This is a genomic window from Streptomyces sp. NPDC104761, assembly GCF_055583445.1.
Map to the genome: position 1 here is coordinate 94812 of NZ_JBVJNZ010000010.1, position 55981 is coordinate 150792.

Genomic DNA, 55981 nt, shown 5'->3' on the forward strand with positions numbered 1-55981 from the left:
GTCCGGGGCAACGTTGTCAGGCCAAAAAAAAACAAAAACCCCCACCACCACCGCCCCCCCTTCCCCCCCCCAAAAAAAAAAAAAACTTCCCCTCCCCCCCCCGGGGGTTCCCCCCACCACATGTGCGGCTGCGAGGTACTAGAAGACCGGCGTGCCGCCCTGCGTCAGCTTCCAGTTGGTGGCCGCGAAGGCCGACGGGTCGATGGTGCCCTTGGCCGTGGCGTAGGCGACCATCAGGTCGCGGACCTGGTTGGTGGAGCTGTAGGCGATCTCGGCGGCGGCGATGTGCGGGTAGCCGGAGCCGCCGTTGGCGCGGTAGTTGTTGACGGCGACGACGAAGACCTGGTCGTCGGCGACCGCGGTGCCGTTGTAGGTGAGGTTCTTGATGCGGGAGCCCTCGGCGGCCGCGATGTCGATCTCGTAGTCGACGCCGGCCGCCATGTCGTACATGTAGTCCCAGAAGCTGTTGGCGTTGGTGAGGGTGGCGGTGTCCACCGCCGTGCCGGCCGGGACCTGGTGGTAGTACTTCGCCGCGTACTCCAGGTAGTCCTTGAGCTGGGCGCCGGTGAGCTTCTTGCCGTACAGGGTGTTCTCGTAGACGTACAGGCCCGCCACGTCGCGGATCGTCACGTCGCCGGCCGGGATGGTGGCCGTACGGCTGAAGCACGCGGCCACCGAGATCAGCGGGAGCGCGGCGTCCGCCGCCGACAGGCCCGCCTTCACCGCGTCCATCTGGACCTGCTGGATGAAGTCGATGGCGGGGACGTCCTTCCAGCAGGCCTCCGCCGTCGACATCGCCGCGGTACAGGTGCCGATCGCGGTGTTGACGTACTTGACGACCAGGTTGTGGTCGGCGGTGAGGAGTTCGGTGATCCGGGGGTCCTCGGCGACCGTGTTGCTGTTCAGGGTGGTGGCCGTCTTCTTGGTGACCTTCCAGGAGCCGCGCACGTGCTCCAGCTCGAAGTCGAAGCGGGAGAGGCGGTAGCCGTAGCAGTACGGCTCGGAGAGGAGGACGTCCTCGCCGGTCTCCGCGTTCTTCACCGTGTACGACGGGACGTCGACGTGGGTGTGGCCGACGAGGATCGCGTCGATGCCGGGGACCTGCTCGGCGACCAGGTTCGACGCGTTCTCCACGTAGGGGAGTTCGTCGCCCCACGACGTCGAGCCGTCCAGGCCGGAGTGGTCGGTGAGGAAGACGACGTCGCAGCCGAGGGCACGCAGCCGCGGCACGTACTTCTTCGCCTGCTCGACCAGGCCCGTGAAGGCCATCTTCCCGGAGACGTTGTCCTTGTCCCACAGGGCGATGCCAGGGTTGGTGAGGCCGAGGATGCCGACCTTGATGTCGGGGCCGTGCGGGACCTTGATGTGCTTGACGGTGTAGGGCCGGAACGCCGGCTTGAGCGTCTTGGCGTCCAGGGCGTTGGCACCGAGCAGCGGGAAGTCGCACTGCTTCTCGAAGGTGCGGACCATCTCGATGCCGTAGTTGAACTCGTGGTTGCCGAGGGCCGCAGCGTCGTAGCGCATCTCGTTCATGGCGATCGCCATGGGGTGCTTGGGGCCGCGCTTGCCGTTCTTGCCGGTGATCGGGTCGACGCTCGCGTAGTACGAGGCGAGCGAGGTGCCCTGGATGATGTCGCCGGCGTCGACGAGCAGGACGCGGTCCGCGCCCCGCTCCTTGCGGATGTTCTTCACCAGGGTGGCTATGCGGGCGATGCCGTAGGTGTTGCCCTTGGAGTCCACGGGCGCCGCGTTGGTGTAGTAGTCCCAGTTGAAGACGTGGCTGTGCAGGTCGGTGGTGCCCAGGATGGAGAAGCTCCAGGTCTTGGGCGCCTTCGGCGGCTTGGCGTGGCCGGCCTCGGCGGCCTGGGCGGTGCCGGTACCGACCGTTCCCGCGACGGCCACGGCGGCGCCGGTGACGGCCGACTTCTGCACGAACTCACGACGGTTCATGGGATTGACGGGCATTCAGGGCTCCTGGAAGGCGCAGTGGACGGGTGTGGCGTGCCGGTGTGACGTACGGGTGTGGCGTGCGGGGCGCGGCGGGCTACCCGCGTAGATGCTTGCCGTAGGCCACGTCCGCATGAAACCAGGAACAGGTCATGACCAAGTCAACAAAATGAAATTTCGGGGATGTTGGCGGGGCGGTCACCCATCGGCCCGCGGTCGCCTCTCGGTCCGTGTGGCGATCACGACCATCGCCTCCGACTCCGCCTCGTCGAAGGGCCCCCGCACCCGTCCCCCGCGCGCGCCGAACACGGCTTCCTCGCGCAACCCCGCCCGCTCCATCATGGCCAGCACCTGGGGCAGCCGGTAGTAGTGCATGAAATGCCGGAACCAGCCGCCGCTGCCGTCGGGCCGCCGCAGCCGGACGGCTGTCAGGGACGTCGCGGTCGTCGGGTCCGTGATGGAGTACTCGGTGCGTTCCGCGCCGTTGGGCAGCACGGTCGTGTCGATCTGGCGCTGGACCCTGCGGTGTTCCCAGTGCGGCCCGTTGACGTACTCGAAGACGAACGGCGCGCGCGGCTTCAGCGCCGCGGCGGCCGTGCGGAAGACCGCGGCGTTGTCGTCGTCGGCGTCCTCGTACCCGAACGACGACCCGATGTTGAACACCGCGTCCATGGAGGCCTCCCGGACCTCGTCGGGCAGCCCCCGCGTCATGTCCGCGACCACGTACCGGACCCGGCCGGCCAGCCGCAGCGCCCGCCGTTCCCCGAGCGCCGCGATCTCCGGCTGGATGTCGAGGTCGGTCACGTCGAGGCCGTGCTTGACGAACCCGGCGTCGTGCGTGCCGTGGCCCGCCCCGAGGACGAGGATCCGCGCGCCGGCCGGCAGCGGGTGGCCGGTGTCCGCGAGCCGGTCGAGCAGGTCGTCGACGAGCCGGATGTGCCGGTCCTCGGCGGCCACGTAGTCCGGGAAACTCTCCAGATAGACCAGTCCGTACGACGGTTCGTCGGCGCCGAGCCCGTCGAGGAAGACCTCCCGGGCGCGCGAGCGGTACCAACGGGTGAGGCGGGCCGCGAACAGCTCCCGGTCCTCGTCGGTGAGCCGGGCGTCCACGTGGTCCCGCACCGAGCTGTGCAGCTCGAACCCCGCCTCGGTCCGCCCGAGCAGGAACCGTGCCTGCAGGTCGGCCAGCAGCCTCGGGGTTTCGTCGTCCCCCGTCAGCTCGGCGACCAGTTCGGGCGCGGCCGCCTCGTAGACGAAAGCGGCGGCCTTCAGGACCGTGCGCCGGGCGGAGTCGAGGGAGTCGTAGATGGGGCCGATCCAGGTGTTCAGGTCGTCGCGCTGTGCGGACAGGTCCACGGCCAGTACCTCGGGTCTCGTGAGCGTCGCCTGACCGGCGAAGAGGGTGAGGGCCAGCGGATTGCCCTCGCCGGCCCGGCGCCAGACCGCGTCCAGCGTGGCGTCGGGCAGCCGCAGTCCGCAGCGGACCAGCAGCTGACGGGCGTCCCGCTCGGCGAGTCCGCGCAGTTCGATCCACGTGGTGTCCGCCGTGCGGGGTATCTCCCACAGATGTCTTCGGCTGGTCAGGACGACGGTCGACCGTCCCTCGGTGTGCGCCGCACGGCGCGCCCACGCCACCAGCGCGGGATCGCGCACGGTGTGGAAGTCGTCGAGCACGAGGAGGACGGGGTTGGCCGCGAGGAACGCGGCGAGGGCGTCCTGGAGCCGGTCACCGCCGGCGTCCGAACCGCCGACCACCAGGGCGAGTTCACGGGCGCCGGCCAGCTCCGTGTCGTAGGACAGCGCGAGCGCGAGGGACCGCAGGTTCAGTGTCTGGGCCTTCTCGGCGCAGAAGACCCACCGCACCCGGTGGCTGCGGGCGTGCAGCCGGCACAGCGCGGCCACCAGCGCGGTCTTGCCGACCCCGCTGAAACCCTCGACGACCAGCACCGGCGCATGCCCGCGCACCCCCGCCCGCAGGGCGTGCAGCTCCGCCGTGCGGTCCACCAGCGGCCGCGCATGGCCGCGCACCCTGGCCTCCGGGGCGAGCACGGTGAACTCGGTGAGCAGCGGGACGGCCCCGGTGGCGCCCGCCGGTGACCGCGGACCGGAGCGCCGCGAGTCCCACCACTGGAGGAAGCCGACGGCGGTGCCCGCCACCCCCGCCACCGTGCCGATCAGCGCCGTGAGATCCATAGCCCGCCCCGGCTCGAAAGTCCGCGCGACACCCACGGCCATACCCACCGCGCTTCCCTTGCGAACCACTCAACGCCGCTTCATCGTGAAGGAGTTGGAACATCGGTCCGTCCCGCACGACTGCCCTGGGAGGTACGGCGTGTCCGGCAACCACCATCTGCCCGGCCACCGGGCCGCGGAGCGCGGCGGCGTCCTGGGGTGGTGGCCCGGGTGCACGGGCTGTCCCTGGACGGGTGAGTGGACCCCTGACCGGGACCTTGTGCACGACCAGTTCATGGCCCACTACCGGCAGGTCACCGGGGCTCCTCCCCCGGTCTCGCCAGAGCACTGCGAGGAGTGCCTGGGGGCGGGCGGCCCGCTCTGCCGGCGCTGCCGCGGGAGCGGCAGGACGGAGTGCGGGGTCTGCATGGGCGACCCGGGCGAGGGGTTCATGTCGTGCACCGCCTGTCAGGGGCGGGGCTGGGACGAGTGCTGGACGTGCTGGGGGTACGGCGCCGAGCGGTGCGGCACCTGCGGGAAACGGGGCGCGGGACGCCCGGAGATCGTGCTCCCCGAGCCCATGCCGGCGCCGTCCGGCTCGCCAACGCTGACCTGCCTCGCGGTGCTGTTCCTCGCCGGGATCGTGATCGTCGTACTGCAGATCACGCTGAAGTGAGACAGACCACCTGAAGCGAGACAGATCACCCTGAAGGCAGATCACCCCGAACGCGGATCAGCTTGAACGCGGATCAGCCTGAAATGAGACAGCGGTCGGCCGGGCCCGGCCGACCGCTGCGTCCCGTCTACAGGAACGAGTTGATCTCGATCGTCTCGTCCCGGCCCGGGCCCACGCCGATGGCGGAGATCGGCGCGCCGGACATCTCCTCCAGCGCCTTCACGTAGTTCTGCGCGTTCTTCGGCAGGTCCGCGAAGGACTTGGCCTTGGTGATGTCCTCGGACCAGCCGGGCAGCGTCTCGTAGACCGGCTTCGCGTGGTGGAAGTCGGTCTGGGAGTAGGGGAGTTCCTCGACGCGCTTGCCGTCGATCTCGTACGCGACGCAGACCGGGATCTGCTCCCAGCCGGTGAGCACGTCGAGCTTGGTGAGGAAGAAGTCGGTCAGGCCGTTCACGCGGGTCGCGTAGCGGGCGATGACCGCGTCGAACCAGCCGCAGCGCCGGTCCCGGCCGGTCGTCACACCGCGCTCGCCGCCGATCCGGCGCAGCGCCTCGCCGTCCGCGTCGAAGAGCTCGGTCGGGAACGGGCCGGCGCCGACGCGGGTCGTGTACGCCTTGAGGATGCCGATGACACGACTGATCTTCGTCGGGCCGACACCGGAGCCGGTGCAGGCACCGCCCGCGGTCGGGTTCGAGGAGGTCACGAACGGATACGTGCCGTGGTCGATGTCGAGGAGCGTGCCCTGGCCGCCCTCGAAGAGGACGACCTTGTCGTCCTCCAGGGCCTGGTTGAGGACCAGGACCGTGTCGGCGACGTACGGAGCGAGCTTCTCCGCGTAGCCCAGCAGCTCCTCGACGACCTGCTCGACGGCGATCGCGCGCCGGTTGTAGAGCTTGGTCAGCATCTGGTTCTTGACGTCGAGGGCCGCCTCGACCTTCTGGGTGAGGATCGACTCGTCGTAGAGGTCCTGGACCCGGATGCCGACACGGTTGATCTTGTCTGCGTAGGTCGGGCCGATGCCGCGCCCCGTCGTACCGATCTTCCGCTTGCCGAGGAAGCGTTCCGTCACCTTGTCGACGGTCACGTTGTACGGCGTGATGATGTGCGCGTTACCGCTGATGAGGAGCTTGGACGTGTCGACGCCACGCTCGTTCAGACCGCTCAGCTCGGAGAGCAGGACCGACGGGTCGACGACGACACCGTTGCCGATGACCGGGACACACGTGGGCGAGAGGATTCCGGAAGGGAGGAGGTGGAGCGCATACTTCTGGTCGCCGACGACGACCGTGTGGCCGGCGTTGTTGCCACCCTGGTATCGCACCACGTAGTCGACGGAGCCGCCCAGCAGATCCGTCGCCTTTCCCTTGCCTTCGTCACCCCACTGAGCACCGAGCAGCACAAGTGCGGGCACGCGCGTACACCCCTTCCGGGCGGGGCATGTCCAAGGTCAGGGGCGTACGCGTAAGGTTCGTCGCCGCGTACCACCGCGACCGTCGTTGGCCGCACAACCGTCGGACCGGATGCCCCGGAATAGACGAAGCCCCTGGCGCAATAGCGCAAGGGGCTCTTGCACAGTGATGCTACCCGAGGAAGCGAGGCACGACCGAGGTGGCGACATTCGCGACGTCCGATCAGCTGCTGGTGATCATCGATCCGGCGGCACGGGAAACGGACGGTGAGTCCGTCAGGATCGCGAAAGACGTGCTCAGCGCGGGTGCGGCCGCGAAGGTGTGCATGCCGGACGGGCCCGAGGAATTCGCCCGCGTACTGTCCCGCAGGGGCTCGCGGCGGCCGGTGGTCATCGGGGACGACGGTGCGCTGGTCCGTGCGGTGACCTTTCTGCACCGGAGGCGGGAGCTGGCCGACTGCGTGCTGGCCATGGTCCCGGTCGGGGGCACGCTGGGCGTCGCGCACACGCTGGGGGTGCCCACCGGCGCGGTGGCGGCGGCACGGGCGGTCCTGGACGGGGTGGAGCGCCGGATGGACCTCCTCGTCGACGACAGCGACGGGGTGGTGCTGGGGGCGCTGCGGATCCCGCCGCTGGCGGCCGCGGCGGCCAGGGCCCCGGAGCCGGTGCCGGCCCGGGGGTGGCTGCGGCCGTACCAGAACCTCGTGCGGTCGCTGTCCGTGCGCCCGGCCCCGGCCCCGGCCGTGCCCGGTCCGCCCGCACGCCTGCGGGTGGAGGTCGACGGCGAGACGGTCGTCGACCTGGACCAGCCGGTCGAGGGCGTCTCGGTGACCCCGGGCGGCCGCGACGGCCTCGCCGAGGTGGAGGTACGCCCGCTGTCGGTGGGCGCGGCGGCGACCCCGGTACGGACCGCGGGCCGCACGGTGACGGTCGCGGGCCCGGACTTCCGCTACCGCGCGGACGGCGGCCTGGCGGGGCCGGTACGGCGACGGACCTGGCGGGTGGTGGAGGGGGGGTGGGGGCTTACGGTGCCGAGTTCTTCTTGACGGGGGGCTGGAAACCGGTGGTGTCGAGGGTGCAGTCGAAAGGCTTCGGGACGGGGAGGTCCTCGCCGAACGGCCGGGTGCAGTGTGACTCGTACCCGTTGACCGAAGGTGTCCAGAACACCGTTGACTGCCCCTTCTGCATGTCGAGGAGCAGGTACACGGGGACACCGGCCCTGCCATAGACCTCGACCTTGTCGGTCAGGTCGTCATCCCGGGTGGAAGTAGATGTCAGCTCGGCGACGAAGACCAGGGCCTCGCCGTCCAGACGATTACTCTCCGTCTCAAAGACCCGCTCGGGAGCCGCGTGGATGTCCGGCCCGTACGCACTCTCGTCGCCGGGGAAGACGTAGAGGAACGGCCCCCGATCGATGACGTGCCCCTCCGGAAGATGCGGTTCCAACTGCCTGCACACCAGCGTCATCACTCGGGCGTAGTACCCCTTGGACCACGGCGACACGACGATTTTCCCCCGGTAGATCTCGGCCTTGAAGCCGTCACGCAGGTCCAGCTCATCGAGGATGTCCAGCAGTTCCTCGAAACTGCCGGGCTCGCCGCCGCTTATCACCGGTCGCTCAGTCATCAATGTCATGATGCGCCCTCCCCTCGATGCGAACCAGACAGCAACTCATAGTATCCGGTTGGGCATCTCTCCGTGATCGCTTTCGTCCTTCAGCTCCACCCCCGTCCGCCCCAGCTCCCGCGCCCTCCCCATCAGCCCCGCCAGCTTTCCCGCCGCCGTCTCGTAGCCGAGGCCTCGCGGCGGCCGGATGTTGCTCAGGCAGTTGCGGTCGGCGTCTGTCGTGGTGCCCGGCACCGGGCGGTACGTCAGGTACGCGCCCAGGGAGTCCGCCGCCGACATGCCAGGGCGTTCGCCGATGAGGACAACCACCAGGGCCGTACCCATCGCATGCGCGATGTCGTCGCCGAGGGCCACCCGGGCCTGTTCGGCGAGGACCACCGGGGCGACGCGCCAGTCCGGGAGCCGGGCTGCCGTCGCCCGCACCATCGCCGCCGCGTGGGCGTGCACCGCCCGGCTGGACAGCCCGTCGGCGACGACGAACACCACGTCCCAGTCACCGGCCGGGAGGTGGGCGCGGTCCACGGGGTCGAGGCGGCGGCCCAGGTCGGGGCGCTGGAGGTAGGTCAGCCGGTCGCCGGCCGCGCTGCGGACCCGGGCCGTCGGCAGGCCCGCCAGGCCTGCCGCGACCGCGTCCGGCTCGAACGGCGAGTGGACCGCGTCCCGTGCCGCCGCGTGCGCCGCCTGCAGGCCCAGGCGGTGCCGGGTGGGGAGGGCGGGGCCGGAGCGGCCGAGGCCGATGCGGGCCTGGGTGTGGCGGCGCAGCAGCGGCCAGAGGTCGTCGAGTCCGGTGGTCGTCGTCACCTCGGTCATGCGGCCAGTTCCCTTCCGATCGCCGCCAGCGGGTGGCCGCCGACCTCGCGTACGCCGCCGTCCTCCGCCAGCAGCCCGACCGACTCCAGCCACGCCTCGAACTCCGGGGCCGGGCGCAGGCCGAGCACCTCGCGCAGGTACAACGCGTCGTGGTAGGAGGCGGACTGGTAGTTGAGCATGATGTCGTCGCCGCCCGGCGTGCAGATCACGAAGGACGCGCCCGCGACGGCGAGCATGGTCAGCATGGTGGCGATGTCGTCGTCATCGGCGTCGGCGTGGTTCGTGTAGCAGATGTCCAGGCCCATGGGCAGGCCGAGGAGCTTGCCGCAGAAGTGGTCCTCCAGGGCGGCGCGGAGGATCTGCCGGCCGTCGTAGAGGTACTCGGGGCCGATGAAGCCGACGACGGTGTTGACCAGGAGCGGGCGGTAGCGGCGGGCGACCGCGTACGCCCGCGCCTCGACCGTCTGCTGGTCGACACCGTGGTGCGCGTCGGCCGACAGGGCGCTGCCCTGGCCGGTCTCGAAGTACATGACGTTGTCGCCGGCGGTTCCGCGGCCGAGCGCGAGCGCCGCCTCGTACGCCTCGTCGAGCAGGCCCAGTGTCACGCCGAAGGAGGCGTTCGCGGCCTGGGTGCCCCCGATGGACTGGAAGACCAGGTCGACCGGGGCCCCGCGCGCCATCAGGTCCACGCTCGTCGTGACGTGACACAGGACGCAGGACTGGGTGGGGATGGCGTAGCGGGTGATCACGCCGTCCAGGAGGTCCAGCAGGTCGCGGACCGCCCTGGGGCTGTCGGTCGCCGGGTTGATGCCGATGACCGCGTCGCCGGAGCCGAGGAGGAGGCCGTCGAGGAGGGCGGCCGCCACGCCCGCCGGGTCGTCGGTGGGGTGGTTGGGCTGCAACCGCGTCGCGAGCCGCCCCGGCAGGCCGATCGTCGAGCGGAACGCGGTGACCACCCGGACCTTGCGGGCGACGGCCACCAGGTCCGCGTTCCCCATCAGTTTGGACACGGCGGCGGCCATCTCCGGTGTGATCCCCGGCGCCACCGCGGCCAGCGCCTCGGAATCCGCCGCCAGCAGCCACTCCCGGAACTCGCCGACCGTCAGCCCGGCGACGGGTGCGAAGGCGGCCGCGTCGTGCGTGTCCAGGATCAGCCGGGTCACGTCGTCGTCCTCGTACGGGATCACCGGCTCGGTCAGGAAGGTGGCGAGCGGCACTTCCGCCAGCGCCCAGCGGGCCGCGACCCGTTCCCGAGCGCTCGCGGCGGCGAGGCCGGCCAGCCGGTCGCCGGAGCGTTCGGGGCTCGCGGCGGCCAGCAGGCGGGCCAGGGAGCCGAAGCGGTGGCGTTCGCCACCGAGGGTGGCCGTGTACGTGCTCATGGCGGCGACCGTACGAGCCGGGTGTTGCCGACAGATTGCGCCAGATTTCTAAAGGTCTGGTTGACAAACATTTAACGCGCCGAGACCCTCGACGGACTCATTCGGCCTACAGAGTTCCGTTCGGTACAGCCGGCGAACAGCAGGAGAGGGGCCACCCCGATGGCAGTGGACGAGGGAGTCGCCCCGGCGACGAGGACAGGCGGGAGCGCCGACGGCGACGGCACGGTCCACCGGCTAAAGCCCAACGCGATCGGGCTGCTCGGGGTGGTCTTCATGGCCGTCGCGACCGCCGCGCCGATCACCGCGATGACCGGCAACGTGCCGTTCATGGTGTCGTCGGGCAACGGCATCGGTGCCCCGGCGAGCTATCTCGTCGCAATGGTCGTCCTGGCAATCTTTTCCATCGGCTTCACGTCGATGGCGAAGCACATCACCTCGACGGGAGCCTTCTACGGCTTCATCTCCTACGGCCTCGGCCGCACCGCGGGCCTCGCCTCGGGACTGCTCGCCACCTTCGCGTACGTCGTCTTCGAACCGGCGCTGATCGGCATCTTCTCGGTCTTCGCCAACACCACGCTCAAGGACCAGACCGGGCTCGACGTCCCGTGGTGGGCGTTCGCGATCCTGATGCTCGCGATCAACGCGACCGGAACCTGGTTCGGCGTCAGCGTCGCCGAGAAGCTACTCGTCGTCCTCCTCGGCACCGAGGTGACCGTCCTCGCGGCGATGGCGATCTCGGTCGCCCTGCACGGCGGCGGCCCGCACGGTTTCACCTTCGGCCCGGTCAACCCGGTCAACGCCTTCAAGGGGACCAGCGCGGGCCTCGGCCTGTTCTTCGCCTTCTGGTCCTGGGTCGGCTTCGAGTCCACGGCGATGTACGGCGAGGAGTCCCGCGACCCGAAGCGGATCATCCCCAAGGCGACGATGATCTCGGTCCTCGGCGTCGGCGTCTTCTACGTCTTCGTCTCCTGGATGGCCATCACCGGCAACGGCGAGGCGGCGGCCGTGAAGGCGGCCTCCTCCGCGAACCCCCTCGCGCTCTTCTTCGACCCGACCGAGCACTACGTCGGCCACTGGGCGGTCGTCCTGATGCAGTGGCTGATGATCACCGGCTCGCTGGCCTGCGGGATGGCCTTCCACAACTGCGCCGCCCGCTACATGTACGCGCTGGGCCGCGAGGGCGTCCTGCCGAAGCTGCAGAACACCGTCGGCCGCACCCACGCCCGGCACGGCTCCCCGCACGTCGCGGGCCTGGTCCAGACGGTGATCTCCGCCGTCCTGATCGCCGCGTTCTGGATCGCGGGCAAGGACCCGTACAACGCCCTCTACGTCCTGCTCGCCATCCTCGGCACCATGGCGATCCTGGTCGTGCAGGCGGTCTGCTCGTTCGCGGTGCTGGTGTACTTCCGCCGGAACCACCCCGAGAGCCGGCACTGGTTCCGGACCTTCACCGCCCCGCTCGTCGGCGGCGTCGCGATGCTCGGTGTGGTCGTGCTGCTGGTGTCCAACATGGGCGCCGCGGCCGGCACCGAGTCCGGCTCACTGCTGCTGAAGGCGACACCGTGGCTGGTGGCACTGGTCGCGGGCACGGGCGTCGGCTACGCCCAGTACCTCAAGCGGCGGTCGCCGGAGCGGTACGCGCTGCTGGGGCGGACGGTGCTGGAGGAGACAAGGGAGCGGTAGGGGCCCGCCCGGGACGGCACGAGGGAGCGGTAGGGGCCCGGGACCGGCCCCCCGGCTGGCCGGATGCCGGAACCGGGGGCCCCGGGCAGGTCGGGCGGCCGGCTCTCCGGCGAGGCGTCACCCCTCGCCGAAGAGCTGATCGCGGTGGACCCGCCAGCGCTCCATCATCTTCCCGATCTCGCCGTCGACGAACTCGAAGAAGGCCAGCGTCTCGGCCATCCGCCGCCCCGCCGGGGTGCCGGGGCCGAGGCTGCTGACGCCCTCCCGCAACGCCCCCTCCCACCTCTTGATCACGGCCTCCCGGCTGGTGAGAGCCTCGTACCACTGGTTGCTGTGCACCCGGTACCGCTCCCGCCGGGAGCCCGGCTCCCGCTCGCGCGCGACCATGTGCTGCTGGGCCAGATAGCGCACCCCGCCGGACACTGCCGCCGGGCTGACCTGCAGCTGTTCCCCCAGTTCCGCCGAGGTCAGGGCGCCCGAGTCGGACGACAACAGGGCCGCGAAGATCCGGGCCGGCATGCGCTGCATCCCGGCCTCGACGAGCTGTGCCGCGAAGCTCTCGACGAACTTCGAGACGGCCTCCTGATCGCGCCCCATCGCATCCGTAGTCATGGTCACCACCCTAGTCGGGGTTTCTGCACTTCCTTAACTTCACAAATTTCTGAAGACAGCGTACGTTCTGAACCATGACGAAGGCAATCACGGTCGCCGGGCTCCACAAGTCCTTCGGCCGCACCCAGGCCCTGGACGGCCTCGACCTGGCCGTCGAGGCCGGCGAGGTGCACGGTTTCCTCGGTCCCAACGGCGCCGGGAAGTCGACCACGATCCGGGTCCTGCTCGGTCTGCTGCGCGCCGACTCGGGCGCCGCGCAGATCCTCGGCCGCGACCCCTGGAAGGACGCCGTGGACGTGCACCGCCGGATCGCCTACGTCCCCGGCGACGTGACCCTCTGGCGCAACCTCTCCGGCGGCGAGGTCATCGACCTCTACGGCCGGCTGCGCGGAGGCCTGGACAAGTCCCGCCGGGCCGACCTGATCGACCGCTTCGAACTCGACCCGACGAAGAAGGGCCGCACCTACAGCAAGGGCAACCGCCAGAAGGTCGCCCTGGTCGCCGCCTTCGCCTCCGACGTCGACCTGCTGATCCTCGACGAACCGACCTCCGGCCTCGACCCCCTGATGGAGGAGGTCTTCCAGCGCTGCGTGGCGGAGGAGCGCGACCGGGGCCGTACGATCCTGCTCTCCTCGCACATCCTGAGCGAGGTCGAGGAGCTCTGCGACCGCGTCAGCATCATCCGGGCCGGCCGGACCGTCGAGTCCGGTTCCCTCGCCGACCTGCGCCACCTCACCCGCACCAGCGTGACCGCCGAGCTCGCCGGTCCGCCCAACGGCCTTGCGCACCTCCCCGGCGTCCACGACCTCGACGTCCAGGGCCACCGGGTCCGCCTCCAGGTCGACACCGAGCAGCTCACCGCCGTACTCCGCTCGCTCTCCGAGACCGGCGTCCGCTCGCTCACCTCCACGCCCCCGACCCTGGAGGAACTCTTCCTGCGCCACTACCAGGACGAGACCGAGACCGAGACCGAGACCGAAGCAGAGGCCGAGGGGGTCGCCCGATGAGCACCCTCGCCGGCACCGGCACCCTGCTGCGCTTCGCGCTCCGCCGCGACCGCGTGACCACCCCGGTGTGGATCGCGGTGAACGCGCTGATGGTCCTCTCCATGCCGAACACCCTGCGGAGCCTGTACGGCACCGACGCCGAACGCACCGACCTGGTGCGCCAGTTGCAGACCAACGCCTCCTACCGCGCGCTGATCGGCCCGCTCCACGACACTTCCCTCGGCGGCCTGACGGCATGGCGGGTGGGCGTGTACGCCGGGCTCCTCGCGGCCGTGACCGGCCTGCTCGTCGTCGTACGGCACACCCGCGACGAGGAGGAGACCGGCCGCGCGGAACTGGTCGCGTCGGGTGCGGTGGGCCGCCGGGCGTCGCTGACCGCGGCCCTGCTGGCGGCGGCCGTCGCGAACGCCGTGCTCGCTCTGCTCGTCACCGCGGGCCTGGCGGCCCAGGGCACGGCGGGTGCGCTCGCCCTCGGCCTCGGCCTGGGCGCCGCCGGCATGGTCTTCGCCACGACGGCGGCGATCGTCGCCCAGTTCACCGAGAGCGCCCGCCTGGCGAGGGGCCTGACGTCGGCGGTCCTGGGCGCGGCCTTCGTGCTGCGCGCCGCGGGCGACTCGGCGAGCAGCGACGGCTCCTCCCTGTGGACATGGCTCTCCCCGCTCGGCTGGCTGGAGAACCTGCGCCCGTTCGCCGCCGAACGCTGGTGGGTGCTGCTGCTCTTCGCGGCGGCGATGCTGCTGCAGGCCGCGGCCGCCTATGCCCTGGCCGGCCGACGGGACCTCGGCATGAGCTTCTTCCCCACCCGCCCCGGCCCGGCCGCCGGCCGCCTCGGCTCCGCCGCCGCGCTCGCCTGGCGGCTCCAGCGGGGCGGCGTGCTCGGCTGGTCGCTCGGCTTCTTCCTGGCCGGCGTGGTCTACGGCGGCCTGGCCGAGGGCGCGGCCGGCCTGGTCGGCGACAACGACAGCGCCCGGAAGATCTTCGAGCGGATGGGCGGCCAGAGCGGGCTGACCGACGCGTTCCTCGCCTCGATGGTCGGGATGCTGGGTCTGGTCGCCGCGCTGTACGTGGTCGCGTCGGTCCTCCGCCTGAGCGGCGAGGAGACCTCGGGCCGTGCCGAACCCCTGCTGGCCGGTCCGGTGGGCCGTGTGCGCTGGGCGGCCGGCCACCTGACGATCGCCTTCGGCGGCTCGGCCCTGATCATGCTGCTGGCCGCGGCGGGCTTCGCGGTCGGCTACGGCAAGGAGGTGGGCCCCATCATCGGCGCGTGCCTGGCGCAGCTCCCGGCGGTGTGGGTGGTCGGCGGGGTGGCGGTGCTGCTGTACGGGGTCGCGCCTCGACTGTCCCCGGCCGCCTGGGGAGTGGCCGCAGCGACCCTCCTCATCGGCTGGGTGGGCCCCGCCCTCAACGCCTCCCAACTCGTCCTCGACCTCTCCCCCTTCGGCCACCTGCCGAAGCTGCCGGGCGGGGGGATGGCGTGGGGGCCGGTGGTGACACTGACCGGGCTGGCGGCGGTGCTGACGGGGGCGGGGCTGGCGGGGCTGCGGCGGCGGGACATGACCGGCTGACGGCCCCTGCTCAGTCGACGTACTGCTTGAGCTCCTCGGTGTCGAGTTCGATGCCGACGGGATCGGGGAGGGAGACCTTGCCACCGAGCCTCACCACGTGGATGTCCCGGTATCCGTCCTCCAGGTCGGGGTTGCTGTGCACGAGGACCGAGAAGTTGTCGCGATCGATGAGCAGGTAGACCGGGATACCCGCCTCGGCATAGGCACGGGGTTTCTCGACCCGGTCCCGGTTGTGGGTGTCCGAGTCGTACGACGTGACCTCGACGACCATCAACACCCCGCGGGTTTCGGCCCAGTCACCCTGCCCGGCGAAGTGCCCCACGGGTGCGAGGGCTCCATCGGGGCGGGCCCGGCCGCGGCGGTACGCCTCCACTTTCAGACCCTGCGTCGGGTTGAGGTCAAGCTCCGGCCGAGCCTGCATGCACTGGCGGATCAACCACATGATGATCGAGCCGTGGTCGCCGTTCGTCACCTTCTTGACCCCGATCCGTCCGTCGATGAATTCGAGCCTGACGGTGTCGTCCACACGCTCGGCGAATTCCGCGATTCGATCGAACACGTCCACCGACATCTGAGACGAGGTGCGCTCTGCCATAACCGTCATGGTGCCTCCCTTCGCAGGCAGGCACCAGCGTGAACGGCCGCTCGCGACCATTGCCCGGAGTCAGTCGGCGATCATCCGAACGGGTGATCACCCCACCTCCACGCTCAACCCCTCCAGCCCTCGGATCACGAAGTTCGGCTTCCGCTTCGGCTCGGCGGCCAGGGCCAGGGTCGGGGCCCGCTCAAGGAGGGCGATCATGGAGGCGGCCAGTTCGAGGCGGGCCAGCGGGGCTCCGATGCAGTAGTGGATGCCGGCGCTGAAGGAGATGTGCGGGTTGTCGCGGCGGGTCAGGTCGAGTACCCCGGGGCGGTGGAACACGTCGGGGTCGTGGTTGGCGGAGCCGAAGAGCATGGCAATCTCCGCGCCCCGGGGGATGGTCGTCCCGTCGATCTCGATCTCGTCCAGCACCCAGCGCTCGAAGAGCTGGAGCGGGGTGTCGTAGCGCATCAGCTCCTCGATCGCGGTGGGGACCAGGGAGTGGTCGGCGCGCAGGGCGGCGAGCTGGGCGGGGTTGCGGAAGAGCGCGTACCAGCCGTTGACCGTGGCGTTGACGGTCGCCTCGTGGCCCGCGTTGAGGAGGAGTACGGCGGTGGAGATCATCTCCTGCTCGGTGAGCCGGTCGCCCTCGTCGTGCGCCTCGATGAGCCCGGAGATCAGGTCGTCACCGGGTTCCTTGCGCCGCTCGGCGATCAGCTCCCGCAGGTAGTCGGAGAACTCCACGGAGGCCCGGACCGCCTTCGCGGCCGTGTCCTCGGACGGGTTCAGCTCGTACATCCCGCAGATGTCCGCCGACCAGGGGCGCAGCGGGGCGCGGTCCGCCTCCGGAATGCCCAGCATCTCGGCGATGACGGCCACGGGAAGCGGTTCGGCGACGTCGGCGAGCAGGTCGCCGCCGCCGCTGCGCACCAGCCCGTCGACGAGTTCTCCGGCGAGCCGGGCCACGTACGGCTTGAGCCGCTCGACCGTGCGCGGGGTGAACGCCTTCGACACCAGGCGGCGGATGCGGGTGTGGTCCGGCGGTTCGAGGTCGAGCATGCCGTGGTCGTTGAGCGTGTGGAACGGCTCGTGCTCCGGCGCGGGCGCGCTGCGCCCGAAGTCCTCGTGCGTGAACCGGTGCTGGTACGTCCGCCCCAGCCGCCGGTCCCGCAGCAGCGCCGAGACGTCGGCGTGGTGCGGAACCAGCCACTGGTTCGTGGGCTCGAAGTACTGCACCCGGCCCCGGGCGCGGAGCTCGGCGTACGCGGGATACGGGTCGGCCAGGAAGTCCGGGTCCCAGGGGTCGAAGGCTGCCATGGACGGACGTTAGACCGCCGGTCCCGACTCTGACCAGGGGAGGGTTCCCGAACTGCTCCGTCGGCCGGCCACCCGGCCCGCCTGGGCCGCCTGGGCCGCCTGGGCCCCGGGGGGATCGACGGAGCGTGTTTCTGCTCCAGCAGCTTTCGGCGGGGGCAGTAGCTTGCGGACTCCGAGCCCGGAGACCGTCCGGGCCCACGGAACGGAGGGCCGCCGATGTCCCGGGAAGCGCCGTATCTGGCCACGGCCGAGGCACTGCGCGTGCGGCTCGCCGCGGGTGAGTGGCGGCTCGGCGAGCGCCTGCCGTCCCGGGCGCGGCTCGCCGAGGAGTACGGAGTCGGGCGCAACGTCGTGCAGCGGGCGGTCGACCTGCTGATCACCGAGGGATTCCTGGAGGGCCGGGCGGGCTCGGGGACCTACGTCCGCGCACCGCGCGAGCGGCTGCGGATGGTCCGCTCCCGGCGCCGGGAAGGCTCGCTCGCCGCCCGCGCGGAGCGGGGCCGGGCGGGTGTCTGGGACGCGCACAGCGAGGTACGGGTCCCGGCCCCCGGGCACATCGCCGAACGGCTGGGCATCGCGCCCGGCGAGCCCTGCGTCCGCACGCGCTACGAGTTCCTCGCCGACGGCCGGCCCGTCCAGCTCTCCGAGTCCTGGGAGCCGTTGGCCCTCACGGACGGCACCCCGGTCGTACTGCCCGAGCGGGGTCCGCTGGCGGGCCAGGGGGTGGTGGCGCGGATGCGGTCGATCGGCGTGGACGTCGAGACGGTGGTCGAACTTCCCCGCCCGGCCCGCGCCACCCGGGCACAGGCGAACCTGCTCGGCATCGGCGCCGGCGACCTCGTCCTGCGGATCGAGCGGACCATCTACGACACCGGCGGCCGTCCGGTGGAGACCGCCGACATGGTCATTCCGGACGCCCGCCGGGAGGTCGTCTACGAGTTCGAAGTGGAGCGTTAGTGTCCGCCCGGCCCGGGCTGCTGCACGACCGGGACTTCCGCCGCCTCCTCACCGCCACCGCCCTCGGTCAACTCGGCGACCGCGTCCTCTTCCTCGCGCTGCCGCTGGTCGCGATCACGGCCCTGGACGCCTCCGCGTTCCGGGTCGGGCTGCTGACCGCGGCGACCACGGCCGGCTCGCTGCTGGTCGGGCTGCCGGCGGGCGCCTGGGTGGACCGGATGCGGAAACGGCCGGTACTGATCGCCGCCGACCTCGCCCGGGCGCTGGTCCTGCTGACGGTGCCGGTGGCCTGGTGGGCGGGCCGCCTCACCTTCTGGTGGCTGTGTTCCGTCGCCCTGGTCCACGGCGTGCTGACCGTCTTCTTCGACGTCGCCCACGTCAGCTACCTGCCGGGCCTTGTGGGCCGTGCACGTCTCGTCGAGGGCAACGCGCGGCTCTCGGCGGTCCGTTCGGTGACGAGTATCAGCGGGCCGACGGTGGCGGGGCCGCTGGTCGGGCTGGCCGGCGCCCCCGCGACGCTGCTGGCGAGTTCGCTGGGGATGGCCCTGTCGGGCCTGCTCGCGACCAGCATCCGCAGACCGGAGGAGCGGCCCGTGGCGGCCGAACGGCCCCGGCTGGCACGGGACATCACGGAGGGTTTGCGGTTCGTCCTCGGGCATTCCACCCTGCGCGCCATCGCCCTCGGGGACGCGATGTTCAACTTCTTCCTGGTCATGTACCAGGCCATGCTGCTGGTCCACCTGGAGCGGGTGACCGGGCTCTCGTCCTTCGGCATCGGCCTGGTCCTGTCGGGGATGGGGTGCGGTGCGCTCCTCGGCGCGCTGCTGGCGACCGGGGCCGTGCGACGGTTCGGCCCCGGCCCGGTCATCTGGCTCGCCCCGCTCACCACGTGCCCGCTGACCGCGCTGATGCCGCTGGCCCGGCCCGGCTGGAGCATGAGCGTGGCCGCGATCGGACTTGCGGTGCTCTCCCTGGGCGGAGTCGTCCGCGTGGTGGCCCAGTCGAGCGTGCAGCAGACGCTGACGCCGGACCGGCTGCTGGGCCGGATGAGCGCGACCGCCCGCTTCGTCTCCTGGGGCGGCATCCCACTCGGCGGCCTCCTCGGCGGCACCTCGGGCTCCCTGTTCGGGGCGACAGCCACCCTGTGGATCGGCGCGACGGGTATGACCCTGAGCGCCCTGCCGAACCTGCTCACCCGCCGACACGGTCTTGAGGTGATCGACTAGGGCGGCGAAAGGCGGGGGCGGGGAAGGTGAGGGTGGCTCGGGTGGGGGCCTTGGAGTCGCGGATGGCTATGCGGGTGGGGGCGGTGGCGATTTCGACGCAGGCGTCGCCGTCACCTCCGCCGGAGTGGGTGGACTTCCGCCAGTTCGCCGCACGAGGGCTTGCACCAGCTCTGCCAGAAGGACCCGGCGGGTTTCACGCGCACCCTGCAACGTGTGCTGCGCATCCCGATCCCGGAACCGCGTGACTTCGCGGTGCTGAAGCGGATCTGACGGAGATCGAACCGGTCGAGCGGCGCGTGGACACCCTGTTACGGGTAGAGACGGAGGAAGGCTCGTACCTGCTGGTCATCGAGTCCCAGGGAGGGCGGGACGACGGCAAGCGGAGCAGTTGGGCGTACTACCTCAGCTACCTCTACGCCAAGTACGGCTGGGAGCCCGTGCTGATCGTCCTGACCCAGAGCACGTCCACGGCCCGCTGGGCGGCGCAGCCTATTCGGCTCGGGCTGCCCGGGTGGCACTCGCTCACCGTGCGGCCGCTCGTGCTGAGTCCGGAGAACGTCCCGCTGATCACCGACGAGGCGGAGGCCTCACGGGACGTGTTCCTCACGGCGTTCTCGGCGATGACGCATGGTAAGGGCCCCCTGGTCGATGCGGAAGCCAGGCAGATGTGGAAGGAGCTGATGATGACGGTCCACTACTTCTTCCGGCACGAGGTCGCCGAGAAGGTCCGAGAGGAAGGCAGGGAAGAAGGCCGGGAAGAGGGCCGCGAGGAAGGCCGGGCCCAGGCCAAGGCCGAGATGGTGCTGCAGATCCTGGACTGGCGGGGCCTCGCCGTGCCGGATGCGCTGCGGGCGCATGTGCTGGCCTGCACCGACACGGAGCAGCTCGAGAGCTGGGCGCAGCGGGCGGTCCACGCACACGCGGCGGACGACCTGCTCACCGGAGACGCCGGCTGACCTCCCCGTCGGCGGCAACGCACCGCCGGCACCCGCGGCGCTCCCGCGGTCGAATCGCTGCAACGGCTGTGCACAACGCCGGTGCATGGGCTTCTCCTGTTCTATCCCGGCGTCACCAGCCGTGCCTCGTACGCGAAGACCGCCGCCTGGGTACGGTCTCTGAGGCCCAGCTTCACCAGGATCCGGCTGACGTGGGTCTTCACCGTCGACTCGGCCACCACCAGGCGCTCGGCCATCTCCGCGTTGGACAGGCCCTGGGCGATGAGGACCAGGACCTCCGTCTCGCGGTCCGTGAGGTCGCCGTAGGCGGCGTGGGCCGTGGGCATCAGGCGCGGGGTGTCGGAGAGCCTGGAGAACTCGGTGATCAGGCGCTTGGTGACCGTGGGGGCGAGGAGGGCCTCACCCGAGGCCACCACCCTTACGCCTTCGGCGAGTTGGCGGGCCGAGGCGTCCTTGAGGAGGAAGCCGGAGGCTCCGGCGCGCAGCGCCTGGTACACGTACTCGTCCAGATCGAAGGTGGTCAGGACGAGAACCTTCGCCGTGCTGTCGGCGGCGACTATCTCGCGGGTCGCCTCGATGCCGTTCAGCTCGGGCATGCGGATGTCCATCAGGACCACGTCGGGGGCGAGTTCGCGGACCCGGTCCACCGCCTGCCGGCCGTTGACCGCCTCGCCGACGACCTCGATGTCCGGCATCGCGTTCAGCAGGACCGAGAAGCCCTCGCGCACCATCATCTGGTCGTCGGCGATCAGTACGCGGATGGTGCGGTCGGTCATGCATCACCTTCGCGGGTGGTGGCGACGGGGAGGAAGACCGTCACCTCGTAGCCTCCTTCGGCCGTCGGGGCCGCCGTCATCTCGCCGTTCAGCATGGAGACCCGCTCCCGCATGCCGGTGATGCCGTGGCCGGCGCCCGGGGACGGTTCGACAAGGGCGGGCTGCGGCGGCGGGCCGTTGACCACGCGCAGGCCCAGGCCGCCGATGACGTAACCGATCTCGACGCGTGCGCTCGCTCCCGGCGCATGGCGCAGGGTGTTGCTCAGCGCCTCCTGGACGATCCGGTACGCCGACAGCTCCACGCCCTGCGGCAGTTCACGCACCGCGCCGGTCACCGCCTTGTCGACGGTCAGCCCTGCCTCCCGTACGTTGTCGAGCAGCGCGTCCAGGTCGGCGAGGGTGGGTTGCGGGGCCTCCGGCACTTCGTAGTCCTCGGCGCGGACCACACCCAGCACCCGGCGCAGTTCGGTGAGCGCCGCCACCGCGTTCTCCCGGATCGTGACGAACGCCTTCTCCAACTCCGGCGGCGGGTTCTGCACCCGGTAGGGGGCGGCCTCCGCCTGGATGGCCACGACGGACATGTGGTGGGCGACCACGTCGTGCAGCTCGCGGGCGATCGTCGTGCGCTCCTCGAGGAGCGTGCGCCGGGAACGCTCGTGTGCCGTCTGCGTCTGCTGCGCGGTCACCGTCTGCTCTGCCTCCCGGCGGATCTGCCGGACCGTGACCGCCAGCAGGACTATCGCGGAGACGACCAGCATCGAGCCGACGTCGTTGTCGTAGTGGCCCCCGCCCAGGGCCGAGACGCTCACGAAACCGTAGAACGCGGTGACCGCCCACATCCAGGCCGCCGTGCGGGGACGGGTACGGATCGCGACGACCGTGAGCACCGTCAGGTGGGAGACGAAGCTGCCCGGTGCCCACGGCCAGCTCTCCCAGTAGCTGTTCAGCAGGGTGTCGACCCAGCCCGCGGCGAGCGACAGCCAGAAGGCGCCGACCGGACGCGCCAGCGTGAGGAGCACCGGTGCCACGACGAGCAGGCTGGACAGCAGGCCGAACGCCGATCCCACCGGGCGGTCCGCGGTGCTCACCAGGAGCGCCAGCACACCCGCCGCGGCGACCGCGAGGTGCGGGGTCCAGGCCGCGTACTCCCGCCATCGCGCCGGCAGATGGCGGACAAACGGCCGGTCGATGCTCATGCGGGGCAACGGCCGGTAGGCGAAGGCGTCCGTGAACAGGTCCTGCCGCAACCTGCCCAGGGCGTCCAGCATCGCCCGGAGCTCCGGGCTGCGTGGCTTGTACGGTTCGAACGCGCCGTCCGGCGGCTGCGGCGGCATCGGCTGCGAGTGGGTCGTCTCGGTCACGTACACGACCGTAGGCGGAGGCGGGGGCAGCCGTCGTCACCAGTGAGAAGGGTCCTCCGGCATCCTTCTCAGGTACTACGGGTACGTCGCGGAGCAGCGGGCGGCAGGTCAGTATCCGGAAGGCCTGACCAGTCCCGACTCGTACGCGAACACCGCCGCCTGGGTGCGGTCCCTGAGGCCCAGCTTCACCAGGATGCGGCCCACGTGTGTCTTCACGGTCTGCTCGGCGACGACCAGCCGGGCAGCGATCTCCGCGTTCGACAGGCCCTGCGCGATCAGGGCGAGGACCTCCGTCTCGCGCTCGGTCAGATCGGCGATCCGCGCCTTCAGCGGGGCGCGTACCCCGCCCCCGTCCAGCTGGGAGAACTGGGTGATCAGGCGCCGGGTGATGCCGGGCGCGAGCAGTGCGTCACCGGCGGCCACCACCCGTACCGCCTCGGCCAGTTTGTCCGCCGAGGCGTCCTTGAGCAGGAACCCGGACGCGCCGGAGCGCAACGCCTCGTACACGTACTCGTCCAGGTCGAAGGTGGTGAGCACCAGCACCTTGATGTGCGGGTGCGCACCGGCGATCCGGCGGGTGGCCTCGATGCCGCCCAGTTCGGGCATGCGGATGTCCATCAGGACGACGTCCGGGGTGAGTTCGGCGACCTTGGCCACCGCGTCCAGGCCGTCCACCGCCTGGCCGACCACCTCGATGCCGGGCTGGGCGTTCAGCAGCACGGTGAAGCCCTGCCGGACCATCTGCTGGTCGTCGGCGATGACCACCCGGATGGGGCTGCCGGTGCTGCTCGTCATGCGCGGTCGTCCTTCGGGCCGGGGGCACGGGTGGTGCCGGTGGTGGGGTTCGCGATCCTGTGGGACATCAGGCCGGGCGCGGTGGCCGGGATCTCCGCGAAGATCCGGTAGCCGCCGTCCGCCAGGGGGCCCGCCGTCAGCGACCCGCCGAGCATCATGGCCCGTTCCCGCATGCCGAGCAGCCCGTGCCCCGCGCCCGGCGACGGCGGCGCGGGCCGGGTCGGCCGGGAGTTCGCCACGGACAGCAGAAGCCCGTAGGGGATGTACTCGATCTCGACATGGGCGGTCGCCCCGGGCGCGTGCCGCAGGACGTTGCTCAGCGCCTCCTGCACGATCCTGTACGCCGACAGCTCCACACCCGACTGCATCGGGCGCCGCTCGCCGTTGATCCGGGTGGTGACGGTCAGACCGGCCGCCCTGGTGTTCTCGACCAGCCGGTCCAGCCGGTCCAGGGTGGGCTGCGGGCTGTGCGGGCCGGTGCCGGGGCCGTCGTCGGGCGCGTCCTCGTCGGGGCCCTCGGAACGCAGCACGCCCAGCACTCTGCGCAGTTCGGTCAGTGCCTCCAGCGCGTTGTGCCGGATGCCCTCGAGGTTCTCGCGCAGCTCGTCCGGCGGGTTCTCCACCAGGTGGGGGGCGACCTGCGCCTGGATGGAGATGACCGACATGTGGTGGGCGACCACGTCGTGCAGTTCGCGCGCGATCCGGCTGCGCTCCTCCAGCAGGGTGCGCCGGGCCCGCTCCTCCTCGGTGAGCGAGGCCTGGCGGCCGAGTTCCGCGCGCGCCTCGCGGCGGCCGCGCAGCGCCGTGCCGAGCGCCACGACGATCACGGACAGGACGACGGTCACCACGGAGGTCGACTGGTGCGGGGGCGCACCCCAGACGCCGTCGAGCAGCCAGGTGACCAGGACGGTCACGGCCAGCGCCTCGACCGCCACCCGCACCCGGACCCGCAGCGCGAGCAGCAGCAGGACCAGCAGCTGCGCGATGATCCCGGCCACGGTCCAGGGCCACGTGAACAGGACCACCGGTGTCGTGCCCAGCCGGCCGTGCAGCGTGACGGCACCCGCCAGCATGCCCCCTGTCGACAGCCACCACGCCGGGACGGGCCGCCACATCGCGAGGAGCACGGCGCCGCCCGCGGCGAACCCGAGCAGCGAGGCCAGACCGGCACCCAACTGCCCGTTGTGCTGGAACTGCGCCACGCCACCGATCGTGATGCCGATCGCCGCCACACACAGCACACCGTGCGGCAGCCAGCGCAGCCATACCGAAGGGGGCAGCGGGTCCAGGCGGGCGGTGCACAGGTCGTCGCGGAGTGTCCGAAGCCAGCGCAGCACGCGGCCGAGCCCGATCCACTCCACCCGCCGGGTCCCCGTCTCCGTCACGGCGATCAGCCTAGACATGGCGGGCTCCCCTCGGGGTAGCCCGGTCGGCGTTGGGGCGGCTCCGGACGACGCGCGAGCGGGCCCGGGGGCGGCCGCTTTCGTACCCGTGGAACGCCGCCCAGCACACAGCGAGCGTCAGGGCGAAGGCCGGGAGCCAGAGCAGGCGGGCGGCGACCCAGCCGAGGTGGTCGGGGGGTGTGTGGAGGCCGGGGAGGGGGCCGAACGGGAGGCCGGTTGCCGTGGTCGCCATCAGGGCCGTCTGGTGCCAGAGGAAGATCGTCATCGCGGAGAGGTTCACGAAGGCCACCGCCGCCCAGGCCAGGGGGCGGCGCATGGTGCGACGCAGCCGCTCGCGCAGCAGCAGGGCCAGGCCGCACTGGGCCAGGCCGAAGGTGACGGCGGCCAGGGTGGGCGGGTCGAGGTTGGAGACGGACGCGCCGGGCACGCCGACCATCGACGCCGGGTAGCCCGCCCACGCGACGAGGCCGGCCGTCGCCGCCGCACCGCCGATGAGCAGGACCCAGCCGGCGCGCGGGCGGTCCAGTTCGCCACGGGACCAGGCGGCACCCAGGGAGTACGGCACCAGCCAGCCGGCCGCCAGGTTCACCCAGCCGACGGCGGGCGGGGCGCCGAAGCCGAAACGGAGCAGGTCCACATGGAGGACGACGGCCAGCGGCCACAGCGGGTTGAGCCGGGCGACGAGCGGGGTCGCCGCCGTCAGTGCCGCGAAGACCAGGAGGAACCAGAGGGGGGAGAGAGCGAGTTTGGCGAGGGTGCGGACGGTGGTGACGTCGGTGCCCGACAGGAGGAGGGCGGTGGTCACGACCGTCCAGAGGGCGAGGAGCGCGGCGACGGGCTTGAACAGGCGGGTCAGTCGGGCCGTCAGCCAGCGGTGGTAGGCGGTGCCCTCGGCCTGGGCAGTGGCATGGCTGCGCGTGGCGACGTGGCCGCCGACCAGGAAGAACACGGCGAGGGTCTGGAAGAGCCAGGAGATCGGGGCCAGCTCGGGCAGGTGCTGGAGGGGGCTGGCGGTGCGCAGTCGGCCGCCGTCCGCCACCAGCGCCGTCACCAGCCAGTGGCCCAGGACCACGCCGAGCACCGCGACCGCGCGCAGGGCGTCCACGGAGCGGTCCCGGCCGGGTGGGGTGGCGGCGTCGATGCGGTGGGCGACGCGTCGCACACGGTCTCGTATGCCGTGCCGTATGCCGCGCCGTACGTGGTGTGGTCTGCGGTCGGGGAGGCGGGGTGCCGGCGGCTTACGCACGGGTGACCTCCGTTGTCTCGCCGAGGACGATCCGGGCGAGGTTGGTCAGGGAGTCCGAGCCCGGGGTGAAGTAGTCGCTGTGGCCGCCGGGGCCCGCCGCGAAGACGCGGGCGCCGAAGGACGGTGAGACCGGATCGGTGCCGAAGCCGACAGTCGTGCCGAACAGATCGGCGCGGACGTGCGGGACCTCGGCTATCCAGTCGGCCGCTCCCCGGGCCGCCCAGACACGGGCGGAGGTGTGCAGGGCCGCGGCCGAGCCGGCGCCGGTACCGGGGCTGCCGACCAGGGCGATGTCGGTGACGCCCAGGCCGGTGAGGGTGGGGGCGGCGCGGGCGCAGACCACCGTGCCGTACGAGTGGCAGAGGAGGGCGACGGACGCGGGCCCCGGGGTGGTGAGGGTGCGCAGTTCGCGGAGGACGTCACGCAGGTGCGGGGCGGCTTGGGCGGCCCGGCTTGGGGTGAGGACCGCGGCGCTGATCGTCGCAGGCGTGCGGTAGCCGAGCCAGGCGACGACGGCGACCCGGGTCCGTCGCCGCTCACGGTCGTGGGTCCGGCGTTCGTGGGTGAGGCGCCGGTACAGGGACTCGGCCGCCGTGTGGAAGCGGGCGTAGGTGTCGAGGGTGGTGTCCGAGCCGGGGACCAGGACGGCGATGCGTGTCGCATGCGCCAGATCGCCGAGGACCTCGGTGACCTGGCCGGGACCGCGGGCGTCGAGGTGGAGCAGGTGACGGGAGGGGGACGCGAGGGCGCGGTTGGCGGCGGCGCGGGAGAGGTCGCCGCCGGCGGCGGCCATGCGGGCGGCCTCGGCGGCGTTCTCCCGGTTGGCCTCGTAGGCGGTGGCGAGGGTCGCCGGGGTGAGACGTGCGGGGAGAACTGCGGGCGGCGGAGCGGGAATTGCGGGCCGGGCGGCCGCGGACAGCGGGAGGACCACGGCGGCGGCGAGGAGAGCGGCGAGAAGAGTGCGGCACAGCCTCCCGCGCCGACGCACCCACCAACGCCCCCGACCCGGCCCTCGCCGCCCCCTCTGCTCCCGCTCCTGTTCCTGCCGCTCCCCCGGCTCCCGCTTCTGTTCCTGCCGCTCCCTCTGCTCCCGCTCCTGCCCCTGCCGCTCCCCCGTCGCCGCCGTCATGGTCGGTCCCCCCGCTCAGTGCGCCCGGCCGTCGGGCTGCTCTGATCGGGAAATTACGGACCGGACCGCGTCGTTCGCGTCCCGCCCGGGAGCTCACCTGGGAAGTAGCTCTCAGGTACTACGGGTATGCCGGGAAACCCTCAGGGTTGGCCCGTCACCAGGCCAGTTGGGCGATCTCCTCCGCCACCACCGCGCAGGCGTCCGCGGCCGGGTCGATGAGGGGGAAGTGGCCGACCTCCCCCAGGAGCGTCAGGCCCACCACCTCGCCCGCCTTGGCCGCCGCGTCCGCGTAGGACTCGGCGACCGCCTGCGGGACGACCACGTCCGTGCGGCCCTGGACCAGGGTGGTCGCGATGCCGGTCGGGAGCAGGAGCGCGGGGTCGGCGTACGGCTGACGGTCGGCGAACTTCTCGTCGCCGCCGAGGAGTTGCAGGGCCGCGTTGCCGCAGACGTCCAGCTTCTCGGCCATCGCGAAGTCCGCGATCGGGGCCAGGGCCACCACGCCCCGCAGGGGCGCAGGACCGGCGGTGCGCCACGCGGCGTCCGCCGGGAGGACGTGCCGTGCCGCCGCCCACAGCGCCAGGTGGCCGCCGGCCGAGTGGCCGGTGAGGACCGTACGGCGCAGGTCCGCCCGCGGGACCGCCTCGCGGACCAGGCCGGGCAGGGCGTCCAGCGCCGCCGCCACGTCGTCGAAGGTGTCCGGCCAGCGGCCCGCCACCGGGGCCGTACCGCCCTGCGCGGGAAGCGTCGTACCGCGCCGGTACTCGACGTTGGCCACCGCGAAACCGCGCCGGGCCAGGTAGTCGGCGAAGGGGGTCACGTGGCCGCGGTCGTACGGCGCACGCCACGCGCCACCGTGCAGGACCACCACCAGCGGGGCCAGCGGGGCCGACGGCTCCTCGGTACGCGGGGCGTAGAAGTCGATCACCTGGTCGGGATGGTCGCCGTAGGCGGCCGTGGCGTCGGGCGCGACGTGCGGGTGCGAGAAGGCCGACTCCTCCTCGGCGGCGGCCCGGGCTGCTGCGGCGTCGTCCGGCATGCTCCAACCTCTCAGCGACGTAATGATGTTGGCGGACCAGGTGGGGAATTCGGCCGTTGGCCGGGACGGTATCAGGCCCGTGACGTGCGCGGACACGTGGATGTCACGCACGGTGAGGATTGCTCGGTTCTGTACCGTCCCGGCCCTTTCCCGGGGATCACTATGTCGGCTTGTCGCTAGGCGAGCGCCGCCCCCGCCGCGCCTCCCGCCGCCGCTTCCGGCCCCTCCGCCGACACCTCTGCAGACGCCTCCGCCAGGACCTCCGCCAGCACCCGCGCCGCCCGCTCCGCGTCCGCGAAGCCGACGTACAGCGGGGTGAAACCGAAGCGGAGCACGTCCGGGTGCCGGAAGTCCCCGACGACGCCCCGCTCGATCAGCCGTCGCATCACGTCCCCGGCGCCGGGGCAGCGCAGCGCGATCTGGCTGCCGCGCTCCTCATGGGCCGCCGGGGTCACGCACGCGACGCGGCCCGCCGGGACGTACGCCTCGACGCACTCCAGGAAGAAGTCCGTCAGGGCGAGCGACTTGGCGCGTACGGCCGCCACCTGCACCCCCTCCCACACCTCCAGGGCCGCCTCCAGGGCGAGCATGGAGAGGATGTCCGGGGTGCCGACGCGACCGCGTACCGCCCCGCCCGCCGGTTCGTACGCCGGGCGCATCCCGAAGGGCTCCGCATGGGAGTTCCAGCCGGGCAGCGGGGAGTCGAAGCGGCCCTGCAGTTCCCGCCGGACGTACAGGTACGCCGGTGAACCCGGGCCGCCGTTCAGGTACTTGTAGGTGCAGCCGACCGCCAGGTCGACCCCGTGCTCGTCGAGGCCCACCGGCAGCGCGCCCGCGCTGTGGCACAGGTCCCAGACGGACACCGCCCCGGCCGCGTGGACCGCGGCGGTGAGGGCGGGCAGGTCGTGGAGGCGTCCGGTGCGGTAGTCGACGTGGTTGAGGAGCACGGCGGCGGTACGGTCGCCGAGCGCCGCCGGGACCTCGGCCGGCGTGACCGGGCGCAGGGTGCAACCCGTCAGCCGGGCCGCCGACTCGGCGATGTAGCCGTCCGTGGGGAAGGTCGTCGCGTCGACCAGGATCTCGTCACGGCCCTCCCCCGCCAGCCGTACCGCACCCACAAGTGCCTTGAAGACGTTGACACTTGTCGAGTCGCCCACCACGATCTGGCCGGCCGCCGCGCCGACCAGCGGGGCGATCCGGTCGCCGATCCGCTCGGGCGCCGTCCACCAGCCGCTCTCGTCCCAGGAGCGGATCCGCAGCTCGCCCCACTGACGTCGGACGACGTCCTCGACGCGGCCGGGGACGTGCGCGGGCAGGGCGCCCAGCGAATTGCCGTCCAGGTAGACGACCTCGTCGAGCACGAAGCGCTCGCGCACCCCGGCCAGTTCGTCCTCGGCGTCCAGCTTCGCCGCCCTCAGGGCCCGCTCGGACGGCTCGGACGGCTCAGACGGCTCGGACGGCTCAGACAGCTCAGACAGCTCAGACATGGGACCTCGCCGTCCACAGCTCAGGGAACACGTTCTTGCGGGCGCGCTTCTCCAGCCAGGCGACCCCGGCCGAGCCGCCCGTGCCCGCCTTGGCGCCCATGGCGCGGCGGGTGGCGACGAGGTGGTCGTTGCGCCAGCGCCAGACGAGTTCGGCGACGTCGGTCAGGGCCTCGCCGAGGCGGGCGAGGTCGGCGTCCTCTTCGCCCGAGTAGACGGCGGTCCAGGCGGCCTCGACGGCCTCGGAAGGTGTATAGGGCAGTGATATGTCACGTTCCACCAGCTCCGCCTCCGGGATCGGATACCCCCGCCGCCCCAGCACCCGCACCACCTCGTCGTACAGGCTCGGCTCGTGCAGCGCCTTCTCCAGTTCCGCGTGGACCCGCGGCGCGCCGCGGTGCGGGACGAGCATGGACGCGGACTTCTCGCCGAGCAGGAACTCCATCCGCCTGTACATCGCCGACTGGAAACCGGAGCCCTCGCCGAGGGCGGACCGGTAGGAGTTGAACTGGGCCGGGGTGAGCTGGCCGAGCGGTCTCCAGGAGGCGTTCAGCGCCTCCAGCTCGCGGACGGAACGCTTCAGCGCGGCGATCGCGGTGGGGATGTCGTCGCCGCGCAGCGCCGCCGCGGCCGTCTCCCACTCGTGGACGATGACGGTGAACCACAGCTCCATCACCTGGGTCGTGACCAGGAAGACCATCTCTCCGGGATCGTCGGAGAGGGTGTGCTGGAGGTGGGTGAGCACGTCCGCCTTGACGTAGTCCTCGTACGGCGTCGTGCCGGCGAAGTCGAGATGCGGGGTCTCGGGCTCGTTGCTTTCGAGAGCCTCATGGGACATCGCTGTCTCCTGTTGTACTCCGGGTAGCGGTCCGCCCCTGCCGATGCCGACACGGGGGCCCCGGTCCCCACCGGCATCTTCCGCAACGTAACCCGGATACGGCAAGGCCCGCCCGTCGGGAGCCCCCGTCCGGCGGCCGCCCCTCAGCCGCGGACCGTGCGCCCCCGGTACAGCCGTCCGGGCACCCCCTCGAACACCAGGTCGAGCCCGACCCCGTCACGTTCCGCGTGCAGATGCAGGTGGGGCTCGGTGCTGTTGCCGCTGTTGCCGACCTCGCCGAGCAGCTGGCCGGCCCGGACCGTGTCGCCTTCGGACACCGTGACCGAGCCCGGGCGCAGGTGGGCGAGTTTCACGATCTCCCGGCCGGTGTCGACGAACACGTGGTTGCCGTACGGAGGCTGGTAGCGGATCTCCCCCGGGCGCTGGTCGGCGATGCCGTCGGCCGCGGAGACCACCGTGCCGTCGCAGGGGGACCGGACGGGCCGCCCGTAGGCGGCGTACGCCGTCGGCTCGCGGCCGGGCCGGGTACGGGTGCCGTACCGGCCGAGCGCGACCAGGTCGAGGGCGGCGCGCTGCTCCGGCACCCGGGCGTGGTGGTTCACCGCCGGGCCGCCGCCCTGTACGACGTACCAGGCGCCCTCCAGCGGGAACCGCAGCGGCCGGGAGAGCGGGGCGGCCCTGCGGTGCAGCCGGGCAGCGGTGACCAGCCACCCGGCGCCCGCGAGCAGGACGAGCCCGACGGCGAGTCCGGACGGGCCGGCCCCGGCCGGCAGCCCCGGCAGCCGCCACGCCGAGGCGACGGCGGCCACCGCGCCCGCCTCGACCGCCCGTCTGAGCGGTCGGGGTTGCATCGCGGGTGCACCGCAGCCCTCGACGACCACGTAGAACGCGGCGAGGGTGGCCAGGTCGTCGGTCCAGGCGGTGCGGTCGCCGGCCGTCCAGAGGATCAGGACGTTCCAGGCGGCGACCAGGACGAGAGAGACCGCCCAGACGAGGTGCGCGGGCAGCCGGCGTCCGGGCGGGGTGTAGCGGGCGCCCTCGATGCGCAGGGCGGTGAGCCGGCCGTCCGGGTCCGCCTGGGCCCAGGCCCGCACCCGGCCCGCGCTGCCGGACACGATCAGCCCGTCCGGGCCGTCCGTGACGGTGCCGAACGCGCCGATCCTGGCGTTCGTGGCGTGCACGATCCGCTCCAGCGCCGGGATCCCGACCGCCGCCGTCACCCGCGGGGCGAGCCGGGGCCACTGCTCCGGGTCCGCGGTGAGGAAGCGGGCCAGGGCGGCGGCCTCCGCCGGCTGCCCGCCGCGCACCGTTTCACGCACGTGTGCTCCCCCTGCCGTCACGCCTGCCTGTCGCCACGCCTGCCGTGCCTGCCACGCCTGCCCTGCCTGCCGTCACGCCTGACTGTCGTCACAGCTGCCGTGCCCGCGGAACGGGCGGTCTGGAAGACGGCGGGACGCGGGATGTGGTTGTCGGCGGTGGCAGACTTGCGCCATGACGACGCACACGAACCTGCTCGGCGGCCCGGAGCCGACGTATCTGCCGGAGAACGAAGAGGCGTACCGCCTGCTGGGCGAGGAGTCGCTGGCCCCCGTCGAGGTGGCGGCGAAGTTCCCGACCTTCTCGCTGGCCTGGGCGCTGCTCGCCGACGAGGCGTTCGAGCGCGGCGCGGTCGTCGAGTCGTACGCCTACGCGCGCACCGGCTACCACCGCGGTCTTGACGCCCTGCGCCGCGCCGGGTGGAAGGGGCACGGCCCCGTGCCCTGGGAGCACCGGGCCAACCGGGGCTTCCTGCGCTGCCTCGCCGCGCTCGCCCGTGCCGCCGGTGAGATCGGCGAGAAGGACGAGAACGAGCGCTGCTGGCAGTTCCTGAAGGACAGCAGCGCGGACGCGTACACCGAGCTGCACGGATAGCCGAGGGCAGCAGGGGCGGTTCAGGCTCCGGGGCACCCGGCGGCTGTCCAGGCGGCGTACTCCTGGCGGACGTAGAGCAGGCGCCTGCGGGCGAGCGTGATCGCGTCGGGGTGGTACGGCCCGGCCACGAGGCCGGGATGGCGGCGGTCGTACCTGACGAGTTGCTCGGCGGTCTCCGCGGCGGCCGCGGCCGGGCCGGAGCCGCCGCCCAGGGCCATCCGGTCCATGAGGGCCGCCCTGCGCAGCAGCCAGACCCGCTCGGCGGCCGTCCCGTCGGCCCGGGGGCCGGTGCCGGGCCCGGCCAGGCGACCGTCGCGTTCGGCCCCGAGGGCGAGCACCCGGTGCATCTCGCGACGCAGGTCGGGCGCGTCCGCGTAGACACGGGGGCCGGTGCCGCAGCGTCGGCACGGTGCCGCCTCGTGGCCCTGGGCCGGTCCCGGGCAGTCGTCGACGGGGCACGGTTTGTGGGTGGCGGGGGGCCACTCGCCGGGTCGCGCGGTGGCCGGGTGCCGCGGCTCGCCCGGACCGCCGGTTACGCCGGTAGCGCCGGTAGCGCCGGTTGCAGCGGTTGCGCCGACAGCGCCGGGGCCGGTCATGCCGAACACCTCAGGCAGGCGCGGACCTCGCGGCCGCCGCGGGTCTGGTGGATCTCGGTCGACTGGGCGAGGTACTGGACGATGCCGGTGCCACGGCCGTGCTCGTCGGGTGCCGTGTCGCGGCGCCGGCGCTCCACCGTCATGCCGGAGTCGGTGACCACGATGTGCAGGGTGCCGTGGTCGAGGACGAGCGACAGGGTCATGCACTCACGGCCGTACTGGGCGGCGTTGGCGGCGAGTTCGTCCACGATGAGGACGGCGGAGTCCCGCTCGCTCGCGGGCACGCTCCAGGTCTCCAGCAGATCGGCCGCGAAGTGACGGGCGGCCGGGACGTGCGCCTCCTGCGCGGGCAGGGTCAGCAGCGCCTGGTGGTGGCAGGGCTCGCCGGGCGGTGAACTCGGGCGGGGCGAATCGGTCACGAACATGGTCTTCTGGCTCTTCCGTGGAGGTGCGGAGACCGGGATGGGGAGAGACCGCCGACGGCGTCGGGAGGCTCGGTGTACCGGTCCTGCAGTGGCGCGCTCATTCAGTTCCACGGGCGGCACATGTCCACCGGTTCGAGCGTTTCGCGCCTTTTGTGAGTTTTTTCGCTAGCTCGGGCGGAGGCCTCCGGCAGCGGTGCGGCCGGAGCACCTCACGACCGGATGGTGACCAGTTTCTGGCCGTCGCCCGCGAGGATCTCGAAGTGCTGGATGGCCCCCGGGGACATGTCGACCGCCCCTTGGACCGTGGTGCCCGGAGGGTATTCGCCCGCCCGCCAGGTGGCGCCGTCCGCCCTCTTGCCGCCGGGCCCGACGGCCTGGAGCCGACAGGTCATTCCGGCGGGCGCCCCCTTGGCGTGGACCTGAAGGACACTTCCCCAGGCGGAGGGGTAGACCCGCACCGAGGCGGTGACTCCGGTCGTGGGGTCGCTCCCGGAGAACGTGCGCGAGGCGACCGGTGCGGTCGCGCCGGGCGGCGTCGCCTGGCTGGTCACGGTCCCGACCGTGGCCAGCCACGTGCCGCCGGCCGCTGCCGCGACGAACGCCAGGGAGGCGGCGGCGCCCGCCAGTTGCAGACGGCGGCTCCTGCGCCGCCGGGCCGCCGCTCGCTGGAGCAGGCTCTCCAGAACCCCCGTCTGCGCCGCCCGCGGCGCCTGCGGCGCCGCCACGGGCGGTACGGGCGGTACGGGCGAGGAGAGCTGTGCGCCCTCGGCCGCCTGGGCGACCAGCCGGTCGGCCAGGTCGCCGTCGGCCGTCGGCACGATCCGGCCCGCGGCCTCGGCCTCGGCCGCGGTCACCGTCGCCAGCAGCGCGGGCAGTCCCGCCAGCCGGGCGTGTTCGGCCCGGCACTCGTCGCACTCCGCGAGGTGGACCCGCATCCGTTCCGTCTCCGCGGGGGGCAGTGTGCCCAGGACGTATCCACCCAGCGCAAGCCGCAGGGCGTCGTGCTCCGCACCCACGGTCACCACCTCCCGCACATCACGGTCACGGCTCGATCCCCCGCTCCTGGAGCGCCAGCCGCAGGGCGTGCAGGGCGTAGTACGTGCGCGACTTGACGGTGCCCAGCGGAATGCCCAGCACCTGTGCTGCCTCCGCCATGGTCCGCCCCCGGTAGTAGGTCTCCAGCAGCACCGCGCGGTGATCCGGGGACAGCGCCCGGAGGGCGTCGGCGACCGCCCAGCTCTGCAGTGCCTGCTCGATCTCGTCCTCGCCCGGCGTCTGCTCCGCGGCCCGCTCCAGGGCCTCGCCGCCGGCCTCGGCCGGCCTGGCCCGCCGGGCCCGGTGGGCGTCGATGACCAGATGCCGGGCGACCGTGCACAGCCAGGCCCGGGCCGGGCCGCGTGCGGGCTCGAACGCGGCGGGGTGCTGCCAGGCCCGCAGCAGGGTCTCCTGGACCACGTCCTCCGCCCATTGCCGATCTCCCGATGTCAGTCTCAGCACGTAGTGGAACAGGGGCCCTGCGTGCTCCGCGTAGAGAGTGCGCAGCAGCTCCTCGTCCGCGGTCGAAAGCGTTCCTCTACCGGAGACACGGCTCGCGGAGCGATCCGGATCAACCCTTGGATCACGCTTTCGGAAACTCCGGGGCATAGGTCGATGATCGCGCACATGTACTGCTTTGTCCCGTAACGCAGAGCGCGATGCGTTCGGCGCTCCGTGCCGTCATGGCGCCGACCGCGTCGCGGAGAAATTCCGCAAAAGTGTATATATACCGAACCGTCTGACCGTTGCCGTCCGTGGAGCCGGACAAGGACCGACCTACACGAGCAAAGGACGGATCAGACGTGAACCGGACACACCACCCCCCGGACTCCCGCACCCGAGGCCGACGATCACGCACCGCGGCCGGGCCGGCCCTCGCCGCCGTCGCCGCCGTCGCCGTCGGCACGCTGGGGCTGCTCAGCGCGTGTGGCGGCCCGCCGCACTCGTCGTCGCCGCACTCCTCGTCGACGCACTCCTCGTCGACGCCCACCATGAACATGCCGAACATGAACATGCCCGCGAGCCGCCCGAGCACGGGCAGGCCGGTGAGCGGGACCGCCGTCGCGATCAAGAACTTCGCCTTCGCGCCGGCCACGCTCAAGGTGCCCGTGGGTACGACCGTGACCTGGACCAACGAGGACACCGACGCCCACACCGTCACCAGCACCGGACCGGGCGGTCCGCTGCACTCCGCCGCCCTGGGCACCCACGCCACCTACAGCCACACGTTCACCAAGCCCGGCACCTTCGCCTACCTCTGCACCATCCACCCGTTCATGACCGCCACCGTGGAGGTGACCCGATGACCGCCTACGACGACTACGGCGACTACGACGCCTACGACACCTACGACACCTACGACGAAGCCGGTGAGCCCCGTGAGCCGCGTGAGCCGCGTGAGCCCGCCACCGAACACGGCATGACGCGCCGCCAGCTCATGCGGCACGCCGGGTGGTTCGGCGGCGCGGTGGTGCTGACCGTGGCCGGCGGAGAGGTGATCAGCCAGATCGCCGGCTCCCGGAGCTCCGCGGCCGAGAACGCCACGGATGCCACGGGCTCCACGGGCGCCGCCGGTGCCGCCAACGCCGCCGCGGCGGGCAGCGGCACGCTGCGGTTCGTACAGGTCTCCGACAGCCACATCGGGTTCCAGGGCCCGGCGAACACGGACGTGGCCGGGTCCTTCACCGAAGCGGTGAACCAGGTCAACTCGCTCGGATTCAGGCCGGACTTCGTCATGCACAGCGGCGACCTGACCCACCTGTCCACGGCCGGGCAGTTCGACCAGGTCAAGCACATGATGTCGGGGCTGAAAACGGACCGGGTCTTCACCGTGCCGGGCGAGCACGACTCCATCGGCGACGCGGGCCGCGCCTACCGGCGGACCTTCGGCGCGGGCACGCTCGGCGACGGCTGGTACAGCTTCGACACCCACGGCGTGCACTTCATCGCTCTGGTCAACACCCTGAGCCTGGAGAAGCTCGGCCACCTCGGCAACGCTCAGATCGACTTCGTCCGCAAGGACCTCGCCGGGCTGTCCTCGGACACCCCCGTCGTGGTCTTCAGCCACATCCCGCTGTTCGCCATGTACCCGAAGTGGGGCTGGAGCACCGACGACGCCCTCAAGGTCATCGCCCTGCTGCGCCGGTTCTCCTCCGTCACCTGCCTCAACGGGCACGTCCACCAGCTGTTCACGAAGACCGAGGGCAACATCACCTTCCACTCCGCCACCACCACCGCCTACCCCCTGCCCAAACCGGGCCGTGCCCCCGCCCCCACCCCGCAGGTCGTCCCGGCCCGGCAGCTCAAGGCCGCGCTCGGCATCCGCAGTGTCGGCTACCGCCAGGGCGACCGCGAACTGGCCGTCAAGGATGAGAGGCTGGCATGAACCACCCACGGCTCCTCGTCCCCGCCCTGCGGTGGGCGACCGCCGGCACCCTCGCCGCCGGCGGATACCTCCACGCCCAGCTGTACGTCGACGGGTACCGCTACGTCCCCGTCATCGGCCCCCTGTTCCTCCTCCAGGCCGGCGCCTCCTTCGCCCTCGCGGTCCTGCTGGCGGCGGGGACGCCACCCCTGCTGCTGAGGGCCGCCGCGGCCGGCGTCGCGGCCGGTGCCCTCGGCGGCTTCGCGGCCTCGCGCACGGTCGGCGTCTTCGGCTTCACCGAGCGCGGACTGCAACCCGCTCCGCAGGCCGGCCTCAGCCTGCTCGCCGAGACCGGCACACTGCTGTTCCTCGCGGCCTGGCAGCTGGCCTCGACCGCTGCCGGGCGGAAGGAGCCACCTGCCACGTCCCTGGAACCACGCCCGGGCAGCGCCTGGCCGAGCCCGCGGCTGCGCGAACTGAGGGACACCGTGCGCATGCTGCTCGGCCTCGACGACGACACCGCCGTCGTCATCCGTCAGCTCAGCCGTGACCCACGCGGCCGCCCGCCGCTGGAGACCGTCGTCGAGGTGCTGCCCATGGACGGCGGCGCGGCCCACCGCTGGACACTCCACCGCCCCGCCGACCAGATCACCGAACACGACCTGCGCACCACGCTGCTCCACCGACGCCAGTAGCCTCCAGCCCCTTCCAGTGAAACCCGGCTACGGCTGCGGGGAACTGCGCGACCAGCCACGACACCGCCGCAGACGGCGGACAGCAGACGGCAGACCGCAGACGGCAGACCGCAGACCGCAGACCGCAGGTCACGGCACCTCCAGCGGAGCGCCTAGCTGCTCTTCGCCTCGATCGGCGGCGAGGTCACGTTCCCGTGGGTGCGGCACTCCGGGCGTACACAGCCCGGGGCCGGCCGGCGGACCATGGCGAACGCCAGGACCGAGCCGACCACCAGGACGCCGGCGCAGATGGGCATGGCCCGCTCGAACGCGGCGTCGAACGCCGAGGGGGACCGGTACGCCTCCGGGCCCATCCCGGCGAGCAGCGGCAGCGCCGCCACCGCGATCAGGCTGGCGGCGCGGGCCGCAGCGTTGTTGATGCCGCTGGCGATGCCCGCCCGGGCGGTGTCCACGGAGGCGAGGACGGAGGCGGTGAGCGGGGCCACCAGGGTGACCATGCCGACGCCCTGCACCAGGACCGCCGGGAGGACGTCGGTCAGGTAGTTCGCGTGTTCGCCGACGCGCAGCATCAGGAGCATCGCGGTGGCGCACAGCAGCGGGCCCACCGTGAGCGGGATGCGCGGGCCGATGCGGTCGGCGAGGGCACCCGAGCGGGCCGAGAAGAGCAGCATCAGGGCCGTCGTCGGCAGCAGGGCGGTGCCGGCGGCCAGGGCCGAGTAGCCCGCCACCACCTGGAGTTGGAGCGCGGTGAGGAAGAAGTAGCCGCCGAACGCGCCGTACACGCACAGGGTGACGATGTTCAGTGCCGTGAACTGGCGGGACGCGAAGATGTCCAGCGGCAGCATCGGGTCTTGGCGGCGCTTCTCGACGTACACGAATGCCACGCCGGCCGCGACGCCCGCGACGGCGAGCAGCGAGGTGGTCCCGGCCTCGATCAGCGCGAAGGTCACCAGGCCGAGGGCCAGGGCGCCCAGCACCGCGCCGAGGATGTCGAAGCGGCCGTGGGCGCGGCCGTCGGCGGACTCGGGGACGTGCCGCAGCGCGACGGGGACGCAGAGCAGCGCCAGCGGGACGTTGAGGAGGAAGACCCAGCGCCAGCCGGGCCCGTCCACCAGCCAGCCGCCGAGGAAGGGTCCGACCGCCGCGCCGATGCCACCGAAGCCGGACCAGAGGCCGACCGCGCGGGCCCGGTCGTCGGGGTGGAAGGAGGCCTGGATGAGGGCCAGGGAGCCGGGGGTGAGGAGGGCGCCGCCGATGCCCTGGAGGGCGCGGGCGCCGATCAGGACGGCGTCGGTCGGGGCCAGGCCGCACATCAGGGAGGCGGCCGCGAACCAGACGACCCCGATCACGAAGATCTTCCGGCGGCCGTACTGGTCGCCCAGCGAGCCGCCGAGCAGGATCAGGCCGGCCAGCGTCAGCATGTACGCGTTGATCGTCCACTGCAGCGCGGACAGACTCGCGTCCAGGTCGTCGCCGATGCGGGGCAGGGCGACGTTGACGACCGTCGAGTCCAGCAGGGCCATGCTGGAGCCGAGGACGGTGGTGAGCAGGATCCACTTGCCCTGGGCTGAGGCGATCCGGACGTCGGGCATGGTCCAGGTATACAGCGGACCCGGCGCCGTAGACAGACGAACGCCGGGCCCTGACCGTAATGCGGCTTACTTGATCTTGTTGCCCGCCGAGCGCAGGTTCTGCGTGGCCTCGACGACGCGCGCGGCCATGCCGGCCTCGGCCAGCTTGCCCCAGGTGCGCGGGTCGTAGGTCTTCTTGGAACCGACCTCGCCGTCGACCTTCAGGACGCCGTCGTAGTTCTTGAACATGTGATCGGCGACCGGACGGGTGAAGGCGTACTGGGTGTCGGTGTCGAGGTTCATCTTCACGACGCCGTTCTCCAGCGCGGTCAGGATCTCCTGCTCGGTGGAGCCGGAGCCGCCGTGGAAGACGAAGTCGAACGGCGACTGCTTGCCGAACTTGGCAGCCACGCCGTCGCTCAGCTCCTTGAGCAGGTCGGGACGGAGCACGACGTTGCCCGGCTTGTACACGCCGTGCACGTTGCCGAAGGAGGCGGCCAGCAGGTAGCGGCCCTTCTCGCCGAGGCCGAGCGCCTCGGCCGTGCGGATCGCGTCGTCGACGGTCGTGTACAGCGAGTCGTTGATCTCGTGGGAGACGCCGTCCTCCTCGCCGCCGGTCGGGGTGATCTCGACCTCGAGGATGATGTTGGCGCGGCGGGCCTGCTCCAGGAGCTCCTGCGCGATGGCCAGGTTGTCGGCGAGGGTCTCGGCGGAGCCGTCCCACATGTGGGACTGGAAGAGCGGGTTGCGGCCGTTCTTCACCCGCTCCTCGGAGATCGCGAGCAGCGGACGCACGTACCCGTCGAGCTTGTCCTTCGGGCAGTGGTCGGTGTGCAGCGCGACGTTCACCGGGTACTTCTCGGCGACGACGTGCGCGAACTCGGCGAGCGCCACCGCACCGGTGACCATGTCCTTCTTGTACTGGCCGCCCAGGAACTCGGCACCACCCGTGGAGATCTGGACGATGCCGTCGCTCTCCGCCTCCGCGAAGCCGCGCAGCGCCGCGTGCAGGGTCTGGGTCGAGGTGACGTTGATGGCCGGGTAGGCGAACTTGCCTGCCTTCGCCCGGTCGAGCATCTCGTTGTAGACCTCGGGGGTTGCGATGGGCATTGTCCGCTCCTTGAGTGTGCGGGTCGGCGTACTGCTGTTTTCTTACGGCCCTGACCTAGACCTTGGGGGCGACGTCATCGTCGTCCCCATCTTTCCAGACATGAACCGATGCTCCACGCGCCGGTCAAATCCGGGTCAATCCCAGTCGTCAACCTGCTGTTCAGTCCAGTCCCAGTTCATCCTTCGAGAAGGCGAACAGGTACGGCACCCCGGCGCCCTCCTGGATCTTCTCGGCGGCGCCGGTGGCGCGGTCCACGATGGTGGCGACCGCGACGACCTCGGCGCCGGCCTCGCGCACGGCCTCCACGGCGGTGAGCGGGGAGCCGCCGGTGGTGGAGGTGTCCTCGACGACCAGGACACGGCGGCCCTTGATCTCCGGGCCCTCGACACGGCGCTGCATGCCGTGCGCCTTCGCCGCCTTGCGTACGACGAAGGCGTCCAGGCGGCGGCCCCGGGCGGCGGCGGCGTGCAGCATGGCGCCGGCGACCGGGTCGGCGCCCATGGTGAGCCCGCCGACGGCGTCGTACTCCAGGTCGGCGGTCAGGTCCAGCAGCACCTGGCCGACCAGCGGGGCGGCCTCGCCGTCGAGGGTGACGCGGCGGAGGTCGATGTAGTAGTCGGCCTCCAGCCCCGACGACAGGGTCACCCTGCCGTGCACCACGGCCTTGTCCTTGATCTGTTGCAGCAGCTCAGCACGTACGTCGCTCATGCCGACCAGCTTAGAGGCGCGTCCACGTCCAGGTGGTCGTGGCTTCCAGCGGCTCCAGGGGCGTGACGAGCCGGGGCAGTGTGTTCAGCCCGTTGGGCGGCCCGGTCTGCGGCTCCACGCAGACGGCCTCCGCCTGCTCGTCGTAGACGACGACCCACTGCTCGCGGCTGGCGACCTTCAGCTCCAGCTGCCCCGGCCAGGTGAGGGTGACGTCGACGCCGTCGGGCATGCCGAAACAGTCGTCCCAGGGGCCGGGCTTCGGGTCGATGCGGTTGCCGGTGGGCAGGTGGTCCGCGCCGCGCTCCTCCTGCCAGGCGGGCGCGAAGTCCACCTGGACGTCCTGGCCGCCGAGGTTCCGGTTGAACCAGGGGTGCCAGCCGATCTGCGCCGGGAAGGAATCCTCGTACGCCTCCACGGACATCGTCAGCGTCAGGGAGTCCTCGGCGAGCTGGACGACGTGGGTGACGCGGGCGGGGTGCGGCCAGGGGGCGCCGAGTTCACGCGTGATGACGGCCTCGTCGGCCGAGACGCGCGCGGTGCGCCAGGCTCCGTCGCGGGCGGTGCCGTGGATGGCGTGCGGCGGGGAGTTGAGGGGCATCTGGACGACGGTGGCGCCGTCGAGGAAACGGCCGTCCCGGATCCGGCCGCACCAGGGAACCATCGGGAAGCAGCCGAAACGGTCGCCCTGCCGGAGGAGTTCGAGGGATCCGACCTCGAGGCCGGCGATCCGGCCGCCGTTGCCGGGGTGCAGGTGGAGGGTGGCGTCGCCTGCGGTCAGCGTGATGTCTTCGTTACTCACGGGACGAGAGTAGTCGGGGCACACCCCGTCCTCCGGGCGCGGGGCGGAGGGGGCCGGGTTTCGGGCGCGGGTCGGAGCCGGCCGGATTTCGGCAGCGGGCCGGTGGGGGCTTGACGCCCAGTTCCCCGCGCCCCTGACGGGGCGCTGCCCCGGCCATTCGTTCCAGCCGCGGGTCGGAGCCGGCCGGATTTCGGCAGCGGGCCGGTGGGGGCTTGTCGCGCAGTTCCCCGCGCCCCTGATGGGGCGCTGCCCCGGCCGTTCCTTCTAGCCGCGGGTCGGAGCCGGCCGGATTTCGGCAGCGGGCCGGTGGGGGCTTGTGGCGCAGTTCCCCGCGCCCCTGACGGGGCGCTGCCCCGGCCGTTCCTTCCAGCCGCGGGTCGGAGCCGGCCGGATTTCGGCAGCGGGCCGGTGGGGGCTTGTGGCGCAGTTCCCCGCGCCCCTGACGGGGCGCTGCAGTCGCGTCAGCTACATAGCTGCGGGCAGGCGTGCCGCAGGGCGGCACGGGTGGGCGCAGCGGACCCTGCCAGCGCCGGTGAGCGTCCCCACCCCCGGCCGGCCGGGTCAGCGGCGCCTGCGCAGCGCCCTCGTCACCACGATCGCCGACGCGAGTGCCAGGGCCGCCGCCGGTGCGGCCCACCGCAGGGCCGACGCCCCGGCCACCGTCTGCGGCGCCGGGACCGGCGCGTACCGCCCCCTCGGCGGCGCGTGGTCCACCTCCTCCGCACTGCGGCCGATCATCGTCCGCCGCGCGTGCGCCGCCTCGGCGAAGATCTCGGGCAGCGGCTCCACGACCGGCTCGCTCACCGGCTCGCTCACCGGCTCCGCCACCGCCTCCGGCTCCGGTGCCAGGGACGGCGGCGGGACCTCCGTCTCGAAGACCGAGGCCGGTCCGGCGGCAGGCGCCTCCCCCAGCCCCTCCGCGAAACGGCCCAGCAGCCTCGTCCCCGCCGCCTGGACCGCCTCCGCCGGCAGCTCCGCGACCCGCCCGTCCGCGGAGGCCGTACCGGTCACCGTGACCGTGCACCCCTCGCCCGTCTCCGCGAGGCGGAAGGTCAGCGCCAGCTTCACCGTGCCGGTGCCGCGGGCCTCGATGGCGTCACCGTCGACCGCGTACGAACCGTCCTCGTGGGGGCTCACGCGCAGGGAACCGCGGTAGGTGATCGAGTGGCTGCCGATGCGGACCTTGAGGCGGCCGGTGCCGGGGTCGGCGCCCGCGTCCTGCTGGAGGCCGGGAACCGCCCGGGCGACCCGCGCGGGATCGGCCAGCGCCTCCCTGAGCCGCGAGGCCGGGGCCGGGACGTACACCTGGTGCTCCATGCCGACTGAGCCTACCCACGAGTCGGTCCGGCACACCCTCCCCGACGCACGGCGGTGCGAGCCTCCTTGACGCGCGGGCCCGTTCAGTACCGCGGGTGCACCAGCGTGGACGACGGCGGCAGCCCGGCCCTCGGGGTCTGCAGGGCGTCCCGCTCCAGTCCCCCTTCCGTGAGCGTCCGCAGTCGCGGGTCGCCGGCCGGCAGGCGCAGCGCCGGCGCGCGGGGACCCGCGGTCGCGAGGATGAAACCCCAGTCGTGCGGGGCCCTGGACTCGCCGGCCGAGCGGTCGGGGCCCGGGGTGAAGCCGGCGTCCTGGCCGAGGACCCGGTAGGGGGTGATGGCGAGGCCCGCCGCCCGCAGGGTCGCGGCGACCGTCCAGAAGGCGTGCGGGCGGGCCTGGACCGGTCCGGCGTGGACGACCAGGCGGCCGCCGGGGGCGAGGGCGCGGCGGACGAGGCCGTAGAACTCCTCGGAGTACAGCTTGGTGCTGGCGGTGATGCCGGGATCGGGCAGGTCGGCGATGACGACGTCGTAACGGGAGGAACCGGAGTAGCCGGACGAGCCGGAGTAGCTGGAAGAGCCGGAGTAGCCGGGAGAGCCGGGAGAGCCGGAGTAGCCGGAGCGGGGTGCCTCGCGCAGCCAGTGGAAGGCGTCGGCGGTGAACACATGGACGTGGGGGTCGTCGTAGACGTGGTTGTTGAGCGCGGAGAGGGCGGGGTCGTGGCGGGCGAGGCGGACCAGGCCGGCGTCGAGTTCGACGACGTCGACGCGGTCGACGCCCCGGTGGCGCAGCACCTCGCGCGCGGCCATGCCGTCGCCGCCGCCGAGGATCAGCACGCGCGCGTGCGGGCCGGTCATCGCGGGGTGGACGAGGGCTTCGTGGTACCGGCGTTCGTCGCGGCCGCCGACCCGCAGCCGGCCGTCGAGAAAGAGGTCGAGGGGGCGGCCGTGGGTGCCGCCGGTGAGGACGATCTCCTGGACGTCCGTCTGGAGGGCGACGCGGACGTCGGCGCCGTAGACGGCGCGCCGTGCGGCCCGTTCGAAGTCGCCGACGAGGACGGCGGCGGAGGCGAGGAGGCCGAGGACGGCGATGCCCGCGACGAGGAGGGTCCAGCGGGCCCGGCGGGAGAGGTCACGGCGGAACAGCCCGAGCACCAGGGCGCCCCCGGCGACGACGTTGACGGTGCCGGTGAGCAGGGTGCCCGTCAACTGGCCGAGGAAGGGCAGCAGCAGGAACGGGAAGGCGAGGCCGCCGACCAGCGCGCCCACGTAGTCGGCCGCGAACAGGTCGGCGACCGCACCGCCCGCGTCCTGGCGGCGGATGCGCTGGATGAGCTCCATCAGCAGCGGCACCTCGGCGCCGATGAGCAGGCCGATGGCGAGGGAGAAGGCGACCAGGAGGCAGCGCGGCCCGGCGGCCCACAGCCCGCCCCAGCCGCCGGTCCAGGCGAACACGGCGTACAGCGCCATGGCGCTGCAGCCGCCGACCAGCGCCAGCGCGGCCTCCACCGCGGCGAACCCGGCCGCCGCGTGCCAGCGCAGCCGTTTTGCGGCGAGGGAGCCGACGCCCATCGCGAAGACCATCACGGACAGCACGACGGAGGCCTGGGTGACCGAGTCGCCGATCAGGTACGAGGCGAGGGCGACGAGTTCGAGCTCGTACACCAATCCACAGGCCGCGCAGACGAACACGCATGCCAGGACCAGGAAGCGGCCCGTCCCCGGCCGCACGGGCAGCGGCGCGGGGGCGCCCCAGGGCGGCGGTGTGCCGGGAGGGGCGGGTGCGTGCGGATCGATCACTCTGCGACGTTACGTCACTCGCTCGGTACGCTTCGTCACCCACACGTGTGGAACTCCGGGCCCTTTGACGCCCCGTTGGTTTATGTCATCCGGCGACGGGTTGGGGTACCGGGACCCGTGCGCCGACCCGGGTCCGGGTCGCGACCAGCTGGCCGTCCTGCGGGTACGCGTGCCAGGTCCGCCAGTGCACCTGGCCCTCGTGGCGCTGGGCCAGCATCGCCGTGAACGCGTGCGGACTGCCCGGGAAGACCCCGGCGAGGCCGTGCGGATGCTCGGAGACGAGGGCCAGCAACTCCTGGGCGCGGCCCGCGAAGGAGCCCGGTGACAGCACCTCGACGCGGGCCGCGAACTCGTACTCCCAGTTGCCGTTGCGCTTGGCGACGCCGAGCGGCAGGGGGGTGCTGGACCCCGGGATGCACGCCACCGTCTCCGAGCAGCCGCCGCACTCCTCCTCGAGGAGCACCTGGTGGGACGCGCCGAGCAGTCTCAACTGCAGCTTCGCCCCGTTCAGTTCCAGGTCGAGGGTGGCCAGGGCGGGCAGCGGCTCGCGCCCCAGGGCCCAGGCGAGGTCGGCCGCGCGCGTATCGGTGTAGGTGGTGTTCAGGGTCGTGAGCATGGATCGGCTCCGCTAACACGCAAAAGGGGGGGAGTGTGGTCCGGTGCACCTCGGTCGACACCGGGAGATCGGCCCGGCCGGCCCAGCCGGGGGAGGGTGTCGTCAGGACGTCCGAGGTGCTGCTTTGGTGATTTAGAGGGAATCATGAACTGTGGCGCTGCCACAGCGTTTTTACCCAACTTCGTGGGGTTTCCATCCCTCAGAGGGCTCCACAGCTCAACTGTTCAACCAAGTTGTGCGCCCCACTCCTTCCGGCGCACGCCGGGGCGCCCGGCGAGAGCTCCCCGCTCCGCGTCCGGACGCCCCGGTTCCCCGCCGCCCGCGGGCGGCTCAGCTGCTCCCGCCGCAGCCGCCCCCGCCGCCGCAGGACGACCCGCCGCCGCACGAGGAGTGCCCGCCGCCGCACGAGTGGCCGCCCCCGTGATGCCCGCCGTGGTGGCCTCCGTGATGTCCTCCGTGGTGGCCTCCGTGGTGGCCTCCGTGCGTGGACGACGCCCCCGAGTCCCCGGCCCACCAGCTGCCGGAGCTGTCGTAGGAGGAGGAGCCGCCCCCGCGGTAGGCCCCCTTGCCCCCGCCGCCCCTGCGGACCGCCGACGCGACGATCGCGAGGCAGATGACCGCGGCCACCACCACGATGAAGACGGTGCCCATGGCGTCACCTTCTTTCCGTTCCCCCGAAAGCGACCCCCCGTGGGCGCCCCGGCCGCCGCGAGAGCGCGGCGTGGACTGGGGATGCCCGGCCGCCACGGCGGCCAAAGCAGAGTTGAGGAACTCCAGAGCTTGGGCGCAGGATGGCCGCCATGACCTCCAGCGAACGCCCGCTCCTGAACCGTCGGCTGGCCGAGTTCGGCACCACGATCTTCGCCGAGATGTCCGCCCTCGCGCTGCGCACCGGCTCCATCAACCTCGGGCAGGGCTTCCCGGACACCGACGGCCCCGAGGAGGTCAGGGAGGCGGCCGTGCGCGCGCTGCGCGAGGGGCGCGGCAACCAGTACCCGCCGGGGCCGGGCGTCCCCGAGCTGCGCACCGCGATCGCGGCGCACCAGCAGCGCCGGTACGGCCTGTCGTACGACCCGGACGCCGAGGTGCTGGTCACCGCCGGTGCCACCGAGGCCATCGCGGCCGCCCTGCTGGCCCTGGTGGAGCCCGGGGACGAGGTGGTCGCCCTGGAGCCGTACTACGACTCCTACGCGGCGAGCATCGCGATGGCGGGCGGCACCCGGGTCCCGGTCACCCTGCGCCCGGACGCCGGCGCGTTCCGCCTCGACCTCGACGAGCTGCGCGCCGCCGTCACCCCGCGCACCCGGCTCCTCCTGGTCAACACCCCGCACAACCCGACCGGCACGGTCCTCACGCGCGCCGAGCTGACCGCGGTCGCCGAGCTGGCGGTGGAGCGGGACCTGTTGGTGGTGACCGACGAGGTGTACGAGCACCTGGTCTACGACGAGGCCGAACACATTCCCCTCGCCACGCTCCCCGGCATGCGCGAGCGCACGGTCACCATCGGCTCGGCCGGCAAGACCTTCTCCTTCACCGGCTGGAAGGTCGGCTGGGTGACGTCGACGCCGGAGCTGGTCACGGCGGTGCGCTCGGCGAAGCAGTTCCTGACGTACGTCGCCTCCGGCCCCTTCCAGTACGCCGTTGCCGAGGCGCTGGCACTGCCCGACACGTACTTCGAGGTGTTCCGCGCGGACATGCAGGCCAAGCGAGACCTGCTCAGCGCTGGCCTCATCGACGCCGGCTTCACCGTCTTCCGGCCGACCGGCACCTACTTCGTCACCACCGACATCCGGCCCCTTGGCGAGGCCGACGGCCTCGCCTTCTGCCGCGCCCTCCCCGAGCGGGCGGGTGTCGTCGCCATCCCGAACGCGGTCTTCTACGACCACAAAGAGGCCGGGGCACCGTACGTCCGGTTCGCGTTCTGCAAACGCGTCGAGGTACTGGCGGACGCGGCAGAACGGCTCCGCAAGGCATTCGTGCACTGAACGCCGCTGCATGGGGTCAGTCGTCCTTGGCACGGCAGTCCTCCGACTCCGGTCTGCCCGCCACCTGCACCGCAAGAGCCCATCGCACCCCGCACCCCGGTTCGCCTCGCCTTCCGTACGGGCGAAACGGCGGAGGCTATTCGGTGCCCTTCGGGTGTCGCGGGGAGGCGTACACAAGGATCACAGTCGAGGTGTCCGGGCTGACCAGGTAGCGGACCCGGCCGCCGCTGGTGATCTCGTACTCCCACTGCTCCAGCTCAGAGCCCTTCCATTCCCTGGTGGCGTGTCTGCCTCGGAGCTGGTGCAGCCGGCTCAAGACGCTGGCCCCGTGACAGCCGACAGCCGTACCGGCAAGGGTCCCGGCCTCGCGCACGCCGTAGCGCGGGGATGACGCGGGCATAGAGTGGCGCGGTGGATGGACGAGCGCGACTGCTGACGAGGAGCTGCACGACCGGGTGGAGCGACTGGATTCACGGGGAGCTGTGGCTGCTCCCGTCGGCGTTGGTCCGCCGTCGGCTCGGGTTCACCGCCACTCTGGCGAACAGGAAGGGGCCAACGGTGGTCGTGCCGTTGCCGGAGGCTGACGTCACTGCTGCTGCCACCGCGCAGATCCGGACGGAGCACCGGACCAACAAAGTGATCCCTCTGGCCGGCATTGCCTCCGCCCACCTCCGTCGCGGCATCACCGCCGACCGACTCACCGTCCGCATGCATGACGGGGCTCAGCACAAACTTCTCTGGCTACCCACCGACCCCGCATACGCCGTACTCGCGAACGAACTCGCCCCCTGGCTACGCTGACCTGCTGTGCGCTGACGGCCTGTACCTCCAGGTCCCCGACCTCGTGATCGTCCGTGAAGGCGGCCTGGACGCCATGGCCAGGGCCCTGGTCGACCTCTTCGGCACCTACGGCATGGACACCGACGTCCTTCCGCGTCTCGAGGCCGACGAGGACGACTGACCTCAGGACACGACCCTGGCGCTCGTCCCCGCTCGTCCCCGCTCGGGTCATCTCGGCGCCGGCCTTCCGGCCGCTCGGTGGACGCCTGCAGCGTGCGGTGTCTCCCTCCATCGGGCGTCCATTTCTCGCCCCTCTCCGCGTCGCCCGGCACTGTGCGAATGTGAGCCACGCCAGCACCACCGCCCTCGCCCCGCCCGTCGCGCAGCGGCCCGGCGCCCGGCTGTCCGTCGTCGCCGCGGGCGGGGTCGCCGTGGGGCTGTTCGCGGCGGTACGGCTCACCGGCATGGCCGTGCTGGCGCTGGCCGCATGGGCGGGCGGGCGGCATCCGCTGACGCTGCTCGGGAGGTCGTGGGACGCGGCCTGGTACCTGGGGATCGCGGCGCACGGCTACGGCCGCACCCTGTACTTCGGCCCCGGCATCGTCCACAGTGACCTGGCGTTCTTCCCGCTCTACCCGGCCCTCATCCGGACCCTGACGGCCGTGACCCCGCTCAGCGGGGCCGGCGCGGGGCTGCTGGTGTCGTGGACGGCCGCCGCCGTCGCCGCGGGCGGGATCTACGCGGTGGGCGCCCGGCTGCACGGGCGGGCGGTGGGCACCGCCCTGGTGCTGCTCTGGGGGCTGCTCCCGCACTCCGTGGTGCTGTCCATGGCGTACACGGAACCGGTGCTGACCGCCTTCGCCGCCTGGTCGCTGTACGCCGTCCTGGCGGGGAACTGGCTGTGGGCGGGCACCCTGGCCGCCCTGGCCGGGCTGTCCCGCCCGAACGGCTTCGCGGTCGCGGCTGCCGTGCTGCTCGCCGCCGCGGCCGAGATCCGGCGCTCCCGCGGCCGGGTTACCCACAGGCTGTGGACGGGGGCGGCGCTCGCCCCGCTGGGCTGGAGCGCGTACGTCCTCTGGGTCGGCCTGCGCACCGGCGACGTGCTGGGCGGCTACTTCGGCGTCCAGCGGCTGTGGGGCTCACGCTTCGACTTCGGCCGGGGCTCGCTCGCCTTCGTCCGTACGCTGCTGCTGCGCGGCGACCGGTTCGTCTTCCCGATGGCGCTGGTCATCGTGGCGGCGGCGGTGGTGCTGTTCGCCCTGCTGGCCCTGGACCGCGCCCCGCTCCCGCTGCTCGCCCACACCGCCGTGCTCCTGCTGATCGCCCTCGGCGGCTCGGGCTTCTTCGAGTCGAAGCCGCGCTTCCTGCTCCCGGCCTTCCCGCTGCTGCTCCCGCTGGCCCGGGCGCTGGTGCGCACGGCGAGAGCCCGGCCCTGGCACGCGACGGTGGTGGTCACGGCCCTGGCCGGGCTCTCGTTCGGCTACGGCACCTACCTCGTCGTGTACGCGCAGACGCCCCTGTAGCCCGCTCAGGTCCTACTCGTCGCCGTCCTCCGGCTCGTCGGCCTCGTTGACCGCCTCCTCCAGGCCGAGCTGCTCGACCAGCCACTTGTCGAACTCGATCGCGGCCCGCACCCAGCTGACCGTGGAGGACACGAAGTGGTTGATGTCGACACCCATGCCGATCAGCATCTGGGCCTCACCGATGAGACGGACCGTGCCGTCGTCGTGGGTGTGGGTGTAGACCTTGGGCCACAGGGTCCGCCGGTTCCAGTCGTCGATGGACTCCAGCAGCTGCGGCTTCTCGTCGATCTTGTGGGGGCGGTCGTAGAACGTCCGCACCGAGAAGACGGCCTGCTCGTCCTCGCCGCGGAACATGAAGTACGTGCGGAACTGCTCCCACGGCGCCGCGAGGTCGCCCTCGTCGTCGACGACGTACTTGAGCTCCATCTGGTCGAGGAGCTGCTTCACAAGATCCTGATCCGGGACGACGGGGCCCGCCGGTCCTTGGGGCTGCGGCTCGGGCTGGCCCCCGAAGCTCGGGATCGAGGACGGGTCGATGGACATACGTGGACACTCCTGCGGTCGTCTGGATCGTCCGGTCATCACTGAGACCAGACGTAACACCCACCCTCTCTCCCTTGGACCACGACCGGCAACCTGCTCGGCCCCGAGCCGCCGATTCGCGCCGGATCAACGAGGTGAATACCAGAAAACCGGACCCCCAGCCCCCGGCCCCGGGCCCGGCACACCTGCCCTAGGGAGCAGAACGGCCCGCTCCTGGGCCGCCGGCCACCTTCGCGACAGGCCGAACCCGTTGGACGGTGAAAGCCCCGGAGGCCGCCACCCACGGGGGTGACGGCCTGCCTGCCCGGCTCTTTCGTCCGTCAGAGGGTCTTACCGGTGTCTTCGATGGGGGTTTCCGCCGTCGCCGGCCCCACGATCAGCCCGTCACCGAACGCGTCCACGCGGACCGTGTCGCCGTCCTTGACCTCGCCGGCGAGGATCTCCCTGGCCAGCCGGTCGCCGATGGCGGTCTGGACCAGGCGGCGCAGCGGGCGGGCGCCGTAGGCCGGGTCGTTGCCCTCCTCGGCGAGCCAGGCCAGGGCCTCGGGGGTGATCTCCAGGGCGAGGCGGCGGTCGGCGAGGCGCTTGGCCAGCCGGTCGATCTGGAGGCGGGCGATCCGGGCCAGTTCGTCCTTCTCCAGGGCCGAGAAGACCACCAGGTCGTCCAGGCGGTTCAGGAACTCCGGCTTGAAGGACCTCCGGACCGTCTCCAGGACCTGCTCCTTCTTCTCCTCCGGGCTGAGCGCCGGGTCGACCAGGTACTGGCTGCCCAGGTTCGAGGTGAGGACCAGGATGGTGTTGCGGAAGTCGACCGTGCGGCCCTGGCCGTCGGTGAGGCGCCCGTCGTCCAGCACCTGGAGCAGGATGTCGAAGACCTCGGGGTGGGCCTTCTCCACCTCGTCCAGCAGGACCACGGTGTAGGGCCTGCGGCGGACCGCCTCGGTGAGCTGGCCGCCCTCCTCGTAGCCGACGTAGCCGGGCGGGGCGCCGACCAGCCGGGCCACGCTGTGCTTCTCGCCGTACTCCGACATGTCGATGCGGACCATCGCCCGCTCGTCGTCGAAGAGGAAGTCGGCGAGTGCCTTGGCGAGTTCGGTCTTGCCGACGCCGGTCGGGCCGAGGAAGAGGAAGGAGCCGGTGGGGCGGTCCGGGTCGGCGATCCCGGCGCGGGAACGTCGTACGGCGTCCGACACCGCTCGTACGGCCTCGGTCTGGCCGATCAGGCGGCGGCCCAGCTCCTCCTCCATGCGGAGCAGCTTCTGGGTCTCGCCCTCCAGCAGGCGGCCGGCCGGGATGCCGGTCCAGGCGGCGACCACGTCGGCGATGTCGTCGGAGCCGACCTCGTCCTTGACCATGGTGTCCCTGGCCGTCTCCTCCTCGGCCTCGGACGCGGCCTCCAGCTCCTTCTCCAGCTGCGGGATCTCGCCGTAGAGCAGCTTGGAGGCGGTGTCGAAGTCGCCGTCGCGCTGGGCGCGTTCGGCGGTGCCGCGCAGGGCGTCGAGCTTCTCCTTCAGCTCGCCGACCCGGTTCAGGGACTGCTTCTCGCGCTCCCAGCGGGCGTTGAGGCCGCGCAGGTCCTCCTCCTTGTCGGCGAGGTCGCGGCGCAGCTTCTCCAGGCGCTCCCGGGAGGCCGGGTCGGTCTCCTTCTCCAGCGCCAGCTCCTCCATCTTCAACCGGTCGACGGAACGCTGGAGTTCGTCGATCTCGACGGGGGACGAATCGATCTCCATGCGGAGGCGGGAGGCGGCCTCGTCGACGAGGTCGATGGCCTTGTCGGGGAGGAAGCGGGAGGTGATGTAGCGGTCGGAGAGGGTCGCGGAGGCGACCAGTGCCGAGTCCGCGATCTGAACCTTGTGGTGGGCCTCGTAACGCCCCTTCAGGCCACGGAGGATGGCGATCGTGTCCTCCACCGTCGGCTCGGCGACCAGCACTTGCTGGAATCGGCGCTCCAACGCCGGGTCCTTCTCGATGCGTTCGCGGTACTCGTCGAGGGTGGTGGCGCCGACCATGCGCAGTTCGCCGCGGGCCAGCATCGGCTTCAGCATGTTGCCGGCGTCCATGGCGGAGTCGCCGCCGGCGCCCGCGCCCACGACCGTGTGCAGCTCGTCGATGAAGGTGATGATCTGCCCGTCGGAGTCCTTGATCTCGGCGAGGACGGTCTTCAGCCGCTCCTCGAACTCGCCGCGGTACTTCGCGCCGGCGACCATCGCGCCGAGGTCCAGCGCCACCAGCCGCTTGTCCTTCAGCGACTCGGGCACGTCGCCCTTGACGATCCGCTGGGCCAGCCCCTCGACGACGGCGGTCTTGCCGACGCCGGGCTCGCCGATGAGCACGGGGTTGTTCTTGGTACGGCGGGACAGCACCTGCACGACCCGGCGGATCTCCTGGTCCCGCCCGATGACCGGGTCGAGCTTCCCGTCCCGCGCGGCGGCGGTGAAGTCCGTCCCGAACTTCTCCAGTGCCTTGTACTGGCCCTCGGGGTCGGCGGTGGTCACCCGGCGCCCGCCGCGCGCCTTCCGGAAGGCCTCCGCCAGCTTCTTCGCACTGGCGCCCTGCCGGTCGAGCACCTCGCCGGCCGCGCCGCCCTTCGCGGCGATGCCGATGAGCAGGTGCTCGGTGGAGAGGTAGTCGTCGCCGAGTTCCTTGGCGCGTTCGCCCGCGTCGGCGATGACCGCGAGCAGGTCGCGGTTGGGCTGCGGGGGCGCGACCGTGGACCCGGTCACGCTGGGCAGCGCGGCCAGCACGCGCTCGGCGCCCTGGCGTACGGCGGCCTGGTCGGCGTCGACGGCCGCGAGCAGGTCGGTGATGTTCTCGTTGTCCTGCCCGGCAAGCAGAGCCAGCAGCAGGTGGGCAGGGGTGAGGTCCGCGTGTCCCTCGGTCACGGCCCGGCTGCTGGCCGCGTTGATCGCGTCCCGGCTCCTGTTGGTCAGCTCGGCGTCCACGTTCGCGTTCTCCTCCTCGGCATCGTTCGGCTGACTCAGCCAACGTACACAAAGTTGAGTCTATTCCACTCAAGGTGCGAGCGGGAGCCCTTCCTGGGCCGCCTTTCGGGCCTTCGAGTACGCCCGAAGGTGCCCCGCTCGCCGACCGCGGGGCCGGACGAGAGGACCGGGGGCGGGGCGTGGGGCGGAGACCGACGGCCGGCGCGGCAGGGGCGTCCGGGGAGAAGCCGTCGATGGCGGTGATCGAGACGCGGTGGAGCGGGCGCGGCCGGGACGTGGCCGAGGGCCGGCCGGGGGCAGGTCGGCCGACCGGTTCCGGCGGCTGGTTTCAGCCACCGTGGGATGCGGCCGAAACCGGCCGAAACATCGAAATGTCCCCCGAAAACTGCAGCGGCGTCACCGTGTTCAGGTCACGGTGACGCCGCTGCGGGGGGAAGCGCCTGAGCGATCTTTTACGACGGGGGAATCGCGTCAGGCACTGCGGGGGGTGGCCGAGATGGTCCTCACGTCCGGGACATCCGGCTCAGCCAGCCGGTGGTCCCGTTGGTCCAGGTTCACAAAGATCATTCCGTACCGGATCGCGCACCGCACGGGCTGCGGCGCACCCCGGGGCTTGCGCAGACACCGGTACGCCCGTACGTCCTCGTCCTCGTCGCGCGTGACGACGACCGGCTCACCGAAGACGGTCACCATCAGCGAGTCACCGGAGTGGGGGATCGCGGTGACGAGGTCGATGAAGTGCCAGCCCGAGCGGTAGGCGGTGGCCATCTCGCGGCGGAAGGAGCGGTCGTCCGGAGGAGTGGTCACGTCAACTCCACGCACTGTCGTCCGGAGCGACAATGACACTGTCACTGACGGCCGCATCGGGAGCCGCCACGGACCAGGCGCTGTCGGCCTGCACCCCACCCTTCGCGCCGGCGAGGCCACTCAGAGAACCGAAGGCCACAATGGCGGCGAAGGCGGCGACAAGCACCGAGCGAAGCATTCTCTTAGGCATAGCCGGCTTCGTCCTCACTTGAAGGTCCCCTCGTTCCCCCGTCCAGTAAGACGATGGCTCATTCGGGCACATCATGGCCACACGATCGGTGCATCATGTTCCTGCATGTTCAGGACCCTGGGGGGTGGAGATTTGACAACGAATCGGGCGAAAGCCGCGCATCCCCATGCGGTGACGGAGCTGTGTGGGGATGGCGCCCGTCTGTACGCGAACGCGCTCCGCACGGGACGTATCGCCCGCGCCGACGTGGAGCCCGCCCCGTGCCTCATGGAATTCGCCCTGCTCCATCCCGATCCCGACGACGCGAACTGGCTCCGCCCGGTTCCCCCGTCGGTGGCCCTGGCCCAGCGGCTCAACCCCATCGAACGCGAGATCACCGACCGCCGACGGCTGTCCATCGACCTCGCAGACGCATTCGAGCCGTTCATGGCCCTGAGCGCACAGGTGACGCAGTCGACGGACTCGATCACGGTATTGGAGGGGCTCGACCGCATCAACGCCGCGCTCGACCTCGCCACCGCCCAGTGCCAGAACGAGATGCTCACCGTCCAGCCCAGCCACCGCCACCCCGAGCGCAGACTCATCGAGGCTCTGGAGCGCGACAAGCCGCTGATCGAGCGCGGGGTGCGCATACGCACCCTCTACCAGCACACCGCCCGCTACAGCCCCGAACGGCTTGCGTGGGTGGACCAGTTCTCCGACGGTAAGGCCGAGTACCGCACCATCGACGAGCTCGTCGAACGCCTGATCATCTGTGACGAGACCGTGGCCTTCATCCCCACCCGCGACGACCGCCAGGTCGCCCTCGAACTGCGCCATTCCGGCCTCGTCCGTTACTTGATCAAAGTCTTCGAGTTCATGTGGAACCGCGCCGTACCACTTAGCGCCGGTGCCCCCTACGAGACCGCTCCCGACGGCATCACCGACATCCAACACTCGATCGCCAAGCTGCTGGTCGAGGGGCATGTCGACGAGGCCATCGCCCGTCGGCTGGGCATGAACGTCCGCACCTGCCGCGCCCACATTGCCAAGCTGGCTCAGGCGCTCGGCAGCGGTAGCCGTGCTCAGCTCGGCTACCTGATCGCCCAGTCCGGGATCCTGGACCAGAAGCTCCACGGGGAGGGCGGTGACCGGTGACGCCGCCCCCACACACCGAGCACGGCGTCGAGGACCTGTGCATCGCGGGGACGGAACTCTACGAGCGTGCCCTCGGCCACGGACACGTCTCCTTGCAGGACGCCGCGGACGCGCCCTGCCTTCTCGACCTCGGCCTGCTGCACCCGGCGCTCGACGACGCCGGCCGGCTGGAGCCCGTCGCCCCGGACGTCGCGCTCACCCGGCTGCTGCGCGGGGCCCGCGCCCGCATCACCGAGGAATGGCGGCTGGAGCAGCACCTGGTGGAGCTCTTCGAACCGCTGATGAACGTCCAGGGACCGCCCCGCGCGACGACGGACTCCCCTGCGCTGCGGCTGCTGAGCGGCACACGGCGGATCAACCAGGCCATCGGCGAGTCCATGGCGGAGGCCCGGCAGGAAATCCTGTGCGTCCAGCCGCACGCCGGTCTGGTCGGCGAGCGGGGTGCCCAGGCCCGCCCCGCCGCCTTCGGACGCGACCAGGCGTTCCTCGACCGCGGCGGCCGGTTCCGCACGCTTTACCAGAACACCCTGCGCCATGTGCCCAACGTGTTCACCTACGCCGAGAGCCTCAAGGGCGACAGCACGGCCCGCGGGCTCGACGAGGTGCCCGACCGGCTCATCGTCATGGACCGGACGGTCGCCTTCCTCCCCGCCAAGGACGACGGCTCCCTCGCCCTGGAGGTCCGCCACCCGGCACTGATCGACTACCTGATCAGCGCCTTCGACCGGCTCTGGCGCCTGGCCACGCCGATGTTCCCCGAGGCCGAGTTCCGCCCCTCCGTCAACGGAGTCACCCCCCGCCAGCAGGCCATCGCCGCCCTCCTCGTGGAGGGCCACACCGACGCGGTCATCGCCCAGCGGCTCGGCATGAACGTCCGCACCGCCCGTGTCCACATCGCCAAACTCGCCGCCACCCTCGGCAGCGAGAGCCGCGCCCAGCTCGGCTACCTCATCGCACGCTCCGGGATCCTCGACGAGGCGGAGCCCACCCGGTGAGCCGCTGCGAGCACGGTGCGGACGAGCTGTGCCAGGCCGGCGCCAAGCTGTACGAACGCGCCCTGCGCACCGGGCACATCGACGCCTGGGAGGCCGCCGACACGCCCTGTCTCACCGACCTCGGCCTCCTCCACCCGGC

The 55981-nt window shown here is 71.9% G+C and carries 52 protein-coding genes and 1 pseudogene (1 of these 53 running past the window's edge); 17 read left to right on the forward strand and 36 right to left on the reverse strand.

Going from position 1 to position 55981, the window contains the following annotated elements; translation table 11 throughout:
- Positions 1-138: 138 nt before the first annotated feature.
- Positions 139-1965, reverse strand: coding sequence for a bifunctional metallophosphatase/5'-nucleotidase (locus ACZ63F_RS26200; protein ID WP_469714139.1), 1827 nt, complete (start codon positions 1963-1965; stop codon positions 139-141).
- Positions 1966-2145: 180 nt separating this feature from the next.
- On the reverse strand, positions 2146-4140 hold the full coding sequence (locus tag ACZ63F_RS26205; protein WP_469714141.1) for an AAA family ATPase: 1995 nt from the start codon (positions 4138-4140) through the stop codon (positions 2146-2148).
- A 139-nt stretch (positions 4141-4279) separates the two neighbouring features.
- On the opposite strand from ACZ63F_RS26205, the gene ACZ63F_RS26210 reads away from it, so the two are divergent.
- Positions 4280-4795, forward strand: a complete 516-nt coding sequence (locus ACZ63F_RS26210) for a DnaJ-like cysteine-rich domain-containing protein (RefSeq protein WP_469714143.1) — start codon at positions 4280-4282, stop codon at positions 4793-4795.
- 127 nt (positions 4796-4922) lie between these two features.
- On the opposite strand, the gene ACZ63F_RS26215 is transcribed toward ACZ63F_RS26210, so the two are convergent.
- The gene (locus tag ACZ63F_RS26215) at positions 4923-6206 is read right to left on the reverse strand and encodes an adenylosuccinate synthase (RefSeq protein ID WP_351956502.1); all 1284 of its coding nucleotides are present in this window, start codon (positions 6204-6206) and stop codon (positions 4923-4925) included.
- Between the two features lie 197 nt (positions 6207-6403).
- Between ACZ63F_RS26215 and ACZ63F_RS26220 the strand changes: the two genes are divergently transcribed.
- Positions 6404-7249 (forward strand): diacylglycerol kinase family protein, encoded by an 846-nt coding sequence (locus tag ACZ63F_RS26220; RefSeq protein ID WP_469714145.1) that lies wholly within the window; start codon positions 6404-6406, stop codon positions 7247-7249.
- On the opposite strand, the gene ACZ63F_RS26225 is transcribed toward ACZ63F_RS26220, so the two are convergent.
- The 3 genes from ACZ63F_RS26225 to ACZ63F_RS26235 are packed head-to-tail and all read right to left on the reverse strand — an operon-like array spanning position 7227 to position 10018.
- Complete coding sequence (locus tag ACZ63F_RS26225; protein ID WP_390642899.1) at positions 7227-7838, reverse strand: Uma2 family endonuclease; 612 nt, start codon at positions 7836-7838, stop codon at positions 7227-7229. The two genes, ACZ63F_RS26220 and ACZ63F_RS26225, sit on opposite strands and share 23 nt — an antisense overlap.
- Positions 7839-7874: 36 nt before the next feature.
- Positions 7875-8639 carry an ethanolamine ammonia-lyase subunit EutC gene (gene eutC, locus ACZ63F_RS26230; RefSeq protein ID WP_469714147.1) on the reverse strand — a complete coding sequence of 255 codons (765 nt, stop codon included), beginning with the start codon at positions 8637-8639 and terminating at the stop codon, positions 7875-7877.
- A complete protein-coding gene (locus ACZ63F_RS26235; RefSeq protein ID WP_469714149.1) occupies positions 8636-10018 on the reverse strand; it encodes an ethanolamine ammonia-lyase subunit EutB in 1383 nt (460 codons plus the stop codon). The genes eutC and ACZ63F_RS26235 overlap by 4 nt, the downstream gene beginning before the upstream one ends.
- Positions 10019-10177: 159 nt before the next feature.
- On the opposite strand from ACZ63F_RS26235, the gene ACZ63F_RS26240 reads away from it, so the two are divergent.
- Positions 10178-11701 (forward strand): APC family permease, encoded by a 1524-nt coding sequence (locus ACZ63F_RS26240; RefSeq protein WP_469714150.1) that lies wholly within the window; start codon positions 10178-10180, stop codon positions 11699-11701.
- A 117-nt stretch (positions 11702-11818) separates the two neighbouring features.
- Here ACZ63F_RS26240 and ACZ63F_RS26245 read toward each other — a convergent pair whose 3' ends face one another.
- Complete coding sequence (locus tag ACZ63F_RS26245; RefSeq protein WP_469714152.1) at positions 11819-12313, reverse strand: GbsR/MarR family transcriptional regulator; 495 nt, start codon at positions 12311-12313, stop codon at positions 11819-11821.
- Between the two features lie 74 nt (positions 12314-12387).
- On the opposite strand from ACZ63F_RS26245, the gene ACZ63F_RS26250 reads away from it, so the two are divergent.
- Positions 12388-13320 carry an ABC transporter ATP-binding protein gene (locus ACZ63F_RS26250; protein ID WP_469714154.1) on the forward strand — a complete coding sequence of 311 codons (933 nt, stop codon included), beginning with the start codon at positions 12388-12390 and terminating at the stop codon, positions 13318-13320.
- Positions 13317-14885 carry an ABC transporter permease gene (locus ACZ63F_RS26255; protein ID WP_469714156.1) on the forward strand — a complete coding sequence of 523 codons (1569 nt, stop codon included), beginning with the start codon at positions 13317-13319 and terminating at the stop codon, positions 14883-14885. Before ACZ63F_RS26250 ends, ACZ63F_RS26255 begins: the two co-directional genes overlap by 4 nt.
- A 10-nt stretch (positions 14886-14895) precedes the next feature.
- Here the strand turns inward: ACZ63F_RS26255 and ACZ63F_RS26260 are convergent, their stop codons facing one another.
- Positions 14896-15489, reverse strand: coding sequence for a Uma2 family endonuclease (locus ACZ63F_RS26260; protein WP_469714158.1), 594 nt, complete (start codon positions 15487-15489; stop codon positions 14896-14898).
- Between the two features lie 87 nt (positions 15490-15576).
- Positions 15577-16782: a cytochrome P450 gene (locus ACZ63F_RS26265; protein WP_469714160.1), complete on the reverse strand. Its 1206-nt coding sequence runs from the start codon at positions 16780-16782 to the stop codon at positions 15577-15579.
- A 216-nt stretch (positions 16783-16998) separates the two neighbouring features.
- Here ACZ63F_RS26265 and ACZ63F_RS26270 point away from each other — a divergent pair, with 216 nt between their 5' ends.
- On the forward strand, positions 16999-17739 hold the full coding sequence (locus tag ACZ63F_RS26270; protein WP_469714162.1) for a GntR family transcriptional regulator: 741 nt from the start codon (positions 16999-17001) through the stop codon (positions 17737-17739).
- Complete coding sequence (locus ACZ63F_RS26275) at positions 17739-18965, forward strand: MFS transporter (RefSeq protein ID WP_469714164.1); 1227 nt, start codon at positions 17739-17741, stop codon at positions 18963-18965. The genes ACZ63F_RS26270 and ACZ63F_RS26275 overlap by 1 nt, the downstream gene beginning before the upstream one ends.
- Here the strand turns inward: ACZ63F_RS26275 and ACZ63F_RS26280 are convergent.
- Positions 18931-19056, reverse strand: coding sequence for a DUF397 domain-containing protein (locus ACZ63F_RS26280; RefSeq protein ID WP_469714551.1), 126 nt, complete (start codon positions 19054-19056; stop codon positions 18931-18933). The two genes, ACZ63F_RS26275 and ACZ63F_RS26280, sit on opposite strands and share 35 nt — an antisense overlap.
- A 68-nt stretch (positions 19057-19124) precedes the next feature.
- Between ACZ63F_RS26280 and ACZ63F_RS26285 the strand changes: the two are divergent.
- A pseudogene (locus ACZ63F_RS26285) lies at positions 19125-19921 on the forward strand (hypothetical protein).
- A gap of 101 nt (positions 19922-20022) precedes the next feature.
- Here the strand turns inward: ACZ63F_RS26285 and ACZ63F_RS26290 are convergent.
- The 10 genes from ACZ63F_RS26290 to ACZ63F_RS26335 all read right to left on the reverse strand — a co-directional run bounded on the left by ACZ63F_RS26290 (position 20023) and on the right by ACZ63F_RS26335 (position 31311).
- Positions 20023-20697 carry a response regulator gene (locus tag ACZ63F_RS26290; protein ID WP_294005729.1) on the reverse strand — a complete coding sequence of 225 codons (675 nt, stop codon included), beginning with the start codon at positions 20695-20697 and terminating at the stop codon, positions 20023-20025.
- Complete coding sequence (locus ACZ63F_RS26295; protein ID WP_469714166.1) at positions 20694-22058, reverse strand: sensor histidine kinase; 1365 nt, start codon at positions 22056-22058, stop codon at positions 20694-20696. The genes ACZ63F_RS26290 and ACZ63F_RS26295 overlap by 4 nt, the downstream gene beginning before the upstream one ends.
- A 108-nt stretch (positions 22059-22166) precedes the next feature.
- Positions 22167-22853 (reverse strand): response regulator, encoded by a 687-nt coding sequence (locus ACZ63F_RS26300; RefSeq protein ID WP_469714168.1) that lies wholly within the window; start codon positions 22851-22853, stop codon positions 22167-22169.
- On the reverse strand, positions 22850-24256 hold the full coding sequence (locus tag ACZ63F_RS26305) for a sensor histidine kinase (protein WP_469714169.1): 1407 nt from the start codon (positions 24254-24256) through the stop codon (positions 22850-22852). The genes ACZ63F_RS26300 and ACZ63F_RS26305 overlap by 4 nt, the downstream gene beginning before the upstream one ends.
- Complete coding sequence (locus ACZ63F_RS26310; RefSeq protein ID WP_469714171.1) at positions 24249-25418, reverse strand: acyltransferase family protein; 1170 nt, start codon at positions 25416-25418, stop codon at positions 24249-24251. Before ACZ63F_RS26310 ends, ACZ63F_RS26305 begins: the two co-directional genes overlap by 8 nt.
- 76 nt (positions 25419-25494) lie before the next feature.
- Entirely contained in the window at positions 25495-26631 is a 1137-nt protein-coding gene (locus ACZ63F_RS26315) for an alpha/beta hydrolase (protein WP_469714172.1), read from the reverse strand.
- Between the two features lie 154 nt (positions 26632-26785).
- Complete coding sequence (locus ACZ63F_RS26320) at positions 26786-27670, reverse strand: alpha/beta hydrolase (RefSeq protein ID WP_469714174.1); 885 nt, start codon at positions 27668-27670, stop codon at positions 26786-26788.
- Between the two features lie 176 nt (positions 27671-27846).
- Positions 27847-29157: a kynureninase gene (gene kynU, locus ACZ63F_RS26325; protein ID WP_469714175.1), complete on the reverse strand. Its 1311-nt coding sequence runs from the start codon at positions 29155-29157 to the stop codon at positions 27847-27849.
- Entirely contained in the window at positions 29150-29992 is an 843-nt protein-coding gene (locus ACZ63F_RS26330; RefSeq protein ID WP_469714176.1) for a tryptophan 2,3-dioxygenase family protein, read from the reverse strand. Before ACZ63F_RS26330 ends, kynU begins: the two co-directional genes overlap by 8 nt.
- 143 nt (positions 29993-30135) lie before the next feature.
- Positions 30136-31311 carry a M23 family metallopeptidase gene (locus tag ACZ63F_RS26335; protein WP_469714178.1) on the reverse strand — a complete coding sequence of 392 codons (1176 nt, stop codon included), beginning with the start codon at positions 31309-31311 and terminating at the stop codon, positions 30136-30138.
- Positions 31312-31483: 172 nt separating this feature from the next.
- Here ACZ63F_RS26335 and ACZ63F_RS26340 point away from each other — a divergent pair, with 172 nt between their 5' ends.
- On the forward strand, positions 31484-31903 hold the full coding sequence (locus tag ACZ63F_RS26340; RefSeq protein ID WP_469714181.1) for a DUF3151 domain-containing protein: 420 nt from the start codon (positions 31484-31486) through the stop codon (positions 31901-31903).
- Positions 31904-31923: 20 nt separating this feature from the next.
- Here ACZ63F_RS26340 and ACZ63F_RS26345 read toward each other — a convergent pair whose 3' ends face one another.
- The 4 genes from ACZ63F_RS26345 to ACZ63F_RS26360 all read right to left on the reverse strand — a co-directional run bounded on the left by ACZ63F_RS26345 (position 31924) and on the right by ACZ63F_RS26360 (position 34568).
- Entirely contained in the window at positions 31924-32250 is a 327-nt protein-coding gene (locus tag ACZ63F_RS26345; protein WP_469714183.1) for a hypothetical protein, read from the reverse strand.
- A gap of 245 nt (positions 32251-32495) precedes the next feature.
- The gene (locus tag ACZ63F_RS26350; protein WP_469714186.1) at positions 32496-32924 is read right to left on the reverse strand and encodes an ATP-binding protein; all 429 of its coding nucleotides are present in this window, start codon (positions 32922-32924) and stop codon (positions 32496-32498) included.
- Between the two features lie 209 nt (positions 32925-33133).
- On the reverse strand, positions 33134-33940 hold the full coding sequence (locus ACZ63F_RS26355) for a zf-HC2 domain-containing protein (RefSeq protein ID WP_469714188.1): 807 nt from the start codon (positions 33938-33940) through the stop codon (positions 33134-33136).
- A 25-nt stretch (positions 33941-33965) separates the two neighbouring features.
- Entirely contained in the window at positions 33966-34568 is a 603-nt protein-coding gene (locus tag ACZ63F_RS26360) for a sigma-70 family RNA polymerase sigma factor (protein ID WP_469714190.1), read from the reverse strand.
- A gap of 194 nt (positions 34569-34762) precedes the next feature.
- Between ACZ63F_RS26360 and ACZ63F_RS26365 the strand changes: the two genes are divergently transcribed.
- Genes ACZ63F_RS26365 through ACZ63F_RS26375 form a run of 3 tightly spaced genes read left to right on the forward strand, consistent with a single transcriptional unit; the run spans position 34763 to position 37019 of the window.
- A complete protein-coding gene (locus ACZ63F_RS26365) occupies positions 34763-35266 on the forward strand; it encodes a plastocyanin/azurin family copper-binding protein (protein ID WP_469714192.1) in 504 nt (167 codons plus the stop codon).
- Positions 35263-36345: a metallophosphoesterase family protein gene (locus ACZ63F_RS26370; RefSeq protein WP_469714193.1), complete on the forward strand. Its 1083-nt coding sequence runs from the start codon at positions 35263-35265 to the stop codon at positions 36343-36345. The genes ACZ63F_RS26365 and ACZ63F_RS26370 overlap by 4 nt, the downstream gene beginning before the upstream one ends.
- The gene (locus tag ACZ63F_RS26375; protein WP_469714195.1) at positions 36342-37019 is read left to right on the forward strand and encodes a hypothetical protein; all 678 of its coding nucleotides are present in this window, start codon (positions 36342-36344) and stop codon (positions 37017-37019) included. Before ACZ63F_RS26370 ends, ACZ63F_RS26375 begins: the two co-directional genes overlap by 4 nt.
- A gap of 152 nt (positions 37020-37171) precedes the next feature.
- On the opposite strand, the gene ACZ63F_RS26380 is transcribed toward ACZ63F_RS26375, so the two are convergent.
- The 8 genes from ACZ63F_RS26380 to ACZ63F_RS26415 all read right to left on the reverse strand — a co-directional run bounded on the left by ACZ63F_RS26380 (position 37172) and on the right by ACZ63F_RS26415 (position 45591).
- Positions 37172-38611, reverse strand: coding sequence for an MFS transporter (locus ACZ63F_RS26380; protein WP_469714197.1), 1440 nt, complete (start codon positions 38609-38611; stop codon positions 37172-37174).
- A gap of 66 nt (positions 38612-38677) precedes the next feature.
- Positions 38678-39700 (reverse strand): class II fructose-bisphosphate aldolase, encoded by a 1023-nt coding sequence (gene fbaA, locus ACZ63F_RS26385; RefSeq protein ID WP_390642872.1) that lies wholly within the window; start codon positions 39698-39700, stop codon positions 38678-38680.
- A 160-nt stretch (positions 39701-39860) separates the two neighbouring features.
- Positions 39861-40409 (reverse strand): orotate phosphoribosyltransferase, encoded by a 549-nt coding sequence (gene pyrE / locus ACZ63F_RS26390; RefSeq protein WP_352364161.1) that lies wholly within the window; start codon positions 40407-40409, stop codon positions 39861-39863.
- Between the two features lie 10 nt (positions 40410-40419).
- Positions 40420-41208 (reverse strand): aldose epimerase family protein, encoded by a 789-nt coding sequence (locus ACZ63F_RS26395; RefSeq protein WP_469714199.1) that lies wholly within the window; start codon positions 41206-41208, stop codon positions 40420-40422.
- Between the two features lie 561 nt (positions 41209-41769).
- Positions 41770-42525, reverse strand: coding sequence for an SRPBCC family protein (locus tag ACZ63F_RS26400; protein ID WP_469714201.1), 756 nt, complete (start codon positions 42523-42525; stop codon positions 41770-41772).
- An 83-nt stretch (positions 42526-42608) separates the two neighbouring features.
- Positions 42609-44324, reverse strand: coding sequence for a polyamine aminopropyltransferase (locus ACZ63F_RS26405; RefSeq protein WP_469714202.1), 1716 nt, complete (start codon positions 44322-44324; stop codon positions 42609-42611).
- A gap of 85 nt (positions 44325-44409) precedes the next feature.
- Positions 44410-44940, reverse strand: coding sequence for a DUF2617 family protein (locus ACZ63F_RS26410; protein ID WP_352364153.1), 531 nt, complete (start codon positions 44938-44940; stop codon positions 44410-44412).
- Positions 44941-45270: 330 nt separating this feature from the next.
- Complete coding sequence (locus tag ACZ63F_RS26415; protein WP_469714204.1) at positions 45271-45591, reverse strand: hypothetical protein; 321 nt, start codon at positions 45589-45591, stop codon at positions 45271-45273.
- A 140-nt stretch (positions 45592-45731) separates the two neighbouring features.
- Here ACZ63F_RS26415 and ACZ63F_RS26420 point away from each other — a divergent pair, with 140 nt between their 5' ends.
- Positions 45732-46925 carry a pyridoxal phosphate-dependent aminotransferase gene (locus ACZ63F_RS26420; protein WP_469714206.1) on the forward strand — a complete coding sequence of 398 codons (1194 nt, stop codon included), beginning with the start codon at positions 45732-45734 and terminating at the stop codon, positions 46923-46925.
- Positions 46926-47061: 136 nt separating this feature from the next.
- On the opposite strand, the gene ACZ63F_RS26425 is transcribed toward ACZ63F_RS26420, so the two are convergent.
- Positions 47062-47241, reverse strand: coding sequence for a hypothetical protein (locus tag ACZ63F_RS26425; RefSeq protein ID WP_469714208.1), 180 nt, complete (start codon positions 47239-47241; stop codon positions 47062-47064).
- Between the two features lie 805 nt (positions 47242-48046).
- Between ACZ63F_RS26425 and ACZ63F_RS26430 the strand changes: the two genes are divergently transcribed.
- On the forward strand, positions 48047-49228 hold the full coding sequence (locus ACZ63F_RS26430; RefSeq protein ID WP_469714210.1) for a hypothetical protein: 1182 nt from the start codon (positions 48047-48049) through the stop codon (positions 49226-49228).
- Between the two features lie 12 nt (positions 49229-49240).
- On the opposite strand, the gene ACZ63F_RS26435 is transcribed toward ACZ63F_RS26430, so the two are convergent.
- From ACZ63F_RS26435 to ACZ63F_RS26445, 3 genes are all read right to left on the reverse strand, one after another.
- On the reverse strand, positions 49241-49771 hold the full coding sequence (locus ACZ63F_RS26435) for a type III secretion system chaperone family protein (protein ID WP_351956538.1): 531 nt from the start codon (positions 49769-49771) through the stop codon (positions 49241-49243).
- Between the two features lie 320 nt (positions 49772-50091).
- Entirely contained in the window at positions 50092-52713 is a 2622-nt protein-coding gene (gene clpB / locus ACZ63F_RS26440) for an ATP-dependent chaperone ClpB (RefSeq protein WP_469714211.1), read from the reverse strand.
- Between the two features lie 471 nt (positions 52714-53184).
- Entirely contained in the window at positions 53185-53481 is a 297-nt protein-coding gene (locus tag ACZ63F_RS26445) for a Rieske (2Fe-2S) protein (protein WP_167449907.1), read from the reverse strand.
- A 334-nt stretch (positions 53482-53815) separates the two neighbouring features.
- Here ACZ63F_RS26445 and ACZ63F_RS26450 point away from each other — a divergent pair, with 334 nt between their 5' ends.
- The 3 genes in view from ACZ63F_RS26450 to ACZ63F_RS26460 are tightly spaced (each overlapping or abutting the next) and all read left to right on the forward strand, a layout consistent with a single transcriptional unit that may run on beyond the window.
- Positions 53816-54847 (forward strand): helix-turn-helix transcriptional regulator, encoded by a 1032-nt coding sequence (locus ACZ63F_RS26450; protein ID WP_469714214.1) that lies wholly within the window; start codon positions 53816-53818, stop codon positions 54845-54847.
- The gene (locus ACZ63F_RS26455) at positions 54844-55842 is read left to right on the forward strand and encodes a helix-turn-helix transcriptional regulator (RefSeq protein WP_469714216.1); all 999 of its coding nucleotides are present in this window, start codon (positions 54844-54846) and stop codon (positions 55840-55842) included. Before ACZ63F_RS26450 ends, ACZ63F_RS26455 begins: the two co-directional genes overlap by 4 nt.
- Positions 55839-55981: the 5' end (the start) of a helix-turn-helix transcriptional regulator gene (locus tag ACZ63F_RS26460; protein WP_469714218.1), read on the forward strand. The gene runs 841 nt beyond the window's last position; only the first 143 of its 984 coding nucleotides appear in the window; its start codon is at positions 55839-55841; its stop codon lies off the right edge, out of view. Before ACZ63F_RS26455 ends, ACZ63F_RS26460 begins: the two co-directional genes overlap by 4 nt.

Bases quoted from the DNA above. Each gene is read 5' to 3' on its own strand.
- ACZ63F_RS26245 (WP_469714152.1), bottom strand. From the start codon at position 12,313: ATGACTACGGATGCGATGGGGCGCGATCAGGAGGCCGTCTCGAAGTTC.
- ACZ63F_RS26315 (WP_469714172.1), bottom strand. From the start codon at position 26,631: ATGACGGCGGCGACGGGGGAGCGGCAGGGGCAGGAGCGGGAGCAGAGG.
- ACZ63F_RS26200 (WP_469714139.1), bottom strand. From the start codon at position 1,965: ATGCCCGTCAATCCCATGAACCGTCGTGAGTTCGTGCAGAAGTCGGCC.
- ACZ63F_RS26370 (WP_469714193.1), top strand. From the start codon at position 35,263: ATGACCGCCTACGACGACTACGGCGACTACGACGCCTACGACACCTAC.
- ACZ63F_RS26350 (WP_469714186.1), bottom strand. From the start codon at position 32,924: ATGTTCGTGACCGATTCGCCCCGCCCGAGTTCACCGCCCGGCGAGCCC.
- ACZ63F_RS26380 (WP_469714197.1), bottom strand. From the start codon at position 38,611: ATGCCCGACGTCCGGATCGCCTCAGCCCAGGGCAAGTGGATCCTGCTC.
- ACZ63F_RS26330 (WP_469714176.1), bottom strand. From the start codon at position 29,992: ATGTCCCATGAGGCTCTCGAAAGCAACGAGCCCGAGACCCCGCATCTC.
- ACZ63F_RS26435 (WP_351956538.1), bottom strand. From the start codon at position 49,771: ATGTCCATCGACCCGTCCTCGATCCCGAGCTTCGGGGGCCAGCCCGAG.
- ACZ63F_RS26255 (WP_469714156.1), top strand. From the start codon at position 13,317: ATGAGCACCCTCGCCGGCACCGGCACCCTGCTGCGCTTCGCGCTCCGC.
- ACZ63F_RS26340 (WP_469714181.1), top strand. From the start codon at position 31,484: ATGACGACGCACACGAACCTGCTCGGCGGCCCGGAGCCGACGTATCTG.
- ACZ63F_RS26205 (WP_469714141.1), bottom strand. From the start codon at position 4,140: ATGGATCTCACGGCGCTGATCGGCACGGTGGCGGGGGTGGCGGGCACC.
- ACZ63F_RS26225 (WP_390642899.1), bottom strand. From the start codon at position 7,838: ATGACATTGATGACTGAGCGACCGGTGATAAGCGGCGGCGAGCCCGGC.
- ACZ63F_RS26270 (WP_469714162.1), top strand. From the start codon at position 16,999: ATGTCCCGGGAAGCGCCGTATCTGGCCACGGCCGAGGCACTGCGCGTG.
- kynU (WP_469714175.1), bottom strand. From the start codon at position 29,157: ATGTCTGAGCTGTCTGAGCTGTCTGAGCCGTCCGAGCCGTCTGAGCCG.
- ACZ63F_RS26305 (WP_469714169.1), bottom strand. From the start codon at position 24,256: ATGTCTAGGCTGATCGCCGTGACGGAGACGGGGACCCGGCGGGTGGAG.
- ACZ63F_RS26410 (WP_352364153.1), bottom strand. From the start codon at position 44,940: ATGCTCACGACCCTGAACACCACCTACACCGATACGCGCGCGGCCGAC.
- eutC (WP_469714147.1), bottom strand. From the start codon at position 8,639: ATGACCGAGGTGACGACGACCACCGGACTCGACGACCTCTGGCCGCTG.
- ACZ63F_RS26260 (WP_469714158.1), bottom strand. From the start codon at position 15,489: ATGACGGTTATGGCAGAGCGCACCTCGTCTCAGATGTCGGTGGACGTG.
- ACZ63F_RS26265 (WP_469714160.1), bottom strand. From the start codon at position 16,782: ATGGCAGCCTTCGACCCCTGGGACCCGGACTTCCTGGCCGACCCGTAT.
- ACZ63F_RS26300 (WP_469714168.1), bottom strand. From the start codon at position 22,853: ATGACGAGCAGCACCGGCAGCCCCATCCGGGTGGTCATCGCCGACGAC.
- fbaA (WP_390642872.1), bottom strand. From the start codon at position 39,700: ATGCCCATCGCAACCCCCGAGGTCTACAACGAGATGCTCGACCGGGCG.
- ACZ63F_RS26415 (WP_469714204.1), bottom strand. From the start codon at position 45,591: ATGGGCACCGTCTTCATCGTGGTGGTGGCCGCGGTCATCTGCCTCGCG.
- ACZ63F_RS26450 (WP_469714214.1), top strand. From the start codon at position 53,816: ATGTTCAGGACCCTGGGGGGTGGAGATTTGACAACGAATCGGGCGAAA.
- ACZ63F_RS26445 (WP_167449907.1), bottom strand. From the start codon at position 53,481: ATGGCCACCGCCTACCGCTCGGGCTGGCACTTCATCGACCTCGTCACC.
- ACZ63F_RS26375 (WP_469714195.1), top strand. From the start codon at position 36,342: ATGAACCACCCACGGCTCCTCGTCCCCGCCCTGCGGTGGGCGACCGCC.
- ACZ63F_RS26240 (WP_469714150.1), top strand. From the start codon at position 10,178: ATGGCAGTGGACGAGGGAGTCGCCCCGGCGACGAGGACAGGCGGGAGC.
- ACZ63F_RS26290 (WP_294005729.1), bottom strand. From the start codon at position 20,697: ATGACCGACCGCACCATCCGCGTACTGATCGCCGACGACCAGATGATG.
- ACZ63F_RS26345 (WP_469714183.1), bottom strand. From the start codon at position 32,250: ATGCACCGGGTGCTCGCCCTCGGGGCCGAACGCGACGGTCGCCTGGCC.
- pyrE (WP_352364161.1), bottom strand. From the start codon at position 40,409: ATGAGCGACGTACGTGCTGAGCTGCTGCAACAGATCAAGGACAAGGCC.
- ACZ63F_RS26420 (WP_469714206.1), top strand. From the start codon at position 45,732: ATGGCCGCCATGACCTCCAGCGAACGCCCGCTCCTGAACCGTCGGCTG.
- ACZ63F_RS26400 (WP_469714201.1), bottom strand. From the start codon at position 42,525: ATGGAGCACCAGGTGTACGTCCCGGCCCCGGCCTCGCGGCTCAGGGAG.
- ACZ63F_RS26320 (WP_469714174.1), bottom strand. From the start codon at position 27,670: ATGCCGGACGACGCCGCAGCAGCCCGGGCCGCCGCCGAGGAGGAGTCG.
- ACZ63F_RS26235 (WP_469714149.1), bottom strand. From the start codon at position 10,018: ATGAGCACGTACACGGCCACCCTCGGTGGCGAACGCCACCGCTTCGGC.
- ACZ63F_RS26250 (WP_469714154.1), top strand. From the start codon at position 12,388: ATGACGAAGGCAATCACGGTCGCCGGGCTCCACAAGTCCTTCGGCCGC.
- ACZ63F_RS26360 (WP_469714190.1), bottom strand. From the start codon at position 34,568: ATGCCCCGGAGTTTCCGAAAGCGTGATCCAAGGGTTGATCCGGATCGC.